The sequence below is a fragment of the Azospira sp. I13 genome, from assembly GCF_003112695.1.
GTDB lineage: Bacteria > Pseudomonadota > Gammaproteobacteria > Burkholderiales > Rhodocyclaceae > Azospira.
Genome location: NZ_BFBP01000003.1, coordinates 287,258 through 328,447 on the forward strand (window position 1 = coordinate 287,258; position 41,190 = coordinate 328,447).

Annotated in this window: 40 protein-coding genes and 3 tRNA genes (1 of these 43 running past the window's edge); 24 read left to right on the forward strand and 19 right to left on the reverse strand. The window is 62.3% G+C overall.

Translation table 11 applies throughout. The features are described from left to right. The 4 genes in view from hscA to AZSI13_RS03815 are tightly spaced (at most 51 nt apart) and all read left to right on the forward strand, a layout consistent with a single transcriptional unit that may run on beyond the window. On the forward strand, positions 1-1,411 hold the 3' portion of the coding sequence (hscA, locus tag AZSI13_RS03800) for a Fe-S protein assembly chaperone HscA (protein WP_109039843.1). The gene continues 470 nt to the left of window position 1, outside the view; 1,411 of the gene's 1,881 nt are visible here — the last part of the coding sequence; the start codon falls outside the window, past its left edge; it ends in the stop codon at positions 1,409-1,411. Next, positions 1,408-1,749, forward strand: a complete 342-nt coding sequence (gene fdx / locus AZSI13_RS03805; RefSeq protein WP_109039844.1) for an ISC system 2Fe-2S type ferredoxin — start codon at positions 1,408-1,410, stop codon at positions 1,747-1,749. The genes hscA and fdx overlap by 4 nt, the downstream gene beginning before the upstream one ends. 11 nt (positions 1,750-1,760) lie before the next feature. Beyond that, complete coding sequence (iscX, locus tag AZSI13_RS03810; protein ID WP_109039845.1) at positions 1,761-1,955, forward strand: Fe-S cluster assembly protein IscX; 195 nt, start codon at positions 1,761-1,763, stop codon at positions 1,953-1,955. 51 nt (positions 1,956-2,006) lie between these two features. Further along, entirely contained in the window at positions 2,007-2,339 is a 333-nt protein-coding gene (locus tag AZSI13_RS03815; protein WP_109039846.1) for a hypothetical protein, read from the forward strand. Positions 2,340-2,530: 191 nt separating this feature from the next. Here AZSI13_RS03815 and AZSI13_RS03820 read toward each other — a convergent pair whose 3' ends face one another. After that, entirely contained in the window at positions 2,531-3,886 is a 1,356-nt protein-coding gene (locus tag AZSI13_RS03820) for a dicarboxylate/amino acid:cation symporter (protein ID WP_109039847.1), read from the reverse strand. 444 nt (positions 3,887-4,330) lie between these two features. On the opposite strand from AZSI13_RS03820, the gene AZSI13_RS03825 reads away from it, so the two are divergent. The 3 genes from AZSI13_RS03825 (at position 4,331) to AZSI13_RS03835 (ending at position 7,057) form a co-directional block, all read left to right on the forward strand. Further along, positions 4,331-6,274: an ATP-binding protein gene (locus AZSI13_RS03825; protein WP_235609648.1), complete on the forward strand. Its 1,944-nt coding sequence runs from the start codon at positions 4,331-4,333 to the stop codon at positions 6,272-6,274. A 4-nt stretch (positions 6,275-6,278) separates the two neighbouring features. Continuing rightward, on the forward strand, positions 6,279-6,881 hold the full coding sequence (locus tag AZSI13_RS03830) for a response regulator transcription factor (RefSeq protein WP_109039849.1): 603 nt from the start codon (positions 6,279-6,281) through the stop codon (positions 6,879-6,881). A gap of 88 nt (positions 6,882-6,969) precedes the next feature. Next, positions 6,970-7,057 (forward strand) — tRNA-Ser (locus AZSI13_RS03835). Between the two features lie 196 nt (positions 7,058-7,253). Here AZSI13_RS03835 and AZSI13_RS03840 read toward each other — a convergent pair. The 8 genes from AZSI13_RS03840 to AZSI13_RS03880 form a co-directional block, all read right to left on the reverse strand. Beyond that, positions 7,254-8,156 (reverse strand): site-specific integrase, encoded by a 903-nt coding sequence (locus AZSI13_RS03840; RefSeq protein ID WP_109039850.1) that lies wholly within the window; start codon positions 8,154-8,156, stop codon positions 7,254-7,256. A gap of 21 nt (positions 8,157-8,177) precedes the next feature. Then, the gene (locus tag AZSI13_RS17180; RefSeq protein ID WP_133247252.1) at positions 8,178-9,512 is read right to left on the reverse strand and encodes a hypothetical protein; all 1,335 of its coding nucleotides are present in this window, start codon (positions 9,510-9,512) and stop codon (positions 8,178-8,180) included. 83 nt (positions 9,513-9,595) lie between these two features. Further along, a complete protein-coding gene (locus AZSI13_RS03855; protein WP_109039853.1) occupies positions 9,596-10,942 on the reverse strand; it encodes a type II secretion system protein GspD in 1,347 nt (448 codons plus the stop codon). Next, complete coding sequence (locus AZSI13_RS03860) at positions 10,918-11,904, reverse strand: zonular occludens toxin domain-containing protein (RefSeq protein WP_109039854.1); 987 nt, start codon at positions 11,902-11,904, stop codon at positions 10,918-10,920. The genes AZSI13_RS03855 and AZSI13_RS03860 overlap by 25 nt, the downstream gene beginning before the upstream one ends. A 2-nt stretch (positions 11,905-11,906) precedes the next feature. After that, positions 11,907-12,227 (reverse strand): DUF5455 family protein, encoded by a 321-nt coding sequence (locus AZSI13_RS03865; protein WP_109039855.1) that lies wholly within the window; start codon positions 12,225-12,227, stop codon positions 11,907-11,909. Continuing rightward, positions 12,227-13,639, reverse strand: a complete 1,413-nt coding sequence (locus AZSI13_RS17185; protein WP_133247253.1) for a hypothetical protein — start codon at positions 13,637-13,639, stop codon at positions 12,227-12,229. The genes AZSI13_RS03865 and AZSI13_RS17185 overlap by 1 nt, the downstream gene beginning before the upstream one ends. A gap of 63 nt (positions 13,640-13,702) precedes the next feature. After that, entirely contained in the window at positions 13,703-13,963 is a 261-nt protein-coding gene (locus tag AZSI13_RS03875; protein WP_109039857.1) for a major coat protein, read from the reverse strand. Positions 13,964-14,150: 187 nt separating this feature from the next. Continuing rightward, complete coding sequence (locus AZSI13_RS03880) at positions 14,151-14,468, reverse strand: hypothetical protein (RefSeq protein ID WP_109039858.1); 318 nt, start codon at positions 14,466-14,468, stop codon at positions 14,151-14,153. A gap of 454 nt (positions 14,469-14,922) precedes the next feature. On the opposite strand from AZSI13_RS03880, the gene AZSI13_RS17190 reads away from it, so the two are divergent. Together AZSI13_RS17190 and AZSI13_RS03885 are read left to right on the forward strand one after the other, a co-directional pair. Continuing rightward, the gene (locus AZSI13_RS17190) at positions 14,923-15,138 is read left to right on the forward strand and encodes a hypothetical protein (protein ID WP_133247254.1); all 216 of its coding nucleotides are present in this window, start codon (positions 14,923-14,925) and stop codon (positions 15,136-15,138) included. A 21-nt stretch (positions 15,139-15,159) separates the two neighbouring features. Then, entirely contained in the window at positions 15,160-15,459 is a 300-nt protein-coding gene (locus tag AZSI13_RS03885) for a hypothetical protein (RefSeq protein ID WP_109039859.1), read from the forward strand. Positions 15,460-15,601: 142 nt separating this feature from the next. Here the strand turns inward: AZSI13_RS03885 and AZSI13_RS17435 are convergent, their stop codons facing one another. From AZSI13_RS17435 to AZSI13_RS17200, 4 genes are all read right to left on the reverse strand, one after another. Continuing rightward, positions 15,602-15,775: a hypothetical protein gene (locus AZSI13_RS17435; RefSeq protein ID WP_165833291.1), complete on the reverse strand. Its 174-nt coding sequence runs from the start codon at positions 15,773-15,775 to the stop codon at positions 15,602-15,604. 27 nt (positions 15,776-15,802) lie between these two features. Then, positions 15,803-16,108 carry a hypothetical protein gene (locus tag AZSI13_RS03890; RefSeq protein ID WP_109039860.1) on the reverse strand — a complete coding sequence of 102 codons (306 nt, stop codon included), beginning with the start codon at positions 16,106-16,108 and terminating at the stop codon, positions 15,803-15,805. 78 nt (positions 16,109-16,186) lie between these two features. Beyond that, positions 16,187-16,588 (reverse strand): hypothetical protein, encoded by a 402-nt coding sequence (locus tag AZSI13_RS17195; protein WP_133247255.1) that lies wholly within the window; start codon positions 16,586-16,588, stop codon positions 16,187-16,189. 109 nt (positions 16,589-16,697) lie between these two features. Beyond that, a complete protein-coding gene (locus tag AZSI13_RS17200; protein ID WP_133247256.1) occupies positions 16,698-16,895 on the reverse strand; it encodes a hypothetical protein in 198 nt (65 codons plus the stop codon). A gap of 371 nt (positions 16,896-17,266) precedes the next feature. On the opposite strand from AZSI13_RS17200, the gene AZSI13_RS03900 reads away from it, so the two are divergent. From AZSI13_RS03900 to AZSI13_RS03960, 13 genes are all read left to right on the forward strand, one after another. Next, entirely contained in the window at positions 17,267-17,620 is a 354-nt protein-coding gene (locus tag AZSI13_RS03900) for a helix-turn-helix domain-containing protein (RefSeq protein WP_109039862.1), read from the forward strand. Positions 17,621-17,729: 109 nt separating this feature from the next. Beyond that, positions 17,730-20,768, forward strand: coding sequence for a FimV/HubP family polar landmark protein (locus tag AZSI13_RS03905; RefSeq protein WP_201262296.1), 3,039 nt, complete (start codon positions 17,730-17,732; stop codon positions 20,766-20,768). A 178-nt stretch (positions 20,769-20,946) separates the two neighbouring features. After that, positions 20,947-21,576 (forward strand): hypothetical protein, encoded by a 630-nt coding sequence (locus AZSI13_RS03910; protein WP_109039863.1) that lies wholly within the window; start codon positions 20,947-20,949, stop codon positions 21,574-21,576. After that, positions 21,573-22,382, forward strand: a complete 810-nt coding sequence (gene truA / locus AZSI13_RS03915) for a tRNA pseudouridine(38-40) synthase TruA (RefSeq protein ID WP_109039864.1) — start codon at positions 21,573-21,575, stop codon at positions 22,380-22,382. The genes AZSI13_RS03910 and truA overlap by 4 nt, the downstream gene beginning before the upstream one ends. Beyond that, positions 22,379-23,026 (forward strand): phosphoribosylanthranilate isomerase, encoded by a 648-nt coding sequence (locus tag AZSI13_RS03920; RefSeq protein ID WP_109039865.1) that lies wholly within the window; start codon positions 22,379-22,381, stop codon positions 23,024-23,026. Before truA ends, AZSI13_RS03920 begins: the two co-directional genes overlap by 4 nt. 142 nt (positions 23,027-23,168) lie before the next feature. Further along, the gene (trpB, locus tag AZSI13_RS03925; RefSeq protein ID WP_109039866.1) at positions 23,169-24,365 is read left to right on the forward strand and encodes a tryptophan synthase subunit beta; all 1,197 of its coding nucleotides are present in this window, start codon (positions 23,169-23,171) and stop codon (positions 24,363-24,365) included. 29 nt (positions 24,366-24,394) lie between these two features. Continuing rightward, the gene (gene trpA / locus AZSI13_RS03930; protein WP_109040029.1) at positions 24,395-25,198 is read left to right on the forward strand and encodes a tryptophan synthase subunit alpha; all 804 of its coding nucleotides are present in this window, start codon (positions 24,395-24,397) and stop codon (positions 25,196-25,198) included. 165 nt (positions 25,199-25,363) lie between these two features. Further along, entirely contained in the window at positions 25,364-26,230 is an 867-nt protein-coding gene (gene accD, locus AZSI13_RS03935) for an acetyl-CoA carboxylase, carboxyltransferase subunit beta (RefSeq protein WP_014238202.1), read from the forward strand. 213 nt (positions 26,231-26,443) lie between these two features. Next, a complete protein-coding gene (gene folC / locus AZSI13_RS03940) occupies positions 26,444-27,760 on the forward strand; it encodes a bifunctional tetrahydrofolate synthase/dihydrofolate synthase (protein ID WP_109039867.1) in 1,317 nt (438 codons plus the stop codon). A gap of 13 nt (positions 27,761-27,773) precedes the next feature. Beyond that, positions 27,774-28,568, forward strand: coding sequence for an SPOR domain-containing protein (locus AZSI13_RS03945; protein ID WP_109039868.1), 795 nt, complete (start codon positions 27,774-27,776; stop codon positions 28,566-28,568). A 12-nt stretch (positions 28,569-28,580) separates the two neighbouring features. Further along, on the forward strand, positions 28,581-29,075 hold the full coding sequence (locus tag AZSI13_RS03950) for a CvpA family protein (RefSeq protein WP_109039869.1): 495 nt from the start codon (positions 28,581-28,583) through the stop codon (positions 29,073-29,075). A 46-nt stretch (positions 29,076-29,121) separates the two neighbouring features. Then, positions 29,122-30,669: an amidophosphoribosyltransferase gene (gene purF / locus AZSI13_RS03955; protein WP_109039870.1), complete on the forward strand. Its 1,548-nt coding sequence runs from the start codon at positions 29,122-29,124 to the stop codon at positions 30,667-30,669. Positions 30,670-30,745: 76 nt separating this feature from the next. Next, positions 30,746-31,945, forward strand: a complete 1,200-nt coding sequence (locus AZSI13_RS03960) for an O-succinylhomoserine sulfhydrylase (RefSeq protein ID WP_109039871.1) — start codon at positions 30,746-30,748, stop codon at positions 31,943-31,945. Between the two features lie 72 nt (positions 31,946-32,017). Here the strand turns inward: AZSI13_RS03960 and AZSI13_RS03965 are convergent, their stop codons facing one another. The 4 genes from AZSI13_RS03965 to AZSI13_RS03980 all read right to left on the reverse strand — a co-directional run bounded on the left by AZSI13_RS03965 (position 32,018) and on the right by AZSI13_RS03980 (position 38,519). After that, complete coding sequence (locus tag AZSI13_RS03965) at positions 32,018-32,548, reverse strand: YXWGXW repeat-containing protein (RefSeq protein ID WP_109039872.1); 531 nt, start codon at positions 32,546-32,548, stop codon at positions 32,018-32,020. 234 nt (positions 32,549-32,782) lie between these two features. Then, entirely contained in the window at positions 32,783-34,174 is a 1,392-nt protein-coding gene (locus AZSI13_RS03970; RefSeq protein ID WP_109039873.1) for an efflux transporter outer membrane subunit, read from the reverse strand. A 2-nt stretch (positions 34,175-34,176) separates the two neighbouring features. Further along, entirely contained in the window at positions 34,177-37,329 is a 3,153-nt protein-coding gene (locus tag AZSI13_RS03975) for a multidrug efflux RND transporter permease subunit (protein ID WP_305765148.1), read from the reverse strand. Further along, on the reverse strand, positions 37,326-38,519 hold the full coding sequence (locus AZSI13_RS03980; RefSeq protein WP_109039874.1) for an efflux RND transporter periplasmic adaptor subunit: 1,194 nt from the start codon (positions 38,517-38,519) through the stop codon (positions 37,326-37,328). The genes AZSI13_RS03975 and AZSI13_RS03980 overlap by 4 nt, the downstream gene beginning before the upstream one ends. A gap of 161 nt (positions 38,520-38,680) precedes the next feature. On the opposite strand from AZSI13_RS03980, the gene AZSI13_RS03985 reads away from it, so the two are divergent. Then, positions 38,681-39,424, forward strand: coding sequence for a response regulator (locus tag AZSI13_RS03985; RefSeq protein WP_109039875.1), 744 nt, complete (start codon positions 38,681-38,683; stop codon positions 39,422-39,424). Beyond that, positions 39,424-40,593 carry an ATP-binding protein gene (locus AZSI13_RS03990; protein WP_109039876.1) on the forward strand — a complete coding sequence of 390 codons (1,170 nt, stop codon included), beginning with the start codon at positions 39,424-39,426 and terminating at the stop codon, positions 40,591-40,593. The genes AZSI13_RS03985 and AZSI13_RS03990 overlap by 1 nt, the downstream gene beginning before the upstream one ends. Before the next feature lie 351 nt (positions 40,594-40,944). On the opposite strand, the gene AZSI13_RS03995 is transcribed toward AZSI13_RS03990, so the two are convergent. Next, positions 40,945-41,020: transfer RNA gene (locus AZSI13_RS03995), tRNA-Asn, on the reverse strand. An 88-nt stretch (positions 41,021-41,108) separates the two neighbouring features. Beyond that, positions 41,109-41,184 (reverse strand) — tRNA-Asn (locus AZSI13_RS04000). Positions 41,185-41,190 lie beyond the last annotated feature (6 nt).

The window sequence follows — 41,190 nt, forward strand, 5'->3', positions numbered from 1 at the left end:
CTATTTCGACGACGCCCAGCGCCAGGCCACCAAGGATGCAGCCCGTCTGGCCGGCCTCAACGTATTGCGCCTGCTCAACGAGCCCACCGCAGCTGCCATCGCCTACGGCCTGGACAACGCCTCCGAAGGCATCTACGCCGTCTACGACCTGGGGGGCGGCACCTTCGATATTTCCATCCTGCGCCTTTCCAAGGGCGTCTTCGAGGTCATGGCCACCGGCGGTGATTCCGCCCTGGGCGGCGACGACTTCGACCAGCGCATCCTCTGCTGGATCAGCGAGACGGCCAAGCTGGCGCCCCTGGCCCCCAAGGACAACCGTCTGCTGCTGACCAAGGCCCGGGAAGCCAAGGAATACCTGACCAGCCACATGGAAGCGCCCATCACCGCCAAGCTGACCAGCGGCGAACTGGTGGACCTCAAGCTCACGGCCGAGACCTTCAACGACATCACCCAGACCCTGGTGGCCAAGACCCTGCAGCCCTGCAAGAAGGCCCTGCGGGATGCCGGTTTGCGTCCCACCGACGTCAAGGGTGTGGTCATGGTGGGCGGTGCCACCCGTATCCCCGCCATCCAGAAGGCCGTGGGCGAGTTCTTCCGCCAGGAGCCCCTGACCAACCTGGACCCGGACAAGGTAGTGGCTCTGGGGGCCGCGACCCAGGCCAATCTGCTGGCCGGCAACCGCAATGCCGGGGATGACTGGCTGCTGCTGGACGTGATTCCCCTCTCCCTGGGGCTGGAAACCATGGGTGGCCTGACGGAAAAGGTTATTACCCGCAATTCCACCATTCCCGTGGCACGGGCCCAGGAATTCACCACCTTCAAGGACGGCCAGACGGCCATGGCCATTCATGTCGTCCAGGGCGAACGGGAACTGGTTTCCGACTGCCGTTCCCTGGCCCGTTTCGAGTTGCGGGGCATTCCGCCCATGGTGGCCGGGGCGCCGCGCATCCGCGTCACCTTCCAGGTGGATGCGGATGGCCTGCTTTCCGTCACCGCCCGGGAGCAGACCTCCGGCGTGGAAGCCTCCGTGGCGGTGAAGCCGTCCTACGGCCTCACCGACGACGAAATCACCGGCATGCTGCAAGCCTCCCTGGATAACGCCAAGGACGATGCCTTCCGTCGTGCCCTGCAAGAGGCCCGCGTCGAAGCGGACCGCCTGCTCGAAGCCACCGAGGCGGCGCTCAAGGAAGACGCCCAGCTGCTGGACGCCAGCGAGCGGGCCCGGGTGGATGTGGCATTGGAGAAACTGCGCACCCTTATCCAGGGCGATGATCGTCATGCCATCAACCACGGCATGGACCTGCTGGCCCTGGAAACCAATGAATTCGCTGCCCGCCGCATGGACAAGAGCATCAAGCGCGCCCTTGCCGGCAAACGGGTGGACGACGTGAAAATCGGAGAAGAAGAATGACCCAGATCATCGTCCTGCCCCATGAGGAACTATGCCCCGAGGGCGCTGTGATCGAGGCCGAGCCCGGCACCAGCATCTGCGATGTCCTGCTGCAGCACGACATCGAAATCGAGCATGCCTGTGAGAAATCTTGTGCCTGCACCACCTGCCACGTTGTCATTCGGGAAGGCTTCAATTCCCTGGAGGCCGCCGAGGATCTGGAAGAGGACATGCTGGACAAGGCCTGGGGCTTGGAGCCTCATTCCCGCCTGTCCTGCCAGGCCATCGTCAAGACCACGCCTCTGGTGGTGGAGATTCCCAAGTACACCATCAACATGGCCAAAGAAGGCAAGCACTAGAGGAGACCGCCATGAAATGGACTGACATCAACGATATCGCAATTGAACTGACTGACACCCACCCGGATGTGGACCCTACCAAGGTCAACTTCGTTGATCTGATGAACTGGGTCATGGCCCTGCCGGGGTTCAGCGACGATCCCAAGCACTGTGGCGAAAAGATTCTTGAGGCAATCCAGGGAGCATGGATTGACGAAGTTCAGTAGCAGCTGCCCATAACAATCCGTATGAATCTGCTTTAGAGGGGAGTGGACGCCATGCAACAACGTTTTACCGACCAGCAACTGGAGCGGATTGTCGATGAGGCGACGATTTACATGTGCGCCTGCCCAGCCCAGGTGGCCGCCTCCATCCGTGATCTTCGCGGGCTTTACCGCTATCAGCTCGATTGCCTGGAATCGCCGGACAATGAGATGCCGGTGCATCAACTGATTGCCCAATCCACCCAGCAAGCCCATGCCGAACTGGAATCCTGTCTCGACAAGGTGCTGGAGATGGAAGGCTGGGACCGGGAAACCCTGCGCATGCCGGAAGGCCTGCGCAAGAAGCGCCAGGATGCCCTGGAACAGGATTTGGGCACCCGCCTCTGAAACATTGTCGCGGCGTTGCTGCCGCTTTCCGCGGATCATGCGCCCGCGCCAGCTCCGGTGTGGAAGTCGCTTGGATCAGTCACGCATCTTCCCGACTTGATGCATGCTGCGCCAATGGATTTTTCCTCCAGTTTCAGGCAAAGAAAAAGCCGCCCTTGGGCGGCTTTTTCATGGGTAGCACAGGGTCCCGATCAGGCAGCGGCCGGGGTGCTGGGTTTGACGATGGCCAGATCGACGGCAGCCAGGGTTTGATCCGCCACTTCCTCCGGCTCGTCAGCTTCTTCCACGGTTTCACCGTTCAGCACGCGGGTCATGCGGTCCGTATTCAGGGCATTTTCCCACTTGGAGACCACCACGGTGGCCACACCGTTGCCGATCAGGTTGGTGATGGCGCGGGCTTCGGACATGAAGCGATCCACCCCCAGAAGCAGGGCCAGGCCTTCCACCGGCAGCTTGCCGCCTAGGGTGGCCAGAGTGGCTGCCAGGGTGATGAAGCCACCGCCAGTCACCGCAGCAGCACCCTTGGATGTGAGCAACAGTACGCCAAGGATGGTCAGCTGTTCGGAGAGGGTCAGGGGCACGTTCAGGGCCTGGGCGATGAAGATGGCCGCCATCGTCAGGTAGATGGAGGTGCCGTCCAGGTTGAAGGAGTAGCCGGTGGGGATGACCATGCCGACCACGGGCTTGTGGCAGCCCAGGTTTTCCAGCTTGGTCATCATGCGGGGCAGGGCGGATTCGGAGGAGGAGGTGCCCAGCACGATGAGCAGTTCTTCCTTGATGTAGGCCAGGAACTTGAGCAGGGAGAAGCCGGTGAACTTGGCGATCAGGCCCAGGATGACGAAGACGAACAGGGCACAGGTGATGTACACGTTGGCCATGAGGAAGCCCAGCTGCTTCAGGGAACCGATGCCGTACTTGCCGATAGTAAAGGCCATGGCCCCGAAGGCGCCAATCGGGGCGAAGTGCATGATCATGCCGATGACGCCGAATAGGCCGTGGGAGAACTCGTCCAGGATCTTCACCAGGGGCTGGGCCTTGGCGCCGAGACGGGAGAGGGCCAGGCCGAAAAGTACGGAGAACAGCAGCACCTGGAGGATTTCACCCTTGGCGAAGGCATCCACCACACTGTTGGGGATGATGTTCATGAGGAAATCGACGGTGCTCTGGTTGTGGGCTGCCGCGGCGTAGTTGGCGATGGCCTTGGTGTCCAGGGTCGCCGGGTCCACATTCATGCCGGCACCGGGCTGCAGGATATTGACCACGATCAGGCCGATCGCCAGGGCCACGGTGGAGACGACTTCAAAGTACACCAGGGCTTTCAGGCCGACCCGGCCCACTTCCTTCATGTCGCCCATCTTGGCGATACCGACCACCACGGTGGAGAAGATGATCGGGGCGATCATCATTTTGATCAGCTTGATGAAGGCGTCGCCCAGGGGTTTCATGGTGGCGCCGGTCTGGGGGTAGAAGGCGCCGAGGGCGACACCCAGAACGATGGCGAACAGCACCTGAACATACAGGCGCTTGTAGAAGGGTTTGTGGGACATGGAATCTCCGATCGGAAAAGGTGGCGCTGGCTGTCGAGCGCAAGTGGTCGGATTTCCCATATTTCCCACTCCGGCACGGCGGCTGCCACAATGGACGCGAATTCTTACGTACGTAATAGTCTTGGACCATTGTGGATATCCGACATCCTGCGCTGCTGAGCAATCGGCAGGAGGCGGTGAGTTGGCGCCGGTTTGGTGAGAAGAGGCTCCGTCCGTGGCGCGGGGCAGGGGATTGCAGTGGTTTGCCGCCGCCATGCTGGCAGGTGCGGCAAATGGGGTGAAAAGGTGATCCGTTTCAAGTAAACGGCGACCCGCCTGGGGTAACATGCCGCCCATATGAGAACTTTTCCCAATGACACGGAAGCCGGTACGGCCCGGAGCGGCAAGGGCAGCCCCCTGAGTTCGCCCTTTGCCAGCCTGCACTGGCCGCGTTGGACGTTGCTGATGCCCAAGCTCGCCGTCGGCCTGCTAGTGGTGTCGCTGGTTAGCCTGCTCTGGCTGTTGCATCGCAACGACGTGGAGGAACAGCGGGATACCTTGATCGCTGACATTCTCTGGATTGAACAGAGTTTCCGCTTCCATCTTGCCGGTAATGAGGAGCTGGTCAACCAGACCGGCCTGGATATGGGTACGGCCGCCGCCGAGAGAGGCAAGCAGCGGGAGCGCAGCCCGGCCCATATCTTCAAGGTGCGGGCCCAGCATATCGTCAAGAACAATCCGGAGGTGGAGCAACTGATCTGGCTGGACGCCTCCGGCAAGGTGGTGGATGCCTACCCCAACCAGGTGTCGGACCATCAGGAGGTGGATATCTTCGGCTCCCCCGTCACCCGGGATGCCTTTGATTTTGCCCACAAGCTGGGCAAGGCTACCTATACCGATCCTTACCAGGCAGCACCCCTGGGGGCCCAGATCGAGTTGTTTGTGCCCATTTACCATCAGGGGGAGTTTGCCGGTGCGCTGGTCACCGTCTATTCCCTGAAGTCCATGCTGACCCACCTGGTGCCCTGGTGGTTTGCTGAAAAGTATCAGCTACGCATCCTCGACGACAGCGGCAGCGTCCTCGCCAGCAAATCCAATATCCAGGGGGAGCCGGGGCTGTCCTATTCCCTGCCGTTCGATCCCCCGGGCCACGGCCTGATGCTTGAAGGCATTGCCTATCGGGGGGCAGGCAATCCGGCCCAGCTGGTGCTGGCCGGGGCCATCATCGTACTGGCCGGAGCAGTGTTCTGGAGCCTGTTTGCCATCCGCAGCCTGATCCGCAAGCGCCTGGCGGCTGAGCAGGCCCTGCGGGATGAACATGCCTTTCGACAGGCCATGGAGGATTCCATGATCATCGGCATGCGGGCGCGGGACATGGAAGGGCGCATCACCTACGTCAACCCTGCCTTCTGCCGCATGTGCGGCTATGCCGCTGAAGAACTGGTGGGGCGTTTGCCGCCCTTGCCCTATTGGGACCCCAATAGTCTGGATACCCACGAAGAGCAAAATGCCTTGGTACTTACCGGCCACGCACCTAACGAAGGTTTTGAGGCGGGCATCCGTCATCGGGATGGCCATACGGTGCACACCATGGTCTACGCCACTCCCCTGATCGATGCTGCCGGGCGCCAGACCGGCTGGATCAGTTCTGTAGTGGATATTTCCGAACGCAAAAAGGCCCAGGCCTTGCAGCGACAGCAGCAGGAAAAACTGGAATTGACGGCACGTCTGGTGACCATGGGGGAAATGGCCTCCACCCTGGCTCACGAACTGAACCAGCCGCTTTCTGCCATTGCCAGTTACACCACGGGCTGCCTGAATCGTCTCGAATCCGGCGCCTACTCCAGTGATGAGCTGTCCGGCGCCCTGCAGAAGCTGGCTTTGCAGGCCCAGCGGGCGGGACGCATCATCCGGCGGGTGCATGATTTTGTCCGCCGCCGAGAGCCCCAGCGGGTGATTTGCCAGCTCTATGACGTCATTGACGACAGTATTGCCTTCGTCGAACCCCTGGCCCGCAAGCAGCAGGTGCAGGTCTTGCGACTGCTGCCACCCCATTTGCCGAAACTGCTGGCCGACCCGGTGCTGTTGGGCCAGGTCATGATCAATCTGATGCGCAACGGCATCGATGCCATGGCGGCCACCCCGGTGGAGCGCCGGCAATTGATCGTCGAAGCCCAGGTGCTGGAAGGGCAGGTCGAAGTCTGCATTGCCGACCGGGGCTGCGGCATTGGGCCGGAAGTGGCGGAAAAGCTGTTTTCCCCTTTTTTTACCACCAAGACGGAAGGCATGGGCATGGGGCTCAACATATGCCGATCCGTCATAGAATTCCACGGGGGGCGCCTCTGGTTCGAGCCGGGGGCGGAAGGCGGAACCGTGTTCATCTTTACTTTGCCGCTGGATTGGGAGTGATGGCGTGAGTGCAAAAGTCCATATCATCGACGACGACGAGGCCATCCGTGATGCCTTGTCCTGGCTGCTGCAGTCCCGGGGCGTGGAAAGCACCACCTGGTCCAGCGCCAAGGGCTTCCTCGATGCCTGGGAGCAGGCCGAGGCGGATTTCCAGGGATGTTTGCTGTTGGATATCCGTATGGACGGCATGAGTGGCCTGGAGCTGTTCGACCTGCTGCAAGGGCGCGGGCTGGCCTTGCCGGTGATATTCCTGACGGGGCACGGCGATGTGCCCATGGCCGTCTCGGCCCTCAAGAAGGGCGCCTTCGACTTCGTGGAGAAGCCCTTCAACGACAACGAGCTGGTCAATCGGGTCATTGAAGCCATGGATACGGATGCGCGTAATCAGGCCAAGCAGGCCATCAACGCCTCGGTCCAGTCCCGTCTCAACACCCTGACCACCCGGGAGCGGCAGATCATGGATCTGATCCTGGAGGGAAAATTCAACAAGGTCATCGCCGATGACCTGCAGATCAGCATGCGTACGGTGGAAGTGCATCGGGCCCACCTGTTCGAGAAAATGGGAGTCCGCACTGCAGTGGAACTGGCCCAGTTGCTCAAGCCCTGATTCCCTCCCGGCGGCCTGTGCTATGATCCGCCCCCGATTCTGCTTCCCGTTGCTGTTTTCTCCTGGCCGGCGGGCAAATCGAAAGTCTGGAAGCGTGGGGGAGTGGTTTAACCCAGCTGTCTTGAAAACAGCCGGCTCGCAAGGGTCCGTGAGTTCGAATCTCACCGCTTCCGCCAGAACACCCAGAAAACGGCCCTTTCCAGGGCCGTTTTCTTTTGCTGCTTCCTTCCGTAAGGAACATGCCGCTGGCCCACTGAAAAATTCTTCCGTCTGCGCCATGCTCCTGTACTAGCAGGGCTTTCCCCTATTTCTCCAGAAGCTGTCTGAAGCAACGCCGTTTTTTCCGTACTACGTGAACTTGCCTTGCTAACTTCATGCAAGGAAATCATCAAGGATTTGAACGGCCTTATGCAGCCCACCCGGGGCTAGATGCGCGTAACGCTCGGTCTGTGTAATCGACGAGTGCCCCAAGAGATCCCGCAACTCTGACAGCGGAACCCCCTCCTGCACCAACCAGCTCGCGAAGGTATGCCGCATATCGTGAATGTGGAAATCTTCGATCCCCGCTTTTTCCAACGCCTGCCGAAACGCAAAACCCACTTGAAGAACAGGCTTGCCATTTTTTTGTAGAAACACCCACGGCGACCCCGGAACCTTCTGATCCCTGAAATGCAACCTGGAGCGCAACGCATCCAGCGCAGTACGATTTAGCGGTACGTAACGCCGCTTCCCATTCTTGGTGTGAATTCCCTCAAGCAAAATACGCTTTGCCGTGAAATCAACACGGCGCCACTCTAGGCGCAGCATTTCACCCCGCCGCATCCCTGTATTAAGGGCGAGCCTAATAAAGTCGTGGAGATGGATTGCGCGGCTTTCCCGGGCCACTGACAACAACCTGGAAGCCTCTTCTCTTGTCAGCCACCGCGTACGACCTTCGGGCATCTTGAGATAGAGCCCGGAAACGGGGTTAGAAATGTTCCAGCCCCAACGCTTGACCGCGTAGTTAATCGCGGCACTCAGAACGGATATTTCGCGGTTAATGCTTGAGTTAGACAAGCCATGCATACGGCGAAAATCAATGTAGCGGCTAATGTCTGGACGGGTGAGTGAAGATACAGGCCGATCCCCAAAGTAATCCCGCCACTTCTCACAGACCCACGCAACACGGGCAAAGCCTCTTTGCTCCCTCCTGGCCAACATCGAATAAGCCAACAAAAAGTCAGCACAGGAGCAATCCGGCGAAAGCGAATCAAACGAGAACAAGGGGGCATCCATGGACCCGAATTTAACCACCCATCATGCAGCTTTGCCCAGCAAGGTCCGCAACTGAAGAGCCTTTGTAACGAACTCTAAAATTTCGGACTCCCGGAAGTTGCGATAGTCGGCATTAGCGCGGCGCTCCATGTAAGCACAGAGGTCATCATAAATGCCACTGTCTTTCAGGCATTGAAGCGCTTTTTTTGGCGGAAAGCGGTTCCTGGCGTAAAGACTCAACAAGTTACCAACGGCAAGCATGAGATTTTTCTCATTGCCCAGGCCCGGAGTTTTCTTGACTCGCTTATAGAGCAGGTCACCAACGGGCTTGAAATAGGTAATGTCTTCCATGAGCAATTGCCACATAGGGTCAATAAAGCGATCTGAAGGGCGATCCCCCTGGACTTCGAGACGGAAGCCGGTCAGACCGTAGCGCCAAAGGCCAGTAAGGTGATTTGATACACCTTGAATGTGAGACCAAATGCCGCCCTGGAGACTTGAACCGTACTCACATTGCTGAGCAGCACCCCGGGCGAAATCCTGCAAAACGGAATGATGAAAGCGAAGCTCAATGCGCCATACGGGCTTGGTGGGGTCATAGGCGCTTTGATCAAAGGAATCACCGGCAGCTTTTGACCAGGTGCTTTGCCAAAAATCGAGTTTGTCTGTGGCCTTGGCTTGAACGTCTTTCCGATAGACCGCCATCTGCACACTAGAGGCAGAGCCAAACAAGAAGGATTGCCCCTTGTTGTAACGGAGCGCGACCTCACCCATATCCATGTAGAGCACTTTGCAAGAGTCATGGGAGATAAGGCGACGCGCACGGGTAACGAGCCGATCAGAAAAGTTTTGGGGCGGCTCCCAGCCCTGCACATCGACGCAAACATGGGGCGCGCAGCCGGAGCCAGAGGGATTGCGCAGGAAGAGCCTAGCGAGGTCATCCAGTTCGCGTTTCATGACTTCGACAGAGCGAGGAAGAAGCCAATGGGGAGAACACTCGATTTTGAGATGGGAAAAATCTTTGTCTTGTTCGGCGTAACGGGACTTGAGAAAAATGATCAGGCCGAGGTCGGAATTCTGAAGGCGGAATTGGTAACCGGAGGCACCACCCGAACCGATCATCCAGACATGACCGCCGAGTTCGACGCATTCCCCGAAGCCTTCGCCGTAAAGCCGTTCAATGACCTGGAACTGCTCCAGGATTATTTCCCCGGAATAGAGTTGCTTGACGGTATCCAGGCCGCTATGAACGACTTTTACGCCGGTCAGGTTGATCTGACCTAGCTCAGAGAGAAACAAGCGCCCCTTGGGGTCTGCAACATTCTCAACAAGGCTCTCAAGAGAGAACCGCTCCCATGTTTTCAATTTCTTATTCATATTCGCCCTTGTGGTACATAGTGGTGCAATGTGGTGTAACGGTCCTTTTTCTGCTTTTCTGTGAGACGTGCTACAGGCACGTCCTAGGGGCCGCCAGGAGGGGCGCGGGGCGCGCCTTCGTCGGCCACCGCGCCACCTCGCGGGCCAATGCCGGAGGCATCAGACAACTCAAGCATCAGGAGAACCTGGGACCGTGACACCGACTGGGAAGAACCCCGGAGCCAGGAAGGAAGGAATGCAAGCCCTGTAGTGCTACTAGACTCTTCCGTTGAATCCATACCCCCAATGACAATCAACTCGCCGGGCTGGGCGCTTACAACGGTTTCAGCGCCACGCTTACGAAGAGTGGGACTATCAATCTGGCTTGTAGTGGTTTGAGAAAAGCTGCTAATTTCGTGGCCGATCTTCAGCGTGATCGCATCCCGATAGATACGGGGCTCTAAAGAGAGAATGACGCCAGAGGGTTTGTATTCCACCGCCTGAAGAGAATTCCCGTTGCGGTCCTGGGTAACCTGACCCCGAACCGGGACTTCCTGACCCACCGTAAGCCGGGCCTTTTCCCCATCAAGCACTCGCAACGACGGTTCAGCGACATACTTAAAACGGCTATCACCATCAACGGCGGAAAGAACGGCAGAGAGACTGGCGCCCGAGAAGGTCATGGTGTTAGCGGCGACCTTACCCGCTGCATAGGACAGCCCTAACTTGCCGCGCAGTAAATCAAAGACCGCAGAGACAGAGCGGGAAGACTCAGAACCGAGGGAATACTCCAGAACAGCCGCACGGACATTAACGCTAGCCTGGGGGCGGTCAATATCCTGCAACAGCTTCAGGAGCTTGGCATTGCGTTCTGCACTGATCCTATAGATCAACACATCAGCTTTAGCCTGATTTGGCTGTACTGGGGCAGGTGAAGTGACACCAGGAGCCATGGCATTGGAAGACGAAACAACATGGCCGCCGAACAGCCTGACGACCTGAGCAAGAAACTCAGGAGAACGATTGCGCGGGAAGTAGCTGTAGACCTCACCATCCGCGGCAAGATCGGGCTTAGAAAACATTCCTGCAAGCATGGGCTGGGATTGCGTGAGGGTCTCCTGATGACCTACCGAATCAACTGCAACAGGGGAGGGCGTACCACGCTCGACATAGAGAATCCCGCCTCGATCCTCAATGCGAATGCCGACACTTGCCAGGGTGCTACGCAGAACACTCAAGACCTGATCTGACGGGACATTACGAATGCTCATAGTGAGCGGCGTAGTAATGGACTGCACTTCAGAGGTCATGACGTAATCACGATTAAGTACACCTTTAATCACCGCTTCAGCCAGTGCCGGAGGCGTGATTGACTTGAAGTTCATGCCCAGGTCAGCCCAGGCCGGAGCCGCCAGAATTACGGCTATCAATGCGAATCGACGGAATACCATTTATCCCCCACGCGAACACGAGCGCCCAAATCATCTTTAAGGGATTGATCTGGAATCACCATACGACCATCGGAAAGCTGGACACGGAGAGTGGCACCGTCATACATCCAGCCCGTTGCCTTTACTGAGGTATCCAGCTTTTCCAGCCCCACTTTAGGACGCTCTTTACCCCACACAATCCAGGCACCGTAACCACCTGCCGGGAATCCAAGCGCAATGCCGATAATCACCCCGGCATAGACCAACTGTTTCGACATGGCCCACCACCCTAAATAGCGCCCCTTGATGTGATAAGGGCTAAGCACCGTATGAAGCCCACACGCCTTGGGATGCGAACGTTCTAGAAATATTTGTTGCGTGTCATACGCGTTATAGAAGTCACGCCCTCGATACCAGCGACGCTCGATAAACAGCGCATCCCGTTCCATCCCATGCCGAACAATGCCGACATGCAATTTTGGAAACCGGATATTGATACCGAAGGTTTTGAAGAAGGGCGTAACGAACGGAATAGGCCATTTATCCGTACGCTTTACAGCGATGTGATACTCAGCCTGGGTGCTGCGAACTTGCTTATCCAGCTGTTCCTGCCCCTGTGAGATGTAATAGACATCCCACCCCAACTTACGGGAATGAATCAACCAATCCAGAAGGGGCTGGCGCTCTTTGTCGCCCCAGGAGCGGCTATTGAAGATGGCGGAGCATTCATCAAGGACGAGGACACCATTGTCATCTTCATTAACGCCATCCTGGCCCCGGCCTATGGCGTGCATGTCATCAACCGTGGGCCGATCAGGAACGCGGAAAATCGTGGTGCGATTGCCAGGGGACAGCAGGTGATCCAGGTAAATATCCATATTTGTCGCCACCCGCTTTCCTTGGGCTATGGCATCCCGAATGACCCCCACACAGAACAGCCCTTTGCCATTCCCCTTTTTTCCTGTGACAAGGTAATCAGCCATGGTCAGGTGATGTAGCTGGCCAACTTAAGGTTTTCCATCTGGTAACGGTAAATCCAGACAGCAAGACGGACGCCGGAATAGGCACCGAGACACGCGGGAAGATTAGGCGGGACTACCTGGGCAAATCCTTGGGCGGCCCATGCGGGAAGCACAGCGACGATCCCGACGACTAGCAGTTTGGATGCTGCAATAAATGCCGCTGTAATCGCCAAGAACGCACCCATGGCAGCAACGGCGTAAATGGTTTTTTTGGCAAGCGAAATGCCGAGGTAACTTGCAAACCAAGTAACAACCGCCGCCAAAAAGTTTCCAAGCCAGATCATTACCGCTCCCCTCCGCCGAGACTTCCAGTTACGGCATGAAACATGGCATACAGCGTGATGATGTAAAGGACATAGGCGAACAGATCCCGAACCATTCCCATACGGTCACACCAGCCCGACCAATCAATAAAGAACTGACCAGTACCCAACCGGGGAGCTACGCAGTCATACGAAGGGAATTCAGGCAGGAAGGCCCAAGACAACAAGCCGTTCTGGTCACCTATCTTGGCAATCTCACCAAACATTCCCTCGCGGTCAGAAAATCCCTTATTGATGGCCGTGTTATCAACACCACCCCACGGCAGGAATGGGGGCTCGAATGTGACGGAGCAGGGAACACCAGCACTTCCGCAAGCAATAGGGCCACCAGTAGTGCCGGTGGTGGTCCCACCAGTACCATTGGTAGGACATGCAGGCTGGCCTGCACCACCGCAAGTTGTATTGGTAGGACACGCGGGTTGGCCTGTGCCGCCGCAAGTGGGATTAGTAGTACATGCGGGCTGGCCTGCACCACCGCAAGTGCCAGTGCCAGAACCTGGATTAGTGGGGTTTGGGGTGCAGGTGATAGTCGTCACGCCGTTTAGCGTGATGCTGCCTTGTGTATAGCCTGCGTCGCAGGTTTTGCCATCGGTAGAACCTGGGACACCAGGGCCACCGCTAGACGGAGTTTCAGGGTTTTCGGTACCGCAGGTGTTGCCGGTGTAGTGCGCGTCAAAATACGTGCAGTTATCAAGCGAAGAATCAGAGTTAGACGGAATGACACAGAAGCCGCCGGAATACTGAAATTCCCATCCACCAATACACGAAAGACCGCCGCCCCAACGCTTAGTAACGACAGTCTCTCCAGGAAGGGGAGTTGCCTGGGAAGGGTCGCGGAATGACGGCTGACCTGGGGGGGCATCAGGTGTAGTGCCAGGAACAGGAGTACCCGGAGCGGGGGCAGAATCAGCAACACAGCTGCCGCTGGAATCCTTGGATTCACGAAGGGGGCATTCTGGAACGCAGGTGTTAGTAGCGGAATCAAGTTTTTGACCAGCCTTGCAAGTGGGGGGTGGGGGCTTGCAAACGCCGGTTTTAGCATCAGGGGCCTGACCCTGTGGGCAAGTGACGTTAGAAACAAAAATAAACGCGCAAGCGATATTGCCGCTCGACTGACTGCCGGAGGCTGAAACATACGACGTATAGCCGTAATAGCCGCGAGAATTCCAATCGGCTTCTTTCCAATTAACGGACTGGAAAAACTTCGGAATGTAGGCGGCTTTACAGTGTTGCTGAAAAAAGCTGGATGGCGGAGAAGTCTCCCCATACACATCATAGTCAGTCGCTTGTTCACGCCACTTAGTGAACGTACCGGCCTGCGCCTGGGCAGCAACAATTGCCAGAACTACTGAAAAGAACAAGCGCCAAATCATTTCAGCCCCGAGATAACGACAGCTAAACAAAAGCCCCACCGAAGCGGGGCACCCACATCAGGGTTAGATGGCGCGGGAGGCACCCCTTTTCACCAGACGCATGAGGGTGAAGCCGCCGACGGAAAGGCCCAAGGCAACCCAGGCCAGGGCCTGCACATCGGTAACGCCGGAGGTGATCTTGCTGAAAGCGGCTTCCGCTTCCGGCGGCAGAGCGGCATGGGCTTGAGCAGCAAAGCCGGTCACGGTCACCACGCCAGCCTTGATGGCGGCACCAGCGCGGGAACGGTTGAATTGATCCAGACGAGCTTGCATGTACTTTTTCATGATTTCTCTCCTGTAGAGATTTAAGGGAAGCGGGCAATGTCGCCCGGTATGGGTCAGCCCCATACCGGGGGGCACTACGAAACCTGACCTACCGCTTTTTTGAACGTCGCCATGTAAAAACCTGCGGCAAAGCCAACGGCATAGGCCCCGGCGAGATATCCAACGAATTCGATAAGGTCCGCAGAAGTCACGCCAACCCCTTTCCATGGGAGAACCCCATGGCCAGTGCAAAGAACACAGCGACGACGAACACGACGAATGACAAGGGGTAATCCGCCCAGGTCTGGGTGCAGGGCTGAAGCTGGACGACCTGGGCCGTCATGGAACCGCCACCGGCATAGGGAGAGGTCTGGACGGAGTAAGAGAGGAGACCGGAGGCAGAGACCGTGGGGGCGCCCGACAGAGAGGCCATGCCGGTGGAATCGACGCGGGGGAAGGACGACGTTACCGCCGTTGTCACATCTTCCGGGGTGGCGTAGCACCGGCCATTGAAGCTATAGGCCATGGGGCACCTCCTGAATTCGAGAGGTACGAAGAACCGAGCGGGGCGCGGCTCCGCAGCCGCTTTGATGCGATACGGCGGGCCGCTTTGCGGCTCTGCGGTTATCGACGGGCAGAGCGCGTAGGCGCGTCACGTCCGCGCCTACTAGCAACGACCGGATCAAGGCCCGCAAAGGACGCGGCCCTTGCCCCAGTAAAGCGCGCAGGAACAAGAAGCCGTTCCCGCCCGCCAACTGGGCGCCTGTGGCGTCCGGTTGAAGTCGCTTACCCTGGCACCCCGTAAAGTGGGCTTTCGCGGCATAAACGGTTGCCCCCAACGATGAAGCCGTTGGGCCCCCCCATTTATTCCACGGTCCCACTTGACTGGGCCCCACCAGGGCAAGCGGCACCGCCCGTTGGGCGACTTCAGAGAAGGAAGCGCAGCCGCTTTCCGTCACCTCTACCTGGGAGCCCCAAAAATGAACAAGCAAAACACCTGCGGACACGAAACCGCCCGTTCCTATCGCAATGGCCGTGTCCGCTGTCTTGGATGCGGGAAGCGTATGACGATGGCTCAATGGAATGCCGTCATCGACACGGCAGAGAAGGAGCAGGAAGCCGCGCGCGTAGCCGCTGAGAAGGCCCCGAAGACCATCGGCCAGCGAATCCGCGCCGCGCTGGGCTTGACTGTTTAATTCGACCTGGGAGCAACTACCATGTTTTCCCGCGCATACCAGAAAACCGCTGAGTTCCTGGCCCGTCAGATGAAAATTGACTTTGCGAAAGCCAAGGCCGCTCCGGCGGTTTTGGCCCGCCACATGATGAAAGCCGCCGCGCAACTCATTGACCGCAGCCACAACCGCAAGCGGAAGGGGCGGCCTGCACAGTACGCGGCGCGGCAGGCCGCCCAGGCGCTGTATAGCTTTTTCGGATACCAGGAAGGCCGGGCGATGCTTGCGGCCTTCCGCGATGAACTGGAAGCACTGGCCGGGAAGGCTCAGCGCCGTTTTGTGTAATTCTCGACGGCTCATCGGTGAGCCTCAAGATATTGGGCGGGGTTATAACCGACTGCCCGGCCTGCGTTCGCCACCGGGGCAACTACCAACCAGTACAAAACGACAGTCAAAAGCAACACTAGGCCGAATGATCGAAGCATGGTCAGTCCGTAGCACAGAGAGCCAGCACAACAAACGCAACAAGGAAAACCACACCAAAGAACACCGCCCAACGGTGTTTAGTGAAGTAGCGAACAACAAACCAGTGCAGCGCAATCAGCGCACCACTGATAAACACGCCAAAGAACGCTGACCAACTGATAATGCGCAGGTCCATGGTGCGGTTCTCCCGAAAAACCGTGAATTAGGCGGCCTTGGGCTGAGCGGCAGGCTTGACGGGCTGGACGGAAACAATCTTGGTGCCGGCCTTACCCTTGGAAGCACGACCAAATTCCAAATCGCACTTGAATTCCATGGGGAAGCCGTAGCCGCGCATCGACTCGAAAAGCGCGAAGTCGCAGGAGAATTCGATAATCTCGCGGCCAATGACGTTGAGGTTATGAGGGTCCGCAACCTGAGAGGCGAACACCTTGACGCCCTGGATACCATCGAAGTCAAAACGGGAAGCGCCCTCGATATTGAGAACGGCTTGAGCGGTCATACGTTGCATGGTGAATCCTTTCAAATGCACCCCGTCAGTTCCGCCAGTCCGGGTGGGGTGTTGGCCCGGGAGCGGTTAATTTACGAACTAGCCGACTACAAGCACGGCACAAAAAATCAAAAAAACGACCAACAAACCAAGAGCAATTCCAACCTGGACGCCCTCATAAAAATCCAAGTCAAACTTGGAAATCGCGGACAATGAAAATTGACGAACTGCTAACCACCGCGACTTATGAACAACACTGATCACGCGACAAAAGCCATGGGAATGCTCAATGACGCCGTCTTGTTTTTGTTTTTGCTTATGGCCGCCACCCTGATCATTCAAATAGCCGCCAAACAACTGCTCATGCGGATACTCCAAAACAGGGGGCAAGCACGACTTATCAGCCGAATCATTGGGGTCATTACTTACGCTGGCTTGGCAATCGTCTTTGGCCCAAGAATGTTCGGAGCCTGACAAATCAAAATCACTTTCCTGAGTCATAGCGGTAATACCTTAGGCACTTAGGGAGGTGTCGCCGGAACCTTGAGAGACGCCGAAGGGCGGTACGGCGGGGACTTTTGGCGAACCCGGCGACACCTGCCTAAATGCCTTATTCGGTTTCAACCTCCAGGCAGGTTTGAGCCAACTTCGCCAGATTGACGAAGCGGTGTTTGCCGAGCTTGAGAGTAGGGAAGTGCCCCTTGTCACAAAGACCGCGTACTACGTCTTCATCCAGTCCGACAGAACGGGCGAATGCTTGCCAGTGCATGAGAGGAACGGCGGGCAGCAGGTGAACGACGGGGGGCATTAGTGAATCCTCACCGTGTCCAAGACCTGGACATGACGCAGTTCAACGAGGCCGACCCAAAGACGGCCGCGACCATCGGAGAGATAGGCGTAATTAGTGCGACGGACGGGGGATTTGCCGGAACCGTGGCGGGCGGCATGGACGAGGCTTAAGGCGGGTATTGCGGCGACGATCATTTTTATTCGCTCCCTTGTTTGGCCTGGAGTGCTGCACTTCTGATCCGATTTGGATAAGCGACGATCATTGACTAAACTCTTGACATGTTACGTGTGTAACTATTTGACGCCAGCATAGTTACGGCCGTAACAGTTGTCAAGAGTTTAAACAGAAAATATAGTCAGCCCCGAAGGACAACCGCAGGAGGGCACGAAATGAATACGAGCGAATACTTAGATGCAGCGCAAAAGGCGCTTCAAGTGAAATCCGACAATGCCTTAGCAAACACGCTGGGCCTTAATCGGACGGCAATTAGCCACTACAGAACGGGACGCAACGCCTTCGACAATCGAACCGCTTTCATCATTGCAAATGCGCTGGGCATTGATCCGCTTGAAGTAATTCGAGACATGGAAATCCAACGGGCAAAGGACGAAAAGACCCGCTCTTTCTGGATGAACATGAAGCCCCTAATCCAGCATGGAATTCATGCGAGTGTCCTGGCAGCAACAGGCATAGCAATCGTCATTTCTAAAGCTGTGAATGAGCTTGCCTTGCTAACTTCATGATGTTATTTTAATTATTCCAAATTCCGACGCTCAGGGTGGCGCCGTGGCCAAAATCAAACATACCAATATGAAAATCCGTGCCTCGCTCCTGGCAACCGCACTTGCGTGTATGCCCTTTGCGGCGGATGCGGCAGGGTTGGGGAAAATTACCGTCTATTCCGGTCTGGGGCAGCCGCTCCGGGCTGAGGTGGAAATTTCGGCCACCAAGGCGGAGGTGGCCGGCATGACCGCCCGTCTGGCCTCCCAGGATGCGTTCAACCAGGCCGGTATCGAATACGCCAGCACCCTTCTGGGCATCCGCTTTTCCCTTGAACATAAGGGAACCCAGCCGATCATCCGCCTCTCTTCTGATCGCCCGATTAACGATCCCTTCGTGGATATGTTGCTGGAACTGAGTTGGCCTGCCGGTCGGCTGGTACGCGAATACACTTTCCTGCTTGATCCTCCGGAACTGGCTCCCAAGGGGGCGGCTGTCGTTTCTCCGGTTGAATTGCGCCAGCCCAAGTCCCAGGAAACCCGCCCTCTGGCACCGATACCTGTCGAGGAAAAGCCAGCGGCCCGGGTTGTTGAGGAAAAGCCTGTCAAGGCGGCCGGCAAACCCAAGGTTGCCGCAGAAGAGCGCAAGCCGGTCGAAGCTCCGGCACCCAAACCTGAGGAAAAGGCTGAGAAGGCCGAGAAGGCAGAAAAAGCTCCTGCCACTGCCGTGGGCAGCGTTGAGGTCAAGCGTGGCGACACCCTGCGCAAGATCGCCAATGAAACTGCCCCTGAGGGTGTTTCCCTGGAGCAGATGCTGGTTGGCCTGTATCGGGCTAACAAGGATGCTTTTGACGGCAACATGAACCGCCTCAAGGCCGGCAAGATTCTTTCCGTGCCTGACAAGGATTCCGTTGCTGCCGTGTCTCCGGGCGAGGCCCGCAAGATCGTCTTTGCCCAGTCATCCGACTGGAACAATTACCGCCGCAAGCTGGCCGGTGCCGTTGCCCAGGAGCCAGTGCGGGAGGAGGGCGGTAGCCAGACTGCCGCCGGGCGAGTCACCGCCAAGGTGGACGACAAGGCTGCCCCTGCCGCCGCAGCCAAGGATCAGGTCAAAGTTGGCCGTACCGAGGCAGCCGGCAGTGCAGGCAAGGCCGGTGCAGGCAAGGCCAGCGAAGAAGACCTGATTGCCAAGGACAAGGCACTGCGGGAAGCCAGCCAGCGCATGGCTTCCCTGGAAAAGAACGTTTCCGAATTGCAGAAGCTTCTGGAGTTGAAGAACCAGAATCTGGCGGAATTGCAGAAGCAGGCGGCCAAACCGGCTGTTCCGGCCACTCCGGCTGTACCCGCTCCAGCACCGACGGCCCCGGTTGCCAAGGCCCCCGAGGCGGCACCTGTGCCGCCCAAGGTTGAGCCGAAGCCCGAAGTGAAGCCTGAGCCGGCCCCCCAGGAAACCAAGCCGGAAGCCAAGCCCGAAGAGCCGAAGGCAGACACTGCCGCAGCGCCGGTGGAAGTTGCCAAGGCGGAGGAAAAGCCAGCCGAGGCTCCGGTATCGGAAGAAAAGCCCAAGCCCAAGGTTGTGGTACCGCCGCCGCCGCCCCCACCCGTGGAGGAGCCGAGCCTGGTGGATGACCTGCTGGAAAATCTGCCCCTGCTGGGTGCTGCTCTGGCAGCCGTTGCCGGTCTGGGCGGCCTTGCCGTGGTGCGCCGCCGCCGTCAGGCCAAGGGCGCTAGCGAAGAGACCCTGCCGCCGGTCAATAGCCTTACCCAGCCCAGTCTTGGCGCCAACTCCGTGTTCAAGAGCACGGGCGGGCAGAGCGTCGATACCTCCAATACGCCGGCAACCGATTTCAGCCAGGCCGGGCCGGGCACCATCGATACCGATGAAGTCGATCCGGTGGCCGAAGCCGATGTCTACATGGCCTACGGTCGGGATGCCCAAGCCGAGGAAATCCTCCTCGAAGCCATGCAGAAGGATCCCAAGCGCTTTGCCATTCACGCCAAGCTGCTGGAGATTTATTCCAACCGCAAGGCCGTGCAGCAATTCGAAACCCTGGCAAGCGAGCTTTACGCCCAGACGGGTGGTGTTGGTGCCGAATGGGAAAAGGCTGCCGCCATGGGTAGCAAGCTGGATCCGGCCAATCCGCTGTATGGCGGTAACCCGGTTCCCGTAGCCGCCGCTGCTGCCGCAGCCGATTTCGATCCTGATGCCACCATGATCGTCGGCAGCAGTGCCCTCAAGGATACGGTGACCTTGCCTGGTACCCTGTCCCAGCTGGCGGAGGCTGCAGCCGAACCCGACGCTGCTCCGTTGGCCGAGCCTGCCCCCGCCGCTAGCGACGAAGCCTTGCTGGGTCTTGATTTCGATCTGGGCATGGGGGCACCTGCTGCAGAGCCGGCAATGGACGAAACGGTCAAGCTCGAAGAGCCTCCCCTGTCCGGCGCTCTGGATTTTGATCTCGACCTTGGTGCCGGTGATGCATCTTCTGCCACGCTGGAGTCAACGCCTGAGGTTCTGGACTTCCAGCTGCCCGAAGTACCGGAGCCGGTCCCCGCCATGGAAGAAACGGTGGTTGGCCTGCCGGCTGGCGATGTGGATTTCGATCTGGATCTGGAGGCAGCGGCGCCGGTGGCAGAGGCAGCCCCTGAACCGGTGTCTTTCGACCTGGATATGCCCCTGGACGTGGAAGAGTCTGCCGCTCCGCTGGAAGCCACGCCCAATAATTTCGACCTGTCCGGTATCAGCCTGGATCTCGACAGTGGTGCCGAGGCAGGGGCTCCCGCTCTGGATGTGCCGGCTGCCGAAGAAACCATCGAGCTGACGGAATTGCCGGCGGACGAGTTGAGCATGACCGACATGGCCGCTGCCGAAACGGTGGTCATGCCCGAGCTGGCTGCTGCCGAAGCGTTTGAAGCCGATAGCGCTTTCGATTCTGCCGAGACCGTGGTCAATCCCGAGTTGGGCGCTCAGCTTGAGGCTGAGCTGGCGGCTCCTGCGGGTGATGAAAGCGACGATGCCCTGCAGGAAGTTGCCACCAAGCTCGATCTGGCCAAGGCCTATCAGGAAATGGGTGATCTGGAAGGTGCCCGGGAGCTGCTGCAGGAAGTCCTCGGTGAGGGCAGCGCTGAGCAGCAGGACAAGGCCCGCGCCATCCTGGAGCAAATCGCCAGCTGATTCTGGCTGTCCCGGCTTTACCACCGGGTATCACACTTGCCGCAGACCGGTTCGCCCGGCTGCGGCATTTTGTTTTCCTCCCCCTGTCCTTGCCGTTTGGCCCACATCCCTTGCCTATTGGCTGCGCGGAGCCCCTCCAGCCGCGTAAAATGCCTCTTTTTCCAGTCATTTTCCTGCCTTGGTCGCTTCGACACTCTCCCTTCATTCTGCCGTACGGCTGCTGCTCTGCCTGACGCTGGCCCTGGCCGTCCAGGTGCTGCCGGTCTGGCTGGCCCTGGGGCTGATCCTGCCTCTGCTACTGACTTCCGGAGCAGGGCAGCGCTGGTTGGGGCTGGTGCGCCGGACCCGCTGGCTGCTGCTATCGCTGTTCCTCGTTTTTGCCTTGGGTACACCGGGGGCGGCACTCTATCCCGATGTTCCGGTCCCCACCCGGGAGGGGGTCCTGCTGGGCCTGGAGCAGGGCTCCCGGCTGATTGCCGTACTGGCGTCGGTGGCCTGGCTGCTGCACGGTAGTGCGCCGACCGAACTGGCGGCCGGCATCCTTCGCCTTTCCGCCAGCCTTGGCATTGCCGAAGCACCGGGGCAACGGGGTGTGGCCCGCCTGCTGCTGGCCCTGCAGTATGTGGAAAACGCTCCCCGGCGCCTGGGGGAATACCGCTGGCAGAATCTGCTGGAGCCGCCTGGCGGCGCGCCGGATGACAGCCTGCAGATCGTGCTGCGGCCGTTCCGCCCCACGGATCGCCTGGTCATGGCTCTGCTGGCTGCCGGGGTGGCAGGGCTGTTCTTTTTCCAGGGTGGCTGGCCATGAGTTGTTCAAGCAGTTCACGTATTGCCCTCGGCCTGGAGTACGACGGCAACGCCTTTCACGGCTGGCAGACCCAGCCTGGCGGCAGTACCGTGCAGGATGCCCTGGAGCTGGCTCTGGCCGCCATTGCCGGCGCACCGGTGGCCACCACCTGTGCTGGGCGTACTGATACGGGGGTCCATGCCACTTCCCAGGTGGTGCATTTCGATACCCCGGTGCTGCGGCCCGAATCCGCCTGGGTTCGGGGCGTCAACGCCCACCTACCGGAAGGCGTGGCGGTGCGCTGGGCCCAGCCGGTGGCGGCGGACTTCCATGCCCGCTTCTCGGCCCGCGGCCGGCGTTATCGCTACCTGCTGCTCAACCGCCCGGTGCGTCCGGGTCTGGCGGCGGGGCGGGTAGGGTGGTTCCATCTGCCCCTGGACGCGGAACGGATGCAGGCCGGAGCCGATCTGCTGCTGGGCACCCACGATTTCTCCACCTTCCGTGCCGCCGAATGCCAGGCCAAGACCCCGATCAAGGAGCTGCGGCAGGCCCGGGTGCGGCGTCAGGGCGATATGATCGTCTTCGACTTCGAGGCCAGCGCCTTCCTGCACCACATGATCCGCAACCTGGTGGGCACCCTGGTCTATATCGGCAAGGGCAAGCACGAGCCGGCCTGGGTCAGTGAACTGCTGGCCGCCCGGGATCGGCGCCTGGCCGCTCCCACCTTCAGTCCCTCCGGCCTTTATCTGGCCGGCGTCACCTACGAACCCCACTGGGGCCTGCCGGAAACCACCGTGCTGCCCCAGGTCTGGAGCCTGGAACCATGACGAGTACCATCAAGACTTGCGCCCACACCCGCATCAAGATCTGCGGCCTGACCCGGGAGGAAGACGTACTGGCAGCAGTGACCGCCGGGGCCGACGCCATCGGCTTCGTCTTCTATCCCCCTAGCCCCCGCTACGTCAGCCCGGAGCGGGCTGCCGAACTGGCCCGTCTGCTGCCGCCCTTCGTCTCCGCCGTGGGCCTCTTCGTGAATCCGGAAGCCGCCGAAGTGGAGGCCGTGCTGGCCATAGTGCCCCTGGAAGTCCTGCAATTTCACGGTGACGAAACGGAAAGTGAGTGCCGGCGCTACCTGCGGCCCTACCTCAAGGCGGCCCGCGTGAGGCCCGATCTGGATTTGGTACAATACGCGGCTGCTTATCCCTCGGCCCGGGCCATCCTGCTGGATGCCTTCGTCGATGGCTATGGCGGCGGCGGCAAGACCTTCGACTGGTCCCTCATCCCGGCCGGCCTGACCCAGAGCATCGTGCTCTCCGGCGGCCTGGACGGGGACAATGTGGCGGAGGCGGTACGGCGGGTGCGCCCGGCGGCGGTGGATGTATCCTCCGGTGTCGAAGCGGCCAAGGGCATCAAGGACGCTGCGAAAATCCGCGCCTTCATCGCCGCCGTACGCAGTGCCGACAACGATTGATTTGATGAAACGATTTATGCGCAAGAGACCGGGCGGACATACTCGCACTTACTGGCGCCACCACCTGGCGGACCACACCTGAGAAGCAGCGGCCTAACCATAGCCCCTGCTGTTCTCTTCGTCCGTCTTCTGGAGTCTTACCATGTCCTACAACCTGCCTGATGCTACCGGCCACTTCGGCCCCTACGGCGGCATCTTTGTCTCCGAAACCCTCATCGCCGCCCTGGAAGAACTGAAGGCGGCCTACGCCCACGCCTGCACCGATCCCGATTTCCAGGCCGAGTTCGACTACGAGCTGAAGCACTACGTCGGCCGTCCCAGCCCCATCTACCACGCCAAGCGCTGGTCCGAGCTGCTGGGCGGCGCCCAGATTTACCTGAAGCGGGAAGACCTGAACCACACCGGCGCCCACAAGGTGAACAACTGTATCGGCCAGGCCTTGCTGGCCAAGCGCATGGGCAAGCCCCGGGTCATCGCCGAGACCGGCGCCGGCCAGCACGGCGTCGCCACCGCCACCGTGGCCGCCCGCTACGGCTTCGAGTGCGTGGTGTACATGGGCTCCGAGGATGTGAAGCGCCAGGCGGCCAACGTCTATCGCATGAAGCTCCTGGGCGCCACCGTGGTGCCCGTGGAATCCGGCTCCAAGACCCTCAAGGATGCGCTCAACGAAGCCATGCGCGACTGGGTCACCAACATCGAGAATACCTTCTACATCATCGGCACCGTGGCCGGTCCCCATCCCTATCCCATGATGGTGCGGGACTTCCAGACCGTCATCGGCAAGGAAGCCCTGGTGCAGATGCCGGAAATGGCCGGGCGCCAGCCCGATGCGGTGATCGCTGCCGTCGGCGGCGGTTCCAACGCCATGGGCATCTTCCATCCCTACATTCCCTATGAGAGCGTCAAGCTCATCGGCGTCGAAGCCGCGGGGGAGGGCATGGATACCAATCGCCATTCCGCCAGTCTGCAGAAGGGCCGCCCCGGCGTGCTGCACGGCAACCGCACCTATCTGCTGCAGGACGAGAACGGCCAGATTACCGAGACCCACTCCATCTCTGCCGGCCTCGATTACCCCGGCGTCGGCCCCGAACACGCTTGGCTGAAGGATTCCGGCCGTGCCGAATACGTGGGCATCTCCGACAGCGAAGCCCTGCAGGCCTTCCATGACCTGTGCCGCTTCGAGGGCATCATCCCCGCCCTGGAATCCTCCCACGCCCTGGCCTACGCCGCCAAGCTGGCCCCCACCCTGGCCAAGGACAAGGTCCTGCTGGTCAATCTTTCCGGCCGCGGCGACAAGGACATGCACACCGTCGCCGAAAAGTCCGGTATCCAGTTCTGAGCGGGGGCGGAAAAATGACCACGAATACCATGAACCGCATCCAAGCCAAGTTCGAGGCCCTCAAGGCCCAGGGCAAGAAGGCCCTGATTCCCTTCATCACCGCCGGCGATCCCCATCCCGCCCTGACCGTCACCCTGCTGCACACCCTGGTGGAAGCCGGGGCCGACGTCATCGAGCTGGGCGTGCCGTTCTCTGACCCCATGGCTGATGGCCCCACCATCCAGCGGGCCTCCGAACGGGCCCTGGCCAAGGGCGTCAGCCTGCGCCAGGTACTGGCCATGGTGGGCGAGTTCCGCGAGAAGGATAAGACCACGCCCATGGTGCTGATGGGCTACGCCAACCCCATCGAGGCCATGGGTGTGGACGCTTTCGTCAATGCCGCCGCCGAGGCTGGTGTGGACGGTGTGCTGGTGGTGGATTACACCCCGGAGGAAAGTGCCGAGTTCGTTGCCGCCATGAGCGCCAAGGGCATGGACGCCATCTTCCTCCTCGCCCCCACCTCCACCGATGCCCGCATCAATCAGGTGGGCAAGCTGGCCCGGGGCTACGTCTATTACGTCTCTCTCAAGGGAGTGACCGGTAGCGGCGCCCTCAATTTCGATGAATTGGCCGAGCGCATTCCCAAGATCCGCGAAGCCACCGGCCTGCCCGTGGGTGTCGGCTTCGGTATCCGCGATGCCGAGACCGCCAAGCGCATCGCCGGCATGGCCGACGCTGTCGTGGTGGGCAGCCGCATCATCGAGGAAATGGAAAAGTACCCGGATGACGCCGTGGCCCGCGTCAAGGGCCTGGTGGCCGACATCCGCCGCGGTGTGGATGCCGCCAGCAAGTAATTTTTAGCCACAGAGGGCACAGAGGACACAGAGAGTAAAACCCGCAGGATGGTTACGGGTAGGCGGTTGATTCGCCTCCTTCCATGGCTTGCGGAATGTTTTTAACTCTGTGATCTCTGTGCCCTCTGTGGCCAACCCGAATTTAAAAAAGTACCGGAGAACGCCATGAGCTGGTTGCAGAAACTGCTGCCCCCGAAGATCAAGCGTGAAGGCGCGCCGCGCAAGTCCAACCTGCCGGAAGGCCTGTGGCGCAAGTGCCCGTCCTGCGAGGCGGTGCTCTACGCCACCGACCTGGAAGGTAATCTGCACGTCTGCCCCAAGTGCGGCCACCACAACCGCCTCAATTCCCGGGAACGCCTGGACCTGCTGCTGGACCCGGAAGGCCGTTTTGAAATCGGCGCCGAAGTGCTGCCGGTGGACAGCCTCAAGTTCAAGGACAGCCGTCGCTATCCGGAGCGCCTCAATGACGCCACCGAAGACACCGGCGAGACCGATTCCCTGGTGGTGATGCAGGGCGCCATCAAGACCCTGCCCGTGGTCGTGGCCTGCTTCGAATTCAACTTCATGGGCGGCTCCATGGGCTCCGTGCTGGGTGAGCGCTTCATTCGCGGCGTCCAGGTGGCCCTGGAGCAGAACGTGCCCTTCATCTGCATCACCGCCTCCGGCGGCGCCCGCATGCAGGAAGGCCTGTTCTCCCTGATGCAGATGGCCAAGACCACCGCTTCCCTGACCAAGCTGTCGGAAGCCGGCCTGCCCTTCATTTCCGTGCTCACCGATCCCACCATGGGCGGCGTCTCCGCCTCCTTCGCCTTCCTTGGCGACGTGGTCATCGCCGAGCCCAACGCCCTGATCGGCTTTGCCGGTCCCCGGGTGATCGAGCAGACGGTGCGGGAAAAACTGCCGGAAGGCTTCCAGCGCTCCGAGTTCCTGCTGGAAAAGGGCGCTATCGACCTGATCGTGGACCGCCGCGAAATGCGCGACAAGATCGCCCAGCTGCTGGCCCTGCTGCAGAAGCTGCCTGCGGCAGCCTGAAAATCTTTTTTGCCACAGAGGGCACAGAGAACACATAGAGTTTCCGCGCCGTGCGTAAGGGCGGAGGGAACTGAGTGGGCCTGTGCCCCAGGAGGCAACAGGGACGCCATTCTTCAGCCTGCCATGGCCGAAGTCCGCGTCCCTGCTGCCTTCCCGGGTAGGTGCTTTTGACTTTCCTCTGTGATCTCTGTGCCCTCTGTGGCTAGCCTTTCTATGTCATTCCCCACCACCCTGTCCGACTGGCTCACCCATCTCGAATCCCTCCACCCCAAAGGCCAGGCCGGCATCGAGCTGGGCCTGGAGCGAGTGGCCCGGGTCAAGGCGGCCCTGGGGCAGAGTGAGTTCTGCCCGGTCATCACCGTGGGCGGCACCAACGGCAAGGGGTCGGTCTGCGCTTACCTGGAAAATATCCTGGACCGGGCCGGCTGCAAGGTGGGCTGCTACACCTCGCCCCACCTGCTGCACTACAACGAGCGGGTGAAGATCAACGGCCAGCCGGTGGCAGACGAAACCCTGTGCGCTGCCTTCGCCAAGGTGGAAGCGGCCCGGGGCAGCGAAGCCCTGACCTATTTCGAATTTGGCACCCTGGCCGCCTGGGAGGTCTTCGCTGCTGCCGGTGTCGAGGCCATCGTCCTGGAAGTGGGTCTGGGGGGCCGTCTCGACGCGGTGAATATTTACGAGCCGGACGTGGCCGTGGTCACTGGCATCGCCCTGGATCACACCGACTGGCTGGGCGCCACCCGGGAAGATATCGGCCGGGAGAAGGCGGGCATCTTCCGCCCCGGCAAGCCGGCCCTTTGCGCCGATGCCAAGCCGCCCCAGTCCCTGCTGGACCATGCCGCTGCCATCGGCGCCGAGCTGAAGCTCATCGGACGGGACTTCGGCTTTGAGAAAAGTACCGAAGATCGTCTGCAATGGCGCTACTGGCACACCATCGGCGGTGAGCTGCAGCGCCGCGCCCTGGCCTTCCCTGGTCTGCGCGGCACGGCCCAGCTGGCCAACGCCAGCGTCGCCCTCACCGCTCTGGAATGCCTCAAGGATCGCTTGCCCGTCTCCATGGGGGCCATCCGCCGCGGCCTCATCGAGACCGAGGTGGCCGGGCGCTTCCAGGTGCTGCCGGGCCAGCCCACGGTGATCCTGGATGTGGCTCATAACCCCCAGTCGGCCCAGGTGCTGGCCGACAATCTCTCCAACATGGGCTTCTTCAACCGCACTCACGCCGTGGTCGGCATGCTGGGGGACAAGGACATCGCCACGACCCTGGCTGCCCTCAAGGGCAAGGTGGATACCTGGCTGCTGTGCGACCTCAACGTACCCCGGGGCGCCACGGCGGCCCAGTTGGCCGAGGTGGTGGCCAGTCTGGGCGGCGCGGTGGAATGCCACGCCGATCCCTACGCGGCGTGGCAGGCGGCCCTGAAGCGGACCGCCGGGAATGATAGAATCGCGGTTTTCGGATCTTTCCATACGGTAGCCGGCGTGCTTCCCCATGTGGGCCAACGCCATCGCCAACCGGACGGAACCCCCAGCTAAAGGTGCTTCAGGCATGCAAGTGACGGATAACGACGCCCAACTGCAACTGAAAAAGCGAGCCCGACGGCGCCTGGTGGGCGCCGTGGCCTTTGTCACCTTCGCCGCCATCGTCCTGCCCATGGTCATGGACCAGGCGCCGCCGCCGCCCACGCCGGACGTGCAGATTCGCATCCCCGGCCAGGACCAGACGGTCTTCAATCCCCAAGCCCTGAATGCTCCGACTGTCCCGGCCAAGGCCGCCCCTGCTGCACCCAAGGCGGAAGTGGCCGTGCCGCCGGTCGTCGCCGTGACCCCGGATGCTCCGGCGGCTCCTCCAGCCCAGCCCGCACCTGCGGCCAAGGTGCCCGAGAAGGTGGCTGCCGAGAAGCCTGTAGACAAGCCCGTGGAAAAGCCCGCCGAGAAGGCTCCCGCCAAGCCGGCTGACAAGGCTGCGGAAAAGCTCGCTGCCGAGAAGGCCGCGGCGGAAAAGGCGGCTAACGAAAAGGCCAAGGCCGACGCCGAGGCCAAGCGGGCCGCGGCCCTGCTGGGCGGCGGCAAGTCCGAAGCCAAGGCAGCCCCGGCAGCCGGCGCGGCAGCGGGCGGCCAGCATGTCATCCTCATCGGCGCCTTTGCCAACCAGGGCAACGTCAAGGTATTGCAGAGCAAGCTCAGCGAGATCGGCGTCAAGACCTATACCGAGCCTCTTGAATCGCCCCAGGGCCTGAAGACCCGGGTGCGTGCCGGCCCCTTCCCGAGCAAGGATGCCGCCGACAAGGCGCTGGAAAAAATGAAGAAAATCGGTGTCAGCGGCATCGTCTCTACCAAGTAAGTTGCGCTGGCAATGACCGCTCTGGACTATGCCATTGTCGGCATCATCCTCGCTTCCCTGCTGCTCGGGGCCTGGCGCGGGGTGGTCGGCGAAATCATTGCCCTGGTGGCCTGGGTGCTGGGTTTTCTCGCCGCCCGCGCCTTCGGGGCCGAGGCTGCCCAGGCCTTCCTCGGCGGCATCATCGCCGATCCGGTGTGGCGGCTGGTGGCAGGTTATGTGCTGGTTTTCCTCGGCACTCTGGCCCTGTTGGCCCTGGTGCGACTGGCAGTGCGGGGGCTGATCAAGGCCCTCGGCCTGGGCGTGGCGGACCGGGTGCTGGGCGTGGTCTTCGGCATTGCCCGGGGCGTGCTGATCGTCCTGCTGCTCGTCGCGGCCGGCGGCATGACCTCTCTGCCGCAAGCCAGCTGGTGGGCCCAGGCCCAACTGGCGCCGCCCTTTGAAACGGCAGTGCTGATGTCCCGGCCCTGGTTGCCGGATGAAGTGGCAAAAAGGATCAAGTACCGGTAGCCTTGCGGCTTCCGGCCCAAGTTTTGTAACAGACAGGTGGTGTTCTATGTGCGGTATTCTCGGGGTCGTCGCGACCACGCCGGTTAACCAGCTCCTCTACGATGGCCTCATGGTGCTCCAGCACCGCGGGCAGGATGCCGCAGGCATCGCTACGGCGGAAGGCAACACCTTCCACATGCACAAGGGACCCGGCCTGGTGCGGGACGTGTTCCGCACCCGCAACATGCGGGCCCTGCCGGGCAACTGGGGCATCGGCCACTGCCGCTATCCCACGGCTGGTTCCGCCTGGAACTTCGCCGAAGCCCAGCCCTTCTACGTCAATTCCCCCTTCGGCCTGACCCTGGCCCACAACGGCAACCTGACCAATGCCGAAGTGCTGAAGGAAGAAATGTTCGTGCAGGACCTGCGCCACGTGAACACCAACTCGGATTCCGAAGTGCTGCTCAACGTCCTGGCCCACGAACTGCAGGCCGCCGCCAAGGGCGCCCGTCTCGATACCGACATCATTTTCCGTGCCGTGGCCAATGTGCATCGCCGAGTGCGCGGTGCCTATGCCGTGGTCGCCATGATTGCCGGCTATGGCCTGCTGGCCTTCCGCGACCCCTTCGGTATCCGTCCCCTGGTGATGGGCCGCAATCCGGTGCCGGGTGAAGAGGGCGGTTATGAATACCTGATCTCCTCCGAGTCCGTCACCCTGGATACCCTGGGTTTCGAGGTGATGCGCGACATCGCTCCGGGCGAGGCTGTCTTCATCGACCTGCAGCGTAACCTGGCCAGCCGCCAGTGCGCCGACAAGCCGGTGTACGCCCCCTGCATCTTCGAATACGTCTATCTGGCCCGCCCCGACTCCCTCATGGACGGTGTTTCCGTCTATGAAACCCGCCTGCGCATGGGCGAGTTCCTGGCTGAGAAGGTGCGCCAGATCATCAACCCCGCCGATATCGACGTGGTTATTCCGATTCCTGATTCCTCCCGGCCCTCCGCCATGCAGTTGGCCCAGGCCCTGAACATTCCCTATCGGGAAGGCTTCGTGAAGAACCGCTACATCGGCCGCACCTTCATCATGCCGGGGCAATCCACCCGCAAGAAGAGCGTGCGCCAGAAGCTCAACACCGTCTCCCACGAGTTCAAGGGCAAGCGGGTGCTGCTGGTGGACGACTCCATCGTGCGCGGCACCACCAGCCGGGAAATCGTTGAGATGGCCCGGGCTGCCGGCGCCCTCAAGGTGTTCTTCGCCTCCGCTGCGCCTCCCGTGCGCTACCCCAACGTGTACGGCATCGACATGCCGACCCGGGGGGAACTCATTGCCACCGGCCGTACCGACGACGAAATCGCCAAGGAAATCGGCGCCGACGCCCTGGTGTACCAGGATCTGGATGCCCTCAAGGCGGCTGTGCAGACCCTCAACCCGGAACTGACCTGTTTCGATACCTCCTGTTTCGATGGCCAGTACATCACCGGGGACATCACCCCGGAATACCTGGACCGGGTCGAAAACGGCCGGGGCGGCAAGGGTAAGTCCAGCAGCGAGGATGACAACAATGCCACCCAGCAGCTGGACCTGAACCTGATGGGCAACAACGCCGAGCGTTAATCAGCCCACCGGAAGCAGAAAAAACAACAAGCCCGTTCCGGATTTCCCGAACGGGCTTGGTCATTAAGGAACCCCCATGAGCATCGACAAGCACACGGACAACCGCGCCGACTGGCAGCTGGAAACCCTGGCGGTACGCGCCGGCCAGGAGCGCAGCCAGTTCAACGAACATTCCGAGGCCCTCTACCTCACTTCCAGCTTCGTCTTCGAGAACGCTGCCCAGGCCGCCGCCCGCTTCTCTGGTGAGGAAGACGGCAACGTCTATTCCCGCTTCTCCAACCCCACCCTGAGCCTCTTCCAGGACCGCCTGGCCGCCCTGGAAGGGGCCGAGGCTGCCGTGGCTACCGCCAGCGGCATGTCCGCCATCCTCTCCCTGGTCATGTCCCAGCTCAAGGCGGGGGACCACGTGGTGGCCTCCGCCGGGCTTTTCGGTGCCACCATCCAGCTCTTCAACACCATCCTGGCCCGTTTCGGCATCACCACCACCTACGCCAGCCAGACCCGGCCGGAAGAGTGGGCCGCGGCCATCCGCCCGGAAACCAAGCTCTTCTTCCTCGAGACGCCCTCCAACCCCCTGACGGAAGTGGCCGACATCGCCGCCCTGGCCGAGATCGCCCACGCCAAGGGCATCCTGGTGGCGGTGGACAACTGCTTCTGCACCCCCGCCCTGCAGCGTCCCCTGGACCTGGGCGCCGATCTGGTGGTGCATTCGGCCACCAAGTATCTCGATGGCCAGGGCCGGGTCCTCGGCGGCGCCGTGGTGGGCCGCAAGGCCCTGACGGACGAGGTTTTCAAGTTCCTGCGCACTGCCGGCCCGACCCTTTCCGCCTTCAATGCCTGGGTTCTGGCTAAAGGCCTGGAAACCCTGAAAATCCGCATGGCCGCCCAGTCCGCCAATGCCCTGGAACTGGCGGCCTGGCTCGAAGCTCACCCCAAGGTGGCGCGGGTCTTCTACCCCGGCCTGGCCTCCCACCCCCAGCACGCCCTGGCCCTGCGCCAGCAGAAGAGCGGCGGCGCCATCGTCTCTTTCGAGGTCAAGGGCGGCAAGGCGGAAGCCTGGCAGGTGGTGGATCACTGCCGCCTGCTTTCCATCACCGCCAACCTGGGGGATGTGAAAACCACCATCACCCATCCGGCCAGCACCACCCATGGCCGCATCAGCCCCGAAGCCCGGGCCACGGCCGGCATTTCCGACGGGCTGCTGCGCATTGCCGTCGGCCTGGAAGCGGTGGCCGACCTGCAGGCCGACCTGGAGCGGGGCCTGGCCGCCTGCTGAGGCCAGCAGCCACCCGGCAAGCAAAAGCCCCCGCTGGTCGGGGGCTTTTGCTTGCCGGTATGGCTCGGCGCATCAGCGTCGATAGCCGCCGTGTCCGTGCTCATGCCGGTCATGGTGCCGGTGTTCCCAGGCCCGATCCTGGCGCCAGGCTTCCCCGCGGTAGATCCAGTGTTCGTGGCGCTGCTCCCAACGGCCGGGCTCGTAGAAATAGCCGGGGCGTTGGGCCAGCCAGCGGCCTTCCAGCCAGACGTAGCGATAGCCATCCCAGGCCCAGTAGCCCGGGGCCCAGACATAGCCGCCCCGGGGCGGCGGCGGGGCTTCGTAGCGCAGGGGAGGGGGAGGCGTACCGATTTCCACGCCGATGGCAAAGCCGGCACCGCCGTGGGCCTCCGCCGCCGGGGCAGCCAGGAACAGGCCGGCAGCCAGCAGCGGCAGAAGCAGGGCACTGAAACGGCGCCATGGCTTGGCAGGCAGGGCCAGGGAGGATAGCTGGGCTTGAGGAGGCTGAAGCGAACTGAGTGAAGCGGGGGATGCGGGTGATCCGGCGGGCGGTGCGGGTAAAGCGGACGACCGGTTTGTCCGGGCTGGCTGGGCGGTAGGCATGGTGATTCTCCAGGGCGGGAGGCGGAGGTCCTCCCTTGCCTGCAACAACGCCAGAGGCCCGGCCGGCGTTGAAGGCGGACACAGTTTGTTGCACTTCTGCCGTCGTCGGGGCGGGGCCCGGCGTGGTGGGGTACTGCGTTGGATCTCAGCCAGCCTTTCGGGCTCCCGGCCTGACTCGGCTGGCAAGCGCTTCCAACCCGGCTCACCTCCCGGATACTTGGCGCCCGCCTGCCCTCAACCGTTCTCCAGATGCCCGCCGCCCAAGGCCTTGTAGAGGCCGATGGCGTTGCGGATTTCATCCCGCCGCAGCTCCAGCAAACCGAGTTGGGAGGCATAGGCCTGGCGCTGGGCATCCAGTAGTTCCAGGCGACTATCCAGGCCGGCCCGGTAGCGCAGGGTTGAAAGCTCCCGGCGACGTTCGGCGCTGGCCACGGCCCGCTCCTGGGCCTCGATCTGCCGGCCGTAGGTGGCGCTGCCGGAAAGGCCGTCCAGCACCTCCCGGAAGGCGGTCTGGATGGTCTTTTCGTATTCGGCGACAGAGGCGTCCCGGCGCAGCTCGGCCAGGCGCCGCTCGGCCTGCAGGCGGCCGCCCTGGAAGATGGGCTGGGTGATCTGGGGGGTGAAAGCCCAGGCCCGGTGGGCACCCTCAAAGAGGCTGCCAAAGGATGGGCTGATGGCGCCGACGGACAAGGTCAGCAGCAGGCGCGGGAAGAAAGCGGCCCGGGCAGCGCCGATGTCGGCGTTTGCGGCAATGAGGGCCTGCTCCGCCTGCTGGATGTCCGGGCGGTGGCTCAGCAGGTCCGAGGGCAGCCCCGGCGGCAGCTGGGTCAGTACCGGTTGCCGGGCCAGGGGGGTGGGCGGCGGCAGGTCCTCCGGCAGTTCCGTGCCGAGCAGCAGGGCCAGGCCATGGCGGGCCTGGGCCAGGGCCCGCTGGCGGTTTTCCCGGTCGGCCTCGGCGGTGGCCACCTGGCCTTCGGCCTGGGCGATGTCCAGGCCGCTGCTCTGCTGCGCCAGTTTCAGCTTGCGCGCCAGTTCCAGGGACTGGCGCCAGTCCGCCAGGGTCAGCTCGGTCAGGCGCAACTGCTCTTCCGCCAGGCGCTCGGCGAAATAGGCTTCCGCCACGGCGCCGATGAGGCTGATGCGGGCGGCCCGCAGGCCGTGCTCGCTGGCCAGGTAGCGGGCGAAAGCGGCTTCCGAGAGGGCGCTGACCCGGCCGAAGAGATCCACTTCGAAGGCATTGATGCCCAGGCTGGCAGAGCGGCTTTCCTGTATGCCGGTGCTGATGCCACCGTCGCTGGAAGCCCGCTGGCGCGTTGCCGCCAGGCCCGCCTCCACCCCGGGCAGCCGGTAGCTGCGCTGGATGTCGTACTGGGCCTGGACCTGGGCCACGTTGAGGAGGGCCAGGCGCAGGTCCCGGTTGTTTTCCAGGGCAGTTTCAATCAGCCCTTGCAGGCGCGGGTCGCCGAACATGCTGCGCCAGCCGATGCCGGCGGCGGAGGCGCCCGCCGCCGGGATGGCGGGGGCACTGCCGTAGGTGTCAGGCACCGGCAGGGCCGGCTTGTGCAGTTCCGGCGTCAGGGCGCAGGCCGAGAGGGCCAGGGAGAGGCCAATGATGGAGAGGTGCATGATTAATCCTTGAGTTCATCCTTGAGCCAGCGCTGGCGCAGGCGTTGCAGGGCAGGGGAGGCGGCCAGCCGTTCGCCGATGCTGAGGACGAAAACGAAAAATACCGGTACCAGGAAAATCGCCAGGACCGTGGCGGTGACCATGCCGCCGAAGACCCCGGTGCCAATGGCGTGCTGGGTCTCGGCACTGGCGCCACGGGCCAGCATCAGGGGCACTACACCCAGGGCAAAGGCCAGGGAGGTCATGAGGATGGGCCGCAGGCGCAGCCGGGCAGCCGCGGCAGCGGCCTCGATCAGGCCCATGCCCTGCTCGTGCAGCTGCTTGGCGAACTCGATGATGAGGATGGCGTTCTTGGCCGAGAGGCCGATCACCGTGATCATGCCCACCTTGAAGAACACGTCGTTGGGCATGCCCCGGGCGTACACCGCGAAGACGGCGCCGATGAGGCCCAGGGGCACCACCAGCATCACCGCCAAGGGGATGGTCCAGCTCTCATAGAGGGCCGCCAGGACGAGGAAAACCACCAGCATGGAAAGACCCATCAGCAGCGGTGCCTGGGCTGCCGACTGGCGCTCCTGCAGGGATTGGCCGGTCCATTCCACGGCGAAGCCGGGGGGCAGCTTGGCGGCCAGGCGCTCCATTTCCGCCATGGCTTCGCCGCTGGAGGCGCCGGGGGCGGCACTGCCGGAAATGCGCACCGCCGGGTAGCCCAGGTAGCGCACCAGCTGCAACGGTGCGTCGCTCCACTGGGGCGTCACCATCTCGCCCAGGGCCACCATGCCGCCGGCGTTGTTGCGCACGTAGAGGCGCAGGATGTCCTCCACCTGCATGCGGGAGCCGGCCTCGGCCTGAATGATGACCTGCTGCATGCGCCCCGCATTGGGGAAGTCATTGACGTAGAGGGAGCCCATGGCGGTGGACAGGGTGTCGCTGATATTGGCGAAGGAGACACCCAGGGCTTCGGCCTTCTGCCGGTCGATGTCGAGGCGGACGCTGGTGCCCGGGGGCAAGCCCTCCGGGTACACGCCCACCACCACCTTGCTCTCTGCCGCCATGGCCAGCAGTTGCTGCTGGGCCGCCATGAGGGCGGCGTAGCCCTGGTTGCCGCGGTCCTGCAGGCGCATGGCAAAGCCGGAGGAGGTACCCAGTTCCTCGATGGCCGGCGGCATGAGGTTGAAGACCATGCCTTCCCGGGCCTGGGCCATGGCGCCCTGGGCTGCCATCACCTCGGCGGAGGCCGTGGCGCCCTCCCGTTCATGCCAGTTCTTCAGGGTGGTGAAGACGATGGCAGCGTTGGGGCCGGAACCCGAGAAGCCCCAGCCCAGCACCGATTGCACCGCCTCGATGCCCGGCCGGCCGACGGCGTGGGCTTCGAAGGTCTTCACCACGTCCAGGGTGCGTTCCGTGGTGGCGTCGGAGGGCAGCTGGATGGCGGTGATGAAGTAGCCCTGGTCCTCTTCCGGCAGGAAGGCGGAAGGCAGTTGCCAGAAGCCCAGGCCCAGTACCGCAACGATGGCGACGAAGGCCGCCATGGCCCGGCCGGTGCGCCGCAGCAGCCGCACCACCCGGCTCTCGTAGCCCCGGGTGAGGCGTTCGAAGGCCCGGTTGAAAGCGCCGAAAAAGCCGCCTTTTTCATGGTGCCCGGCATCCACCGGCTTGAGCAGGGTGGCGCAGAGCGCCGGCGTCAGGGTCAGGGCGAGGAAGGCGGAAAAGAGGATGGAAACCGCCATGGAGAGGGTGAACTGGCGGTAGATGACTCCCACCGACCCCCCGGCCAGGGCCATGGGAATGAACACGGCGATCAGCACCAGGGTGATGCCCACCACGGCGCCGGAGATTTCCTGCATGGCCTTGAGGGTCGCCTCCCTGGGCGACAGCCCTTCCGTGGCCATCAGCCGCTCCACGTTCTCCACCACGACGATGGCGTCGTCCACGATGATGCCGATGGCCAGCACCATGCCGAACATGGTCAGCACATTGACCGAGAAGCCGGCCCCCAGCATGACGGTGAAGGTGCCGAGCAGGGCGATGGGCGCGACGATGGCGGGAATGAAGGTGTAGCGCACGTTCTGCAGGAACAGGTACATCACCAGGAATACCAGCAGCATGGCTTCGAGCAGGGTCTGGGCCACCTTTTCGATGGAAATCTGCACGAAGGGCGCCGTGTCGAAAGGCACGGAATGACTCATGCCCGGGGGCATGGTGCGGGCCAGGTGATCCAGGCGCGCCCGTACCGCGGCGGCGGTGCGCACCGCATTGGCGCCGGGCGACATCTGGATGCCCAGGGCCGCTGCCAGCTTGCCGTTCTCGCGGATGGCCTCGCCATAGTTCTGGGCCCCCAGGGAAACCCGGGCCACATCGCCGAGGACCACCTTGGAACCGTCCGGGTTGGCCCGCAGGACGATGGCGGCAAACTGTTCGGGGCTGCTCAACTGGCCCTGCACCGAGACCGGGAAGGTGACTCGCTGGCCCTGTACGGTCGGTGCGCCACCCACGCGGCCCGGGGCGATCTGGGTGTTCTGCCGCATCACCGCTTCGCTCAGGTCGCTCATCGAGAGCTTGTAGGCGATGAGCTTGGCCGGATCGACCCAGACCCGCATGGCCGCTTCGGAGCCGAACAACTGCACTCGGCCGACGCCGTCCACCCGGCGCAATTCCTCCACCATGTTGCGCGCCATGTAGTCGTTGAGGGCCACTTCGTCGTAGCGGCCGTCATCCGACTTGAGGCTGATGAACATGAGGAAGGAAGAGGCCGCCGATTCGAAGCGCAGGCCGTTTTGCCGCACCACGGCGGGCAGGCGGGGCTCCACCGTCTTGATGCGGTTCTGTACGTCCACCTGGGCCAGCTCCGGGTTGGTGCCGGGCTTGAAGGTGGCGGTGATCTGGGCCATCCCCGAAGTGTCGGTGGAGGATTCGAAATAAAGCAGGTTCTTGACGCTGGAAAGCTCCCGCTCGATCAGCCCCACCACCGCATCGTTCATGGTCTGGGGCGTGGCACCGGGGTATACGGCGTAGATGCTGACCATGGGCGGCGCCACCGTGGGGTAGCGGGCGATGGGCAGCTGGGGGATGGCGATGAGGCCCAGCAGGATGATGAAGAGGGCGATCACCCAGGCAAAGATGGGGCGCCGGACGAAGAAGGCGGGCAGCTTCATGGCTTCACCACGCTGCCGTCGGCGGTCAGGGGCCAGGGCTGGGGCGAGACCGGGGCGCCGGGCTGCAGCCGGTCCTGGCCTTCGACGATAACCTGCTCGCCGGCCGCCAGGCCGCTGCGCACCAGATACTGGCGCTGCACCAGCTTGCCCAGTTCCACCGGCTTGAGATTGGCCTTGCCGTCCTGGCCCACCACCCAGACCTGGGCCTGGCCGGCGGCACCGCGGGAGACGGCCTGCTGGGGAATGAGCAGGCCCTGGAGGTCGCCGCCCTGGGGCACCCGGGCTCGCACGAACATGCCGGGCAGCAGGTGCCGCTCCGGGTTGTTCACGCGGATGCGTACCACCACGTCGCCGGTGCCCGCATCCACATTGATGCCGGAGAAGAGGATGTGGCCGGAGACCGGATAGGGGTTGCCCTGGGCATCGAGAATCTTCACATTGCCGTCCTTGCCGCTGTCGCCAGCCCCCGCCTGGCCGGCGGATTTGCGGATGGCTTCCAGCATGGAGGCCGGCTGCCGCACATCCACATAGACTTGGTCGATCTGCTGCACCCGGGCCATGGGGTTGGCATCGGTCTGGCCCACCAAGGCGCCTTCGGTCACCAGCTCCTCGCCGATGCGGCCGGCGATGGGGGAGCGGAGAGTGGCGAAGTCCAGGTCCAACTGGCGGCGGGCCAGGGCGGCCTTGGCCTGGGCCACGTCGGCGGCGCTCTGGTTGTATTGGGAGAGGGCATCGTCGAACAGCTGCTGGCTGACCGCATCCGCATCCACCAGGGGCTTGAGGCGGTCCACCTGCAGCTTGGCCCGTTCCATGGCGGCGCCGGCCCGCTTCAGGGCAGAGGCGGCGCTATCCACCTCGGCCCGGAAGGGGGCCGGGTTGATCTGGAAGAGGGGCTGGCCGGCTTGCACTTCGGCCCCCTGCTCGAACAGCCGGCGCAGCACGATACCGCCTACCTGGGGGCGAATCTCCGCCGTGCGCAGGGCGCTGACCCGGCCCGGCAGTTCATCTTCGAGATGCACCGGGCGCGTTTCCAGGGTCAGGGTGGATACAATGGGCGGCGGCATTTCCTGGGGGGTCTCCCGGGGCGCACAGGCGGCCAGGAGGGCTGCGAGCAGCGTTGGCAGCAGTGCGGCGCGCAAGGCCGGGGAATGGTTTTGCAGGTCTGGCAGGCGTGGCAGGTTCTTTTTCATGGGGCAGGCATGGCGTTACCGGCAGGCAACGGCGGCATAGTGATGACTGCGTCAGTGTAGGGAAGCGAAATTGGCGCTTCGTGGTGGAAATGTGGAGAAATGATGGAGAAGTACCTACGCAGCACAGGGGTATCCGCAGTGGGGCGGGCCGGGCTGGCGTCATGGCCTGCGCAGTCCGGCCGGGCGCGGAGGATGCCGCGGTGACGTCGGCCGAAGCCCTGGTCCTCGTCGCCGAGGACGAACCGGAAATCGCCGACATCCTGCGGGCCTATCTGGCCCGGGAGGGGTTGCGCACCCTCCACGCCGCCAACGGCCGGGAGGCCCTGGAAATGCACCTGGCCCTGCGCCCCGACCTGTTGCTGCTCGACGTGCGCATGCCGCTCCTGGACGGCTGGCAGGTGCTGGCCGAGGTGCGCCGCCGGGGCAGTACGCCAATCATCATGATCACCGCCCATGACCAGGATGTGGACAAGCTCTCCGCCCTGCGCATGGGGGCCGACGATTACGTGGTCAAGCCCTTCAATCCGGCCGAAGTGGCGGCCCGGGCCCGGGCCGTGCTGCGTCGTACCCTGGGCAATGGGGATGGCGGCGCCGGTGTGTTGCGGGTAGGCCCCCTGGAAATCGACCTGGATGCCTTCCGCGTCACCGTCGGCAGTGGTGCCGAGGCTCAGCCCCTGACGTTGACCCTGACCGAGTTCCGCCTGCTTGCCCACCTGGCCCGCCTGCCCCGGCGTGTTTTCAGCCGCGCTGAACTGCTCCACGCCTGCCTTCCCGAGAGCGATGCTCTGGAGCGGACGGTGGATAGCCACCTGAGCAAGCTGCGGCGCAAGCTGGAAGAGGCCGGCGTCAGCGGCCTGCCGGTGAGCATTCGCGGCGTTGGCTACTGCCTCGAGGGGAGCGGCTGATGTTGCCCAACGGCCTGAGCCGGCAGCTGGTCATCTCCATGTCGGCGGTGGCCCTGGGGGTGACCCTGTTCATCCACGTCAGCTTCTACATTTTCTACGCCGTGGCCATGGAGGTGAATCCGGCCATGGTTTCCTCCACGCCGGATGCCTGGCCCCCCACCGGGCCGGAATGGGGGTGGATGATCGCGGTAACCCTGATCGGCCTCATCGGCGCCATCTACACCGCTTCCCGCCTCAGCCGGCGCATCCTGCAGCCCCTCAATTCGGTGGCCGAGAGCCTGCGCCGCCTGGCCCACGGCGACCTGGACGCCCGGGCCGTGGCGGAAACGGGAGCCATGGGCGAGACGGCCACCCTAGTGGCGGACTTCAACACCATGGCCGAGCGCCTGCAGCGCATGAGCAGCGATTTCTCCACCTGGAATGCCGCCATCGCCCATGAACTGCGCACCCCGGTCACCATCCTGCGGGGGCGCCTGCAAGGCCTGGCGGAGGGCGTCTTCGAGCCGGACCCGGTGCAGTTCCACAGCCTGCTTACCCAGGTGGAAGGGTTGTCCCGCCTGATCGAGGACCTGCGGGTGCTGAGCCTGGCCGACAGCGGCCACCTCAGCCTGCATCTGGAGCGTTGCGACCTGGCAGCGGAAATCCTGCGCATCGCCAGCCTCCTGGAGCCGGAGCTGGTTGCCGCCGGCTTTCGCCTGCGCCTGCGGCTGGAGGCAGCGCCGGTGCACTGCGACGTCACCCGCATCCGGCAGATCGTCCTGGCCTTGCTCGACAATGTGCGGCGCTACGCCCACCCCGGTGAAATCACCATTTCCTGCGGCCTGCGCGGCGGCCCGGCGGCTGGCCAAAGCGCGGCTGAAAGCCTTGCGGAAGGCCGGGGAGAGGGCGCCGGGAGCAGCTCCCAGGCCGGGGAGGGGGATTTCATCTTCCAGATCGAGGACGATGGCCCCGGGGTGCCGGATGCCCTGCTGCCCCATCTCTTCGACCCCTTCCACCGCGGTGACGATTCCCGTAGCCGGGCCAGCGGCGGCAGCGGCCTGGGGCTGGCGGTGGTCCGGGCCGTGGTGGAGGCCCATGGTGGCCGCATCCGCTGCCGGCGCGGCAGCCGGGGGGGCGCCCTGTTCGAGGTGGAATTGCCGCCCACGCACCCCTCGCCGGAAGCCTGCTGAAGCCGCGGGGAGGGCTCCCGTCAGTACCCCGGGAACATCCCGCGAGATGTTCCCATATCATCGGTATGGGTCGGCTGGGCGGAAAATTGGCCGATTTCCCTATTTTTTGGCATTGGCATATGGTTCTGCCGGCCGTTTGCGATTACGATGAAGCAACGCCCCGCTGCTTGTTGCAAGGTTACCCGGGGCGGGGCTGCGAGGCAGCCGGGATGCGGCGATCGATCAAGGGATCGCGGTGACGGAAGCAGAGGAGGGAATAGGGGGGAACATGGGCGTCGGAGAACAAAAACAAACGCCGCGGGAAAAGCAAAAAGGGAGTTGTGATTGCTCACAACTCCCTTGCGGAATTCTTGGCTCCCCGACCTGGGCTCGAACCAGGGACCTACGGATTAACAGTCCGGCGCTCTACCGACTGAGCTATCGAGGANNNTCTACTGCAGACCTGCTGAATTGCACTTTTGCAACTAAAACTGATAAAAACAGCCGAATGACCAACAAGCTGCCTTTTGAAACTTTGGCTCCCCGACCTGGGCTCGAACCAGGGACCTACGGATTAACAGTCCGGCGCTCTACCGACTGAGCTATCGAGGAACATAA

Coding starts and splice junctions, on each gene's coding strand:
- fdx (WP_109039844.1), top strand. CDS start 1,408: ATGACCCAGATCATCGTCCTGCCCCATGAGGAACTATGCCCCGAGGGC.
- iscX (WP_109039845.1), top strand. CDS start 1,761: ATGAAATGGACTGACATCAACGATATCGCAATTGAACTGACTGACACC.
- AZSI13_RS03815 (WP_109039846.1), top strand. CDS start 2,007: ATGCAACAACGTTTTACCGACCAGCAACTGGAGCGGATTGTCGATGAG.
- AZSI13_RS03820 (WP_109039847.1), bottom strand. CDS start 3,886: ATGTCCCACAAACCCTTCTACAAGCGCCTGTATGTTCAGGTGCTGTTC.
- AZSI13_RS03825 (WP_235609648.1), top strand. CDS start 4,331: ATGCCCAAGCTCGCCGTCGGCCTGCTAGTGGTGTCGCTGGTTAGCCTG.
- AZSI13_RS03840 (WP_109039850.1), bottom strand. CDS start 8,156: ATGGATGCCCCCTTGTTCTCGTTTGATTCGCTTTCGCCGGATTGCTCC.
- AZSI13_RS17180 (WP_133247252.1), bottom strand. CDS start 9,512: ATGAATAAGAAATTGAAAACATGGGAGCGGTTCTCTCTTGAGAGCCTT.
- AZSI13_RS03855 (WP_109039853.1), bottom strand. CDS start 10,942: ATGGTATTCCGTCGATTCGCATTGATAGCCGTAATTCTGGCGGCTCCG.
- AZSI13_RS03860 (WP_109039854.1), bottom strand. CDS start 11,904: ATGGCTGATTACCTTGTCACAGGAAAAAAGGGGAATGGCAAAGGGCTG.
- AZSI13_RS03865 (WP_109039855.1), bottom strand. CDS start 12,227: ATGATCTGGCTTGGAAACTTTTTGGCGGCGGTTGTTACTTGGTTTGCA.
- AZSI13_RS17185 (WP_133247253.1), bottom strand. CDS start 13,639: ATGATTTGGCGCTTGTTCTTTTCAGTAGTTCTGGCAATTGTTGCTGCC.
- AZSI13_RS03875 (WP_109039857.1), bottom strand. CDS start 13,963: ATGAAAAAGTACATGCAAGCTCGTCTGGATCAATTCAACCGTTCCCGC.
- AZSI13_RS03880 (WP_109039858.1), bottom strand. CDS start 14,468: ATGGCCTATAGCTTCAATGGCCGGTGCTACGCCACCCCGGAAGATGTG.
- AZSI13_RS17190 (WP_133247254.1), top strand. CDS start 14,923: ATGAACAAGCAAAACACCTGCGGACACGAAACCGCCCGTTCCTATCGC.
- AZSI13_RS03885 (WP_109039859.1), top strand. CDS start 15,160: ATGTTTTCCCGCGCATACCAGAAAACCGCTGAGTTCCTGGCCCGTCAG.
- AZSI13_RS17435 (WP_165833291.1), bottom strand. CDS start 15,775: ATGGACCTGCGCATTATCAGTTGGTCAGCGTTCTTTGGCGTGTTTATC.
- AZSI13_RS03890 (WP_109039860.1), bottom strand. CDS start 16,108: ATGCAACGTATGACCGCTCAAGCCGTTCTCAATATCGAGGGCGCTTCC.
- AZSI13_RS17195 (WP_133247255.1), bottom strand. CDS start 16,588: ATGACTCAGGAAAGTGATTTTGATTTGTCAGGCTCCGAACATTCTTGG.
- AZSI13_RS17200 (WP_133247256.1), bottom strand. CDS start 16,895: ATGCCCCCCGTCGTTCACCTGCTGCCCGCCGTTCCTCTCATGCACTGG.
- AZSI13_RS03900 (WP_109039862.1), top strand. CDS start 17,267: ATGAATACGAGCGAATACTTAGATGCAGCGCAAAAGGCGCTTCAAGTG.
- AZSI13_RS03905 (WP_201262296.1), top strand. CDS start 17,730: ATGCCCTTTGCGGCGGATGCGGCAGGGTTGGGGAAAATTACCGTCTAT.
- truA (WP_109039864.1), top strand. CDS start 21,573: ATGAGTTGTTCAAGCAGTTCACGTATTGCCCTCGGCCTGGAGTACGAC.
- AZSI13_RS03920 (WP_109039865.1), top strand. CDS start 22,379: ATGACGAGTACCATCAAGACTTGCGCCCACACCCGCATCAAGATCTGC.
- trpB (WP_109039866.1), top strand. CDS start 23,169: ATGTCCTACAACCTGCCTGATGCTACCGGCCACTTCGGCCCCTACGGC.
- trpA (WP_109040029.1), top strand. CDS start 24,395: ATGAACCGCATCCAAGCCAAGTTCGAGGCCCTCAAGGCCCAGGGCAAG.
- accD (WP_014238202.1), top strand. CDS start 25,364: ATGAGCTGGTTGCAGAAACTGCTGCCCCCGAAGATCAAGCGTGAAGGC.
- folC (WP_109039867.1), top strand. CDS start 26,444: ATGTCATTCCCCACCACCCTGTCCGACTGGCTCACCCATCTCGAATCC.
- AZSI13_RS03945 (WP_109039868.1), top strand. CDS start 27,774: ATGCAAGTGACGGATAACGACGCCCAACTGCAACTGAAAAAGCGAGCC.
- AZSI13_RS03950 (WP_109039869.1), top strand. CDS start 28,581: ATGACCGCTCTGGACTATGCCATTGTCGGCATCATCCTCGCTTCCCTG.
- purF (WP_109039870.1), top strand. CDS start 29,122: ATGTGCGGTATTCTCGGGGTCGTCGCGACCACGCCGGTTAACCAGCTC.
- AZSI13_RS03960 (WP_109039871.1), top strand. CDS start 30,746: ATGAGCATCGACAAGCACACGGACAACCGCGCCGACTGGCAGCTGGAA.
- AZSI13_RS03965 (WP_109039872.1), bottom strand. CDS start 32,548: ATGCCTACCGCCCAGCCAGCCCGGACAAACCGGTCGTCCGCTTTACCC.
- AZSI13_RS03970 (WP_109039873.1), bottom strand. CDS start 34,174: ATGCACCTCTCCATCATTGGCCTCTCCCTGGCCCTCTCGGCCTGCGCC.
- AZSI13_RS03975 (WP_305765148.1), bottom strand. CDS start 37,329: ATGAAGCTGCCCGCCTTCTTCGTCCGGCGCCCCATCTTTGCCTGGGTG.
- AZSI13_RS03980 (WP_109039874.1), bottom strand. CDS start 38,519: ATGAAAAAGAACCTGCCACGCCTGCCAGACCTGCAAAACCATTCCCCG.
- AZSI13_RS03985 (WP_109039875.1), top strand. CDS start 38,681: ATGGCCTGCGCAGTCCGGCCGGGCGCGGAGGATGCCGCGGTGACGTCG.
- AZSI13_RS03990 (WP_109039876.1), top strand. CDS start 39,424: ATGTTGCCCAACGGCCTGAGCCGGCAGCTGGTCATCTCCATGTCGGCG.